The following is a 57,671-nucleotide window of genomic DNA, read 5'->3' as shown; positions in this document are numbered from 1 at the left end:
TACGGAAAAGGATTGCCAGGTCGTTCTTCCTTTTCATTTCGATAGGGATCAAGGATAACTTACCCTTACGCCAAAGGGCCAACCCCAGAGGTGCCCGCTCCAACAGAGAGAAGGGATCTTTTCTCCCCAGATAGATAGCTATGAATTCTACTTCGTGCATACGACCGTGTCGGCGTATCGTTTCCACAAAAGCTTTGTAGAAACGGGCTATCCTCTCCCGTCCCCTGATCCCCTCAGCCATGGCTAACCGTTTCAGGCTGCTCATCGTCTCGGTCAAGGCGATCCCCCGGGGGCAGCGAATGGTGCAGGAATAGCAGGAGGTACACAGCCAAAAAGTGGTGCTGTTGAGTACAGCCTCCCTCATCCCCACCTGAATCAGCCTCCATAACTGACGAGGGGTATAATCCATCGCATAAGCGGTTGGGCAAGAGGCGGTACAGGTGCCGCATTGGATGCAGGTGAGCAGCTTCTCCCGATCCGGCGTAACCGTTTCGGCGAAGTGGTGATCGAGCATCTCCCTCTCTAGCTCGAAGGTTTGTAGATTCATCGCCCAACTCCTTCGGGGCTTTTCCCCTATCATCAAGGTCTTACTGTATGGGGACGCGCCATCCTTCTCTTACAAGATAGCATATGAAAGTAACATTTGGGGTTAATAAAGGTTAAGGATTGGTAACAAATTTCGCTCTAAGAAAAACCTGACTATCGCCGGGGGCTGTTGTGGGAAGGGTTTATGGCCACCGTAGGAGGGAGTCGACTGGGGAAAGGGGGCATTAGGGGATTTTACAAAATTGGTAGCCGATCCCTCGGGCTGTTCGGATGTATTTGGGATCGTGTGGATCGTCCTCAATCTTTTCGCGCAAGCGGGCGATATGCACCTTCAGGGTATCCGTCTCATCCCGATAGCCATAACCCCAGACCTTGGTCAGCAAAGTACCGTAGGGGAGGATGCGTCCTGCATTGCGCACCAGATGAAACAACAAACTATATTCGATGGCCGTAAGTTTCACTGGCTTCCCCCGGAGGGTTACCTCGTGAGAAGCAAAGTTGATCGTCAAGTCGCCGCTGCTGAAATCGGGGGCAGCGGTCAGTGGAAGAGGCATCTCAGCGCGGCGAAGCACAGCCCTCACCCGTGCCAGCAGCTCCAACGGACTGAAAGGCTTTGTTATGTAATCGTCGGCCCCGATCTCTAAGCCCTTCACCTTGTTCAATTCTTCGCCCCTTACGGTGAGCATCAATATAGGAATATCGGATATTTGGCGAAGACGACGGCAGACCTCAAAGCCGTTCATTCCTGGCAGCCCAATATCGAGGATCACTACATCTGGGCATTCGACACAAAACAGGTCTAAGGCAGACTCGCCGCTATGGGCCGCTATAACCTGGCAATCCGGCCAGTGCAGCTTGAAGGTCAGTGTAACCACCTCAACTACGTCAGGTTCATCATCGACTACCAGGACTTTCATCGTCTCCTCCTTGCGGTAAGGTGAAGAAAATGGTGGTGCCTTGCTCTGTCTCATCCCCCAGCCATATCCTGCCCCCATGCAGCTCCACGATGGCCTTGGCGATGGAGAGTCCCAAGCCCGTTCCGCCGCGTGGAGCGGTCTTGGCCCGCCGACCGCGATAAAACTTCATAAAGATGTGCTCTCGCTCAGCTAGAGGGATACCTGGGCCAGTATCGCTGACCTGAACTATGATGTCCCCATCCCCGGCGTGGGCCGCAATACGAATGGATCCACCCCTGGGGGTGTACCTGTGGGCGTTGGAGAGAAGGTTGGTCAGAATCTGTTCTACCCTGCGTCGATCGGCCCTAACTGGCAGAAGGGTGAGGGACAGTGCAAGATCCAGGGTTTGCTCCTTGGCGACCATAAGCGGCTTGAAAAGTTCACTCACATCGCCAATGACTTGTTTGAGATCGAGAGGCTCCAGCCTTAGATTTACCTGTCGGCTTTGCAGCCAGGCCATATCGAGCAGGTCGGCCACCAGCCCCTTCAAACGTTCGGTGTTGCGGCTGATGTTATGCAGCAACTTGGCCTCGGCTTCGCTGAAGCCATCCGCTTTCTCTGCCAGGAGGAGATCGGTCGAGGCCTTGATTGAGGTAAGGGGAGTGAGCAGATCATGAGAGATGGCCATTAGAAACTCCGATTTTAATCGGTCAGCCTCCTCCCAAGCTTTGGCTTGACTAGCTTCCTTGAGTAAGCGAGCGTTCTCCAGGACGATAGCGATGTGGGCCGCTATAGCCTGTAACAGTTGCAGGTCTTCCGGCTGGAAGGCACCCGGCTGTCTCAAATTGATCAGGAGAAGGCACCCACTGCTGCCGTCGTGGGCTTGCAGGGGGGCGCATATGGCGCTTTGTGGCTGGCGTAAACCGGTTCGTGCTCTTTCAAAAAGGATTTGGTTTTCGCTGCTCATGTTTTCGATGGCGAGGGCCACATCCCGAGGGGTACAGTAAAGCATAGCCTGTCCGGCCTGAAAGGTCTTACCTACGATGGCCTCGCCCGGCTTCAATCTTGCTTGAGAGAGTGGCTCCACTTGATAGCCAAGAGAGGACTTAGCTACCAAGGCCTCCTTTTCTGGATCATACAGGAAAAGGGCTCCTGCGTCGGCGACGTCGAAGGCGTCTACAGCCCTCTCTAACACCTTGGCGAAGAGGGTTTCCAGATCAAAGCTGGTGGTCAACGTCATAGCGATCTCCAATAAGGCGGCCAGCTCTCTTGTTCGCTGCTTCACTCTATTTTCCAGCTCCCTATTCCATGCCTCTATTTCTTCCCGGGACCTCTTCAATCTCCCTCTCATTTCCTCGAAGGCACGGCTCAGCCTCCCAATCTCATCAGCTCCTCCTACTGTAAGCTGGCCATCGAGCTGGCCAGCGGTAATCCTATGGGCCGCTACAGTAAGGGCATTCAAGGGATGCACCACGCTACGGGTGGTCGCCCAGGCCAGCAGTATAGCGCTCAGGAGGGCAATTATGCCGAAGGCTAACATTTGCCACTGGAACCTTTTGGTGGGGGCGAAAGCCTCCTCTTCGCTCTGTTGGATAGTTACACCCCAGGGAACAGTAGATAAGGGGGCAAAGGCCAGCAATTCCTCACTTCTAGCCTGATTCCCACCGACATGGTGACAATCGTGGCACGTTCCCACCATCGTTTTCCTCTCGCTGATGAGGGCAGCGAAACGGCCACCGTGATCGCTGCGCTCAAACAAGCGCTCCGCACTGGTGCTGGCTAGAATAGTCCCGTTCATATCGATGATCTGAGCGTAACCGGTCTTCCCTGGAGCTAAAGGCTGGATGAGGTCGGCGAGGCTGGGCTGGGTGAGGTCAATGTACCCGATGATCACCCCTGAGATGCGGCCGGCGCTATCTCGGAGAGGAGTGGTAAGGGAGAGGGCCGCCCTTTGGTTGACTAGAGAGGCGACCGGGCCGGCGATACCACCTCTTCCTGAAAGGAGGATGGTATTGATGTAGGGAAGTTCTAGAACATTCGACCCTATTGTTTGGGGGGAGTAGGGTTCGGTCAAGAGTACTGTGCCCCCGGTGTTAATAAGAACGATGCCACCGCTAAAGATGCCGGAATAGTGATAGAGGTCCTTGAGCATCATCCTGGCTGATTTAGGACCATCGTCTTGATGGAGATCGCTGGGCTCAAGGGAGGCCGTCCTTTCTAGCAGGTCGAGGGACTGCTGGAAGTTGCGGTCGAGGTATCGGGCGGCTTGCTCAGCGATGGTGAGGCGGCCTTGCGTAATTTCGCTTATGCTCTCGTTTATAGAGCGCATGGCCAGGAAGGTGAAAAAGCTGAGGTTGAGAGCCATCCCCAAAAGAACATAGAGGATGATCTTCTTTTGTAGTCCCATGCGGCTGAGAAATGTGGGCAAAAACATTGGCTGCCTCCCCTTGAAGTTTAACATAAAAATCTGGCCTGAAAAACCCTACAGGCTGTAATTGTCGAAATATAGCATTTATCGCGCTAAACTATATGTAATTGCGAACCAATTTTGCGATAATGTTGACTATTTGCGAATTAAGTGGTATATTATTGATATGGCTAATAAACGCATCGATGGCCTGGATCAAAAGATTATAGCCTCTCTGCGCGAAAATGGGCGGAAGAGTAACAGGGATTTGGCCCGGGAGATAGGGGTCACAGAGGCAACCATACGCAAACGCATAAGAGGCTTAATCGAGCGGGGGAGTATGCACATTGCTGCTCTAACCAATCCCTTCCACTTGGGCTACAACGTTAACATGCTCGTAGGCATCCAGGCGGAGCCGGCTCACCTAGAGGAAATTGCGCACAAAATCGCTGAGCTGAGGCAGGTCAGGTTTGTGAGCATCTCGGCTGGTAGGTACAACATAGTTGCTGTTGTCCTATTCACTTCGAGTGATGACCTTCTCGACTTCCTAACCAAGAAACTAGCCGCGATCCCCGGGATCAAGGGCGTAGAGACCTCCCAATATCTGAAGGTAACTAAGCGAACATATGACTGGGTACCTGTTAGTCAATCTGGGAGCTAACCTCCCGAATTTGATTGTGGCCGCTCGGAGAAGGTAAAGATGACTGAGGGCAGCGTGTACATCGATTTCGACAAAGTAGAATGGTACTATGGCGAGGGGAACTGGCAGGAAAAGGTTGTGGTGTCCCCAGAACTGGGGGCTGGGAAACTGTCGGTTGCATACGTCATCTTTGGATCAGGGGGCTCCACGCATGATTATCACGTCCATGAGGATTTAGATGAGGCTGTTATCGTCGTGGATGGGGTCTTGGATGCGTTCAAGCAGTCATCAGAGGGTGAGATCCGAGTCCCATTGAAGAGGGGTGATGTGTTTTTTACGCCACGTGGCACTCCACATCGTTTCGCAAACCCATATCTAGAGCCTGCTACTGCTATTGCGGCTAAGGCCATACTGTAGTTGGCTATACTTCGTGGTTGGGCGCGGCTTTCAGGAGGCGATGGGTAGCACGCAGGGGAGGTGAGATAGGGAATTTAAGTTGAGGCGAACAGTTGAAGAGGGGTGACAACAGCGCGTAGCGCATGGAGGCAGTCGGCCCAAAGGATAGTTTTTTGATCGACCCAACGGAAGGAGTAAGACAATGGAAGAGGTTGATAGGCTACAAGGTTTGTTCAGCCAAGGGAAGATAAGCCGCCGAGAGTTCATCGTGCGAGCTGCGGCCTTGGGTCTCTCCGTATCTAGTATAGCGGCCTTTCTCTCAGCCTGTGCCCCACCGCCGGCCGCACCGACACCGACGCCTGTGCCTCCCAAGGCCCCTACACCTACTACGGTACCTGCGCCGCGAGCGGGAGGTGCGTTAGTTATAGCCAAAGAGGCTGAAGCGGTGGGCTTTGATGCACACACATCCATAGGCTTTTCTGCACGCGAGATCATCGAGCACCTGTATAGCGGTCTGGTGCGGTTGGATGAGGGGAATAAGGTCATTCCTGACCTGGCTGAATCTTGGGATACTTCACCAGACGGGTTGAACTACACCTTTCACCTGCGCAAAGGGGCCAAGTTTCACAATGGTCGGGAGGTTACGGCGGAAGACGTCATCTACAGCATCGATCGCATAAGGGATCCCGCGCTCAAGTCGTACTACACCAGTCGGTTCGACCTGGTTAGTAAGTACGAGGCTACTGACAAGTATACCGTGCGGTTCACACTCAAGGAGCCTTATGCTCCTTTTCTGGGCTTCTTAGCCGGTGGAGTTGGCGGAACGCAACCCATGGTGGTAGCCCATGAAGTGGTGAAACAGTATGGGAACCTATTGGAGCATGATGGTGGTGCAGGGCCCTTCATGCTTTCCGAGTTCGTCCGTGACAACTTCACTAAGTTGGTGAAGTTCAAGGATTACTTTGAGAAGGGGCTCCCCTACCTGGATGGCCTCACCTTCCAAATCATGCCAGATGAGACCTCAAGGATAGCCGCCGTACGTACTGGAAGAGCTCAGCTAACCCTCGCTCGTTTGCCGGAGAGCGTGGCAGCAGTGAAGGGAGATCCGAGTGTAGTTCTCATCGAGCAGATGGCCGGAAACTATTATGCCCTGGGCATCAATTGCGCGCGATCCCCATTTGATAAACAGGAGGTGAGGGAGGCCCTCAGTTGGGCTATTGATAGACAGGAGATCATCGCAGGGGCAGTTGGTGGCAGAGCCACCCTCCTGGGCCCTATTCCTCCGGCGTATGCTGAGTGGTCGTTGCCAGCCGATGCATATCCATCCTACAAGCGCAATGTGGCCAAGGCCAAGGAGCTACTGGCGAAAGCTGGCTACCCAGCTGGCTTTAAGACCACCATTATGGCCTCCCAGCAGTATCCTCTCCAGGTTGCAAATGCTCAGATAATTCAACGCCAGTTGAAGGAGGTGGGCATTGAGGCGGAGATAGTTCTCACAGAGTGGGCCCAGTACATCAAGAATTGGCGTGCCAGAGATTTCAATTTGTTTAGCGCGCTCGATAGCCTTTCTCCTGAACCCGGCGAGCTAGCCCACCATTATGCCTCTTGGGGACCAGCGAACGTGTATGGACTGAAGAGTCCGGAGGCTGATGCGTTGATGCGGAAGGGGCAAACCACGGTGGATCCTGCGGAACGCAAGAAAATCTACAACGAGCTTCAAAAGGTTCTTGTACAACAGGCTCCAAAACTGTGGTTGTACTCTCCTCCTGTCGTCGAAATAGCTTCACCCAAATTGAAGGGTTACAAGCCGTTGGCCCTTGAGTGGAGGTTGCTCCTGCGGAAGGCGTGGCTTGAGGCCTAGAGAACTAGCCTGGCACTTTGCCCTCTAGTAAAGTGGGGTATCGGCTCGCTTGCATCGTGAAACACGATGCAAGCGAGCCGAATAGTGGGCTCCTTGTCAGCTCAACTACAGTCATATGGTGCGATTGGGCCATAGCCATATTAACCAAACAGACAGGTTCTCGAGATGACCGCGTATATTGCTAAGCGTCTATTGATGATGATACCCATTCTGCTGGGTGTCTCCATAATAACTTTCCTTGTTATGCGTCTGCTACCTGGTAATGTGGTAGAGGTACTCATCGGTACTAACCCTGATATACCCCGCGAGCGAATCCTTGAGTTCGAGAGAATGCTCGGTCTGCACAGGCCTCTCTATATCCAGTATTTTGATTGGCTATCGCATGTAATAAGAGGCGACCTGGGTCACTCGCTAAGAACTGGGCGGCCAGTACTGGCCGACATCCTGCAAAGGCTGCCACTCACTGCTGAGATTGCTATCGCTTCCTTAATCATTGCCCTGAGCATTGGCCTGCCTGCTGGTATCATATCCGCTGTGAAACGTAACAGTCTTGTGGATCTGGTAACCCGACTTGTCAGTTTAGTGGGCTTATCCTTGCCTAACTTTTGGCTAGCGACCATGTTGATTCTCCTTGTATCCTATCTGTTTCATTGGCTTCCCCACCTGGGCTGGGTGGGCTTGCTGGAAAGCCCTGTCGAAAATATCCAGATAATTATTTTGCCATCGCTTGCCTTAGGTGTGGTAACCGCAGCCATTGTAATGCGTATGGTTAGATCCTCTTTCCTAGATGTATACACCCGAGATTACATACTTACGGCCAGAGCGAAGGGCTTGACAGAGCGAATAGTGATATACCGACATGCTTTGAAGAATGCTCTCATCCCTGTCGTCACCGTTGTAGGCGTTCAGATGGGTTATCTATTAGGTGGGACTATCATAGTTGAGGAGATATTTGGACTTCCTGGCGTAGGACGATTGGTTCTGTATGCGATCTACCAGCGTGACTACCCCCTCGTTCAGGGGGGCGTGTTGTTTGTGACCGTAGTCTTTGTGTTAGTAAACCTGGTGGTGGATATCCTGTATGCCTATTTAGATCCCCGCATTACTTACGAGTAGGTCTGGTGAACTTCTATGTCAACTATCCTTAAGGCGCAGACCACTGAATGGCGTAGGGGAGATCTAAGCAGGATTAGATTGTTGTTTTTAATGATCCAGCGGAATTCTATCGGCACCGCGGGAGGTATCGTCGTCTTAATAACGGTACTGGTGGCAATCTTAGCGCCTTATATCGCACCTCAGGACCCGAACGCTATGAACATCCAGTGTCGATTACAGCCACCAAGTGCAACCTTTCCGCTGGGCACAGATAGCTTCGGCCGGGATATCCTCGTTAGACTGATATACGGGGCGCGGATTTCCCTCTGGGTAGGTATATTAGCAGTGGCCATAGCCTTGACTGCTGGCGCTTGGGTTGGCTTGATAGCTGGATACTATGAGGGGATCATCGGTATGGTGCTCATGCGAACGATGGACGTGATTCTTTCCTTTCCGGCCATTTTACTGGCCCTATTTGTGACGGCTATCTTGGGACCCAACACTACAAATGCTATGCTAGCGATCGGGATAGTGTTTATACCCACATTCGCCAGGTTAGCGCAGGGTTCGGTGCTCTCAGAGAAACGAAAGGAGTTCGTTGAGGCGGCCAGAACAATAGGGGCTACAGACGCCCGTATTATTCTTTTTCATATCTTCCCCAATGTCGTCACCCCTTTAATTGTACAGGCGACCCTTAGTTTTTCTTGGGCAATTTTGACCGAGGCGGCTTTAAGCTTTCTAGGGCTTGGTACACAACCCCCTACGCCGTCTTGGGGAGCAATGCTGAGCGCGAGTCGACAATTTATGCTGACGGCTCCTTGGACAGCGATATTTCCAGGAGCAGCGATCATGGTCACCGTATTAGGGTTCAATTTACTGGGAGACACCTTGAGAGACATCCTAGATCCACGGCTGCGGACCTTGATGGAAGCCTAGCACTCTTCGCTAGCTATGGTGTGCAATAATGGTGATTGAGTCGAGAATATTGTGGATTTTGAGCCTCCGAGGAGTGTACCTATATCCATGGCGTTACTATCTTGATTGATGGAGGGTATCTGGCTTATCTGCGACGTGACTAGCGCTGGTAAAACGAGTATACCTCGCCTTGTGGCTTTAGGCGGCGTAGGAGGTCAAGATGAGCATGAATGACTTCGAATACGCGCTTGTGCAGACGGGTGACGCCTCTGCCGGCGGTATAGCCATTGCTACAGTAAACGTGACACCGATCCATAACAAGGAAGCGAACCTAGAAAAATATGTGTCGTTCATACGCAAGGCTGGGGAGTTAGGGGCGAACCTGATCGTGTTCCCAGAGCAGGCTTTGCAAGGATATTTATGGGAAACGGAACACACTTTGACACTGAGCCCAGAAGTTTTCCAGTATCACTATCAGAATGCTGAAACGATCCCAGGGGAAGCGACAGCGATCCTGAGGCAATATGCAAAACAATACGATCTCTACATAGTCATGGGACTTACCGAAGTTTCGCCTACATATGCTGGAGGTACAGGAGCCCTATTTAATAGCACAGCGTTGATAGGCCCAGGTGGTGTTATAGGAGTGTATAGAAAAGTTCATCAGCCGGGAGCGGAGCTCCATATCTATCGAGCCGGTAACGCCCTCGATGTCTATGACACTCCTCTGGGGCGGATTGGCATGCTGATCTGCTACGATGTAGCTTTTTCCGAGACGTGCCTCATTTATGCCATAAAGGGGACTGATATACTTGTGTTCTCCACGGCCTGGACGTACTCGGGCCCTCTAACGGTAAATGGTATCACGGTAGAGGACTATCAGGGGTATCTCTATGATACTTTCGTAAAATGTCGAGCTGCGGAGAACCAAATATGGTTCGTTGCCTCCGACTGTGCCGGGCGGGATTGTAAGATGCCATGGCACTTCTATGGACATAGCCGGATCATCAATCCCAGTGGGATAGTCATCGCCGAAATAGCAGACGAGGAAGGGATGGCCATAGCTCACGGGCTCAAGATCAAAGAGGAGATCCTGGCGGCCAGGACCAGCTACTTTGCTGGACTTAACATACTGGCGGATCGTGTACCTGAGCTGTATGGGGCTATCAGCGATCCGAATCTCATCTATCCTCCTGATCGCCAGATTGATCCGTGATTGAGTGGGTGTATGGGTATTGTAGTTAAGCAAAGAGCTCAAGCTAAGGTCAAAAGGATACAAACGGTACTCGGGGGCTGCTTGCCGGAGGAACTTGGTGCCACGGCGATGCATGAACACCTCCACATTGATTTGGGGAGGAGACCAAGTAGTGCTGAAAGAAGGGCACAGGAGCTGGAGTTTGCGATTAACGGTATGCAAGAATTTAAAGCAGCCGGGGGAAAAACAGTAGTTAGTGTAACGAGCATCGGCATGGGCCGGGACGCCCACTTTCTACACAGTGTCAGCAAGGCGACAGGAGTGCATATTGTTGCTGGCACCGGCTTTTATCAAGGCCCCTTCCTCCCCAACTATTTGAAAGAGATGAGTATCGATGAAATCGCCCAAATTTTCACTCATGATCTCGCCGATGGGATCGATGGCACTAGTATTAAGGCTGGCATTATCGGCGAAATCGGCAGTTCCATCAACCAGATCACCGCGCTCGAAGAAAAGGTTCTGCGCGCTGCGGCGAGGGCCCACCTGAGAACCGGAGCAGCCATCTCTACGCACACGGGCTATGGCACGATGGGGCTAGAGCAGCTGGATATTCTAGAGAATGAGGGTGCTGATTTGAGGCGTGTAATTATCGGACATTCTGATATCAATCCTGATCTTGATTATCATCTAGCTATCGTGCAGCGTGGGGCGAACCTTGAATATGATACGATAGGGAAGGAGAAATGGAGCAACTTGAATGGCCGGATTTATAATGTCCCGGATGACCAAAGGATTCGCCTGATCACGGCCATGGTGAAAATGGGATATGCAAACCGATTGTTCTTTTCTTCGGACATCATGATGGAAAAATATGAGGAAGAGCAGAAACTTAATCCTGAGACTCTGGGCCGTTTCCGGTTTGCATATATTCTAAGGGGCTTCATCCCTAAACTGCTGGCGGCAGGTATTGATACGTTTACTGTGCACACTATTCTACACGAGAACCCTAAGCGTGTATTGCCATTTTGACCTGTTAGGTTTCAAGGCGAGAAAGGGATCGAAAAACGGGGGGAGGGATAGCGCCTTTTGGGCAGGTTCTAGATATGCCCCTTGCTTCAAAACCCTAAGACCGGGGCAGGGGTTGTTGAAAAAACTTGCTTGAGGAGGTCTACAGTGCCTAAGGTCTTTGTGATATATGAGTTAAAGCCCGAAACGGACCCAAGGAAATACGAAGAATGGTCGACCGAATCTGATCAGCCAACCATGAGGGCGGCTGCATCGGTCTTGGGCCTCACCCTGTACAAAGTGCTACCTAAAGCGGGAGAGATGGAAAAACGCAAGTATATCGAGGTCATTGATGTAAGCAGTCTACAGGATTTTGAGAGAGACTTGCAGACACCTGAGGTGCGGAAGACCAGCGGCGAATGGCTTGCCCAAGTTAACGCTGATTTTCAGATCATCTACGCAGAGGAAGTTGGGCAAAAATGAAGATAGGAATTTTTACGGTGCTCTTCAACGAGAAGCCGCTGGAAGAGGTGGCGCGGTACGTCGCTAGCTTAGGCTACGAGATGGTAGAACTGGCGGCCTGGCGGGGTAGCAACCATCTAGATATCGATCGGACAGTCAGCGATAGAGTCTACGTGAGGAGCATTAAGGACATGTTGGCTCGATATAACCTTACCATCTCCGCCGTCAGTAACCACTTGGAAGGGCAACTGGTCCTTGGGCCTCTGAACGAAAGCACCGACGGCTGGGCGCCGATCAAGGACCCTGACGAGAAGGTTAGGTATGGCATGGAGCGGATGAAGAAGACTGCTCAAGCCGCCTCTGCCTTGGGGGTGCCCGTGGTTAATGGTTTCACTGGTTCCCATGTGTGGGGGCACTGGTACATCTTCCCGCCAGCCAATGAGCAGATATACGAGCGTGGATGGGAGCTATTTGCTGAGCGTTGGAACAGTATCCTCGACACTTTCAAGGAGTACGGGGTAAAGTTTGCCCTGGAGGTGCACCCCACCGAGATAGCCTACAACATTGAGACGGCCGAACGGGCCGTTAAGGCCCTCGATGGTCGCCCTGAGTTTGGTTTTAACTTCGATCCCAGCCACCTCGTCTGGCAGTTGATCGATCCCGTGATCTTCATCAAGAAATTCGGCAAGCGGATCTATCACGCCCATGCCAAAGATTCAGAACTCCAAGCGGACGAGTTGCCTAGGTCAGGTGTTATCCCCACCGGTGCTTGGACACGCCCTGACCGAGGGTTTCGCTTCCGTTGCCCCGGTTGGGGTGAGGTGAACTGGCGGCGCGTTATGACCGCCTTGCTCGCTGTGGGATATGATTATGTCCTCTCCTACGAGCATGAGGATCCGGTGATGTCCAGGGAGGACGGTGTCGAGAAATGCATCCAGTACCTGAAACCGCTGATCATCAAGAAGCCCTTGGAGGTGGTTTGGTGGTAAATCAGCGCCTTGAGGGGGAGGAGGCTAGACATGGGTGAGGAAAAGACGGACTTCATGACTAGGGGTGAGACACAGCCCTTGGCTGTAGAGATCCCTGAGATCGGTGTAGGTATGCTTGGCTATGCCTTCATGGGTAAAGCGCATTCAAACGCCTACAAGAAGATGCCGTACATCTTCTGGCCACCGCCCGCCATACCCAAACTGGTGGCCATCTGTGGCCGATCCGAGGAAGCCGTGCGCGAAGCAACACGCAGGTACGGCTTCGAGGGCTACTACATGGATTGGCGGGAGATGCTCAGGGATGACCGTATCCAGCTTTTCGATAACTGTGCCTCCAACGATATGCACGCCGATCCCTGTATCGCTGCCGCTGAGGCGGGCAAGCATGTCTTTTGTGAGAAGCCACTGGCTGGATCTGCACCCGAAGCGCTGAGAATGTTAGAGGCGGTGAACAAGGCCGGAGTGAAGCACGCTTGCGCCTTCAACTACCGGTTTGTCCCAGCCATCCGCCAGGCACGGTTGCTCATCGAGCAAGGAGCCTTGGGACATATCCATCACTTCCGGGCATGCTACCTCCAAGAATGGCTCACTGATCCCAAGTACCCTTTGGTCTGGCGGTTGGACAGAAGGATTGCTGGTAGTGGGGCATTGGGGGACCTTGGAGCTCACATCATCGACCTGGCTCGTTTTCTGGTGGACGAGCCTAAGGCGGTCAGTGGATTGCTGACGACCTTCGTCAAGGAGCGACCACTACCGGGTGATCCAGAAAGAATGGGTAGGGTAGACGTGGATGATGCCTTTGCAGCAGTCATCGAGTTTCAGAACGGCGCAGTGGGCACCCTAGAGGCCTCCCGCTTCTGCCCTGGCAGGAAGAACTATGAGGTCATTGAAATCAACGGCTCCAAAGGGAGCATCGCCTTCGATCTGGAGAGGCTCAATGAGCTAAGGGTTTACCTGATCGATACCCAACCTAGGGAGATAACAGGTTTCCGCGAGGTTCTAGTGAGTGAGTCATACCATCCCTTCTGGGCGAGCTGGTGGCCACCTGGACATATGATCGGATGGGAACACAGCTTCGTTCATGAGCTATATCATCTGATCGACGCCATCGTTAACGATAAGAGCGTAGCTCCCTATGGCGCCACTTTCGAGGACGGCTACAAGTGCGCTGTGATCTGTGACGCCATCGCTGAATCAGCGAGGACGGGGAAACGGGTGGAAATTCAGTATTAGCTAAGGTCGCTACGCTCCTTTTCAGGGATAACGAGGTAAATAAGTAACAGTTTCTATTGAGGCAATACGTAGGCTATGGCTGGGGCGACGATTGTGCTTGATTTATCCAACCTATATTCTATACTTAGGGCACCGAGGGAGATCAAGCAAGATGGCTGAGCCGAAAACGTCGGCGACACTAGCGGATATCCAGCGAGTAGTCCAGCAGATCGTGGAGCGATTCCACCCCCAGAAGGTGTTCTTGTTCGGTTCCTACGCCTACGGAAAACCGACGCCCGACAGCGATGTGGATTTGCTGGTAATGATGGAGACACTGCTGCGGAACGTGGAACAGGCCGTGGAGATTCGTAAGGCGGTTGACTTCCCGTTCCCAACCGACTTGCTGGTTCGTACCCCCCAGCAAATTGCTGAGCGCTTGGCAGTGGGGGATGTCTTTCTGCGAGAGGTGCTCACGAAAGGCGTGGTGCTCTATGAAGCCAATGACACAGGAGTGGACTGAAAAAGCAGAGGGCGACTACAAAGTAGCAACCGCTCAGTGGCATACCAACGACCCTGTCTACGATGCGATTTGCTTTCACGCTCAGCAATGCGTGGAAAGGTATCTCAAGGCGTGGTTGGTGGAACGGGATGTAGACTTTCCCAAGACCCACGATTTGGAAGCACTGGCAAAACTTTGTCTGCCCTCGCTGCCGGAACTGGCTTTGCTGATGGACGGACTGCGTTTCCTGACCAGCTTTGCTGTAGAGATTCGCTATCCCAGCACCTTTGCCCAAAGGCAAGACGCAGAAGGATGCTGGCAGGCCGCCTTGCAAGCGCGCCGTCTCATCCGAGAGAAGCTGGACGCGCGAACCTGACCTGACCCAATGGGAGCCCGGATTCAAGAGGAGGAGACAATGAAGTGTGTCGTTTGTAAGCAAGCAGAAACCCTTCCTGGCAAGGCGACGGTGACTCTGGAGCGAGATAGCGTCACCCTGGTGATCAAGGGTGTGCCGGCGAGGGTCTGCCCAAACTGCGGGGAGGAATACGTAGACGAAGAAATCACTGCATGGCTCCTTCAGGCCGCAGAGGAAGCCTCCCGGGCTGGCGTCCAGGTAGACATCCGTGAGTATGTGGCGGCGTAGGCCGAGTGCAAGAAACGGGCTACACTCGGCAGCCGTTGGGAAGGGGCTGCGCCCCCTTGGAACCCCCACTGTTCGTCACTCTCATCCACGCCCTTGACTTTGGGTACTAACCCCCAGACCTGGCTTCGGCGCTCGCCCCGGCTGTGCGTGGTTCCAGGCTCTTCAGGAAACCGATGAAGATGATTACAGCCCCAAGCAATTCCCCAAGATAGAAGAACTCAGGAATATTGAAGCGGGCCAGCGTGCCCCCGATGGCTGGCATGAAGGCGCCGATGGCGATCAGGATATTGGCCACGACGCGATGGGGCAGGATCTGCCGACGCCAAAAGAGCCAGGCACTGTAGAGGGCTCCACCGGCCAGGGCGACGGTGCCGAAGATATTAAATATAGGGGTCAGCAGCCGCACGTAATTCGGCATAGCCACACCACTGACTTTGGAGGAGGTGGGCAGGAGCGCCACGTTGACCGAGGCAGTGAACACCAGGTAGATGGCCATGAGCGAGCCTAAGCCCAGGATGAGCATAACCAGGTGAGCAACCCGCCGCGGTGCCAGTAGATAGACCGTGCCCATGCCCAGATAGGCAGCGACGAAGAAAGCCCCCGTGACGTACCAGACTCGATAAACGGTCACGTTCCAGCCGCTTACGCCGGCTAGAAATTCGCAACCAGCGCTGAGTCCGTAAAAAAGTAGCCCTAGGCTCCAGAGCAGCTGGTAAGGCTTCCGTCTAGCCAGGTACTGAGCGAAGACGGCCGCTGCGAACACAAAACTGATCGCACTCGATAGAAAGGGGAGAACCGTATCCATATGAAACCTCCTACGAAGTTATCGCTGGCGGTATCTAACATCTAGCGCACCAGGTTCGCTTCAGCGCTGCGCTCAGGCCGGTAAGCCCGGGCCTCCCAGCTTCTTCATCAGGTTGGCCATCTCGACGGCGCTCACCGCGGCATCGAATCCCTTATTACCGGCCTTAGCCCCGGCTCTCTCGATGGCCTGTTCCAGACTATCGGCCGTGATGACGCCAAAGGTGATCGGCACGCCAGTTTCCAGGGCGGTATTGGCGATGCCCTTAGACACCTCAGCAGCGATGTATTCGAAATGAGGCGTGTCTCCCCTGATGACGACACCAAGGCAGATCACAGCATCGAACCGATCACTCTGAGCCATCTTTTTGGCCACCAGAGGTAGTTCGAAGGCACCCGGCACGAGGGCGATGTCTACATCCTCCTCACGCACCCCGTGTCGCAGGAGGGCATCCATCGCCCCCTCCAGGAGCCTGTTCCCGACAAAATCGTTAACCCGGGAAAGAACCACGCCCATGTGTAAGCCGGCGCCAAGTAGATTCCCCTCGTAGATCCTTCTCATCCCTTTTCCTCCATATTTAGAAGATGACCCAACTTCGTCTGTTTTGTGGCCAGGTAGCGCGCATTTAATGGGTTAGGCACAACCAGCAAGGGGACACGTTCAACAATGGTCAATCCGTAGCCCTCAAGTCCGACTACCTTACGGGGATTATTGGTCATCAAGCGGATATTTTTTAGGCCCAGATCAACCAGGATCTGAGCGCCGATGCCGTAATCACGCAGGTCGGGCGCAAAGCCCAGCTTGAGGTTAGCCTCTACCGTATCCAGCCCTTCATCCTGGAGGGCATAGGCTCTCAGCTTGTTATGCAGTCCGATGCCCCGTCCCTCCTGGCGCATATAGAGGAAGACACCGCGTCCTTCCTTTCCAATCATCCCCAGGGCAAGATCCCTTTGCTCTCCGCAGTCGCAGCGCAGGGAGCCAAACACGTCTCCCGTTAGGCACTCGGAGTGCACCCGGACGAGGACAGGGTCGTCTGTAGCCACATCTCCTTTGACCAGGGCGATATGGGGTTCTTTGCTGATAATGCTTTCGTAGGCGATAGTCGTGAAATCGCCATATTTCGTGGGCAGGCTCGCCTCGGCCACGCGTCTGATCAGCTTCTCGTGTCGTTGACGATATTCGATCAGTTGGGCCACGCTGATGATCCTGATCCCATGTTTAGCCGAGAATTCCTCCAGCTGGGGGCGGCGGGCCATGGTGCCGTCGTCGTTCATTATTTCGCAGATAACCCCGGCCGGATACAAGCCGGCCAGTCTGGCCAGATCAACGGCCGCCTCCGTCTGACCAGCCCGTACCAGAACCCCCCCGTCCCTGGCGCGCAGAGGGAACATATGCCCGGGACGGGCCAAATCCTCCGGCTTCGTTCTTGAATCCAGGATGGCCTTGACGGTTGCCGCCCGATCGTAAGCGGAGATACCAGTTGTTACCAGATGCTTGGCCTCCACCGAGACGGTGAAGCCTGTCCCAAAGACAGCGGTGTTATTCTGCACCATTAGCGGTATTTGCAATTCATCAAGACGTTGGCCGATGATAGGCAGACAGATCAAGCCCCGGCCGTACTTAGCCATGAAATTGATCGCCTCTGGTGTAACCTTCTCCGCGGCGATGGCCAGATCGCCCTCGTTTTCGCGGTCTTCATCGTCCACGATAATAACGAATTTGCCTGCTTTGAAATCCTCTATGGCTTCCTGGATAGTGGCTAAGGGCATAAGCGGTCTCCTTCCTAGGGCTTATAATCGTAAGTGGCCAAAAGTTCGGCGGTGATGGACGCCTTAGAGGTACGTTCCTGGGTGAACTTCTCTATATACTTGGCCAGTATATCTACCTCCAGGTTGACCAGGTCACCCGACCTTTTCTCCCCTAGATTGGTATTCTCCCGGGTATATTTTACTAACGAGACGTCAAAAAAGGCATCATCACAAGCAGTGACAGTCAGGCTAACACCGTCTACAGCGATGAAGCCCTTCTCGACGATGTAACGCATCACCTCTGGCGGCGCGGCGAAGCGCATCACGATCGCCTCCTTCTCTCGCCTCAAAGTGAGTACCCGGCCTACATCATCGATATGGCCCTGCACAAAGTGACCTCCCAGGCGACCACCCAGGGGAAGGGCCCGTTCCAGGTTTACCCGGTCGCCACTCACGAGCTGGGAGAGGTTGGTGCGTTTGATCGTCTCAGGCATCACAGCCACCGCAAACCAATCCTCGCCTCGCCTTGCCACCGTAAGGCAGGCGCCATTGACGGCGATACTATCCCCTGGCTTTAAATCGGTGAGGACCAGTCTGGCCTTTATGGTTAAACGGTCCGCCCGAACCTCGCGGACTTTGCCTACCTCTTCAACAATCCCCGTAAACACGATTAGCCTCCGTTACGGCGTGGGTAACCCTGGATCAGCACATCATCGTCCAGTATCTCTACTCGTCTATCCTTCAGGGTGAGAGCCTCAGCCATAGACTTGATTCCCAGCCCGCCCACGGGCGTCGGGGCCCTGCTGCCTCCAATGATCTTGGGGGCAATGAAGGCATATACCTTGTCGACCAATCCGGCGGTGAAGAGCGAAGCCAGCAGTTCGCCACCCCCTTCGGCCAATACGTTGGTGACGCCGCGTTTACCTAAGAGCGCGATAAGTTCGCTTAAGTCGACATGCCCATCCTTCTCCGGTAGGAGAAGCACCTCCGCTCCGCTCTCCTCCATCTGTTTTCGTTTAAGCGGGTCGCTGAGCTCCGTCGAGGCGATTATCGTGCCCTGGGCCAGGGCTGGCGAAAGGACCCGTGCCGTAAGGGGAATCCTCCCCCGGCTATCGACGATGACGCGCCATGGGTCTCGCGTCCGAGGCGGTCGGCCACTTTCGCCCACCAGCCTTATGGTCAGTTGGGGATCGTCGGTGATGACCGTGTTCACCCCAACGAGGATGACATCGCTGACATCTCGTAGTTCGTGGGCCCTTTTCCTGGCCGTCTCCCCAGTGATCCATTTCGAATGACCAGAGGCGGTGGCAATCTTCCCATCCAACGTCATCGCCCATTTAGCTACGACGAACGGCAACCCGGTCGTAATGTACTTGATGAAGGACTCATTTAGTTCCCTGGCCTCAGCCTCGTATTCGCCCACCTGGGTAGGGATGCCCGCCTCCTCCAGCTGTCGACGTCCGCGCCCCCCAACGAGCGGGTTCGGGTCGAGCATAGCCATATGCACTTCGGCTACACCCGCTCTGATGATGGCTTGAGTGCAAGGAGGGGTGCGCCCAAAGTGAGCACACGGTTCTAAGGTCACGTAGAGGGTAGCCCCCCTGGCCATCTCCCCTGCCTTTTGCAAGGCCACGACCTCAGCGTGCCAGGAGCCGGCTGGCTGGGTATAACCCTCACCAACAACCTGACCACTCTTGACCAGCACCGCCCCTACGGCCGGGTTGGGACTGGTCCGCCCCAGGGCCAGACGCGCTAAAGCGAGCGCACGGGCCATATAGTCCATCGTATTCTCCCCGTCTGGAATAAAATACGACCCGAAGGCCTAGAGCACTTCGGGTCGTCGAGTGTCTCCACCGCCTTCTTCCATCCGGACTGTACCGTCGGCTCTGGACCTTCCCCAGATCTGCCAGTAAACTGGCTCGCGGGCTGTACCGCCGATCAGGAATTGGCACCCTTCGTGCCTCACCCTGCCCTGAAGGTAGTTTTCTATTGACTCTAGTCTACTGCTTTTGATTTTCCTTGTCAATTATACCACGTTTGGGGTAGAATTTCACTGAGGGGGAGTGACAAAGGCATGCGCTGTGGCACATGTGGTTTCGAGAACCCGGAGAGCATGCGTTTCTGTGGTGGTTGCGGCGCCAAGCTGCCTATCACTTGTGGCCAGTGCGCCTTTGTCAACCCGCCTCAGTTCCGCTTCTGTGGTGGATGTGGTGCCCCTCTCGGCGCCCCAGAGACGCCTGCGGCGCCTCCTCCTCAACCCCCTCCCCCTGCGGCCGAGCCAGTGCGCCCCTCGTTAGAAGCCGAGCGCCGCCAGGTGACCGTCCTGTTCAGCGACGTGAGCGGCTCAACAGCTATAACCGAGCGGCTGGATCCCGAGGAATTCAGGGATATAATGAACGATTGCTTCCAACGTCTGGGGGCCAGGATCACCAAATATGAGGGTACGATTGATAAATACATCGGTGACAACATCATGGCCCTCTTCGGGGCCCCCATCGCCCACGAAAATGATGCGGAGCGGGCGATCAGGGCTGCCCTGGAGATGCAGGAGGAACTTAAGCAGATCAGCGTGGGACTGGAGAAGAGGATCGGACGACCATTAGCCATGCGCATCGGCATTAACACCGGTGAGGTGATCGCCGGAGGCATTGGGTCAGAGGCTAAGATAGACTATACCGTAATGGGCGATGCCGTCAATGTAGCCTCCAGGCTAGAGCACTCAGCCGGAGTGGGCAAGGTTCTGGTCAGCCATAGCACCTACTCCCTTACCCAGGGAGTTTTCGATTTTACACCCCTTGAGCCGTTGTACGTTAAAGGCAAAGAGAAACCACTCCAGGTCTATGAGGTGATAGGGCTGGCCAAGCAGCGCCGCCCTATGCGGGGGATAGAAGGGCTAGAATCGAAATTCATCGGTAGAACGACCGAGCTGGAGCAGTTGAAGTCCTCCTTTACCCTGGCGATGATGGGCAAGGCGCAGCTCGTTTGTATCGTAGGTGAGGCTGGCCTGGGCAAGTCGCGTCTTCTCTTCGAATTCCGCAAATACCTGGAGGAGAGCGGTCGTCTGGAGACGGTCACCTACCTGAAGGGCCGCTGCTTACCCTACACTCAGGGTAACACCTACAGCGCTGTTTCCGATCTCCTGCGCGATTACTTTCACCTCACCGATGAGGATACAGAGGAGGATATCCAGACAAAGATGGCTGCTCGTCTGGAGGCATCTGAGCTAAGAGTGCCCATTAATCATCTTCTCTCTGGGGCGAAGGATGTCAGCCCGTCCCACCTTTCTCCCCAACAGTGGAAGAAGGAGACGTTTGCCGCCGTGCGCCAGCTCCTCGAACGTGAGGCAGGGAAGGCGCCATTACTCATCGTCGTTGAGGATTTGCATTGGGTTGATCCATCATCCTTTGAACTGCTTGATTTCCTCACTGAACAGCTCAAGGACGTACCCATCTTTTTCTGTCTGCTCCACCGACCCGATTTACAGGAACCGGAACACTGGTGGACACACCCAGGACATACCCGCATCGCTCTGCAACCGCTGACTGTGGAGCAGGGCTCTGAGCTGATTGTTTCTTTGCTCAGTGTAACCAGCTTGCCAGATGAAACAAGAGAGCTTATCGTGCAACGGTCCGGGGGCAATCCGTTCTATGTAGAGGAGATAATCAGGTCGCTTATCGAGAGCAAGTTGCTCGTGAGGGAGAATCATACCTGGCGGGCTGATGGGCCGATCACCCCCACTATTATTCCGGAAAGTGTGCAGGGGGTAATAATGTCCCGCCTGGATCGACTCGAGGAAAAACCTAAGCGGGTCTTGCAGCAGGCCGCCGTGATCGGCCGCCGCTTCAGTCTTGGTTTACTGAGGGAAATCTCTGATGTGGCCGAACTTAACCCTTGCCTTAGCCAGCTGGAGGAGGGCGAATTTATCTTCTTGCGCGACCGCCATGCCCGTGAGCCAGAGTATACCTTCAAACATATCCTTACTCAGGAGGTCGCTTACAATAGTTTACTCCTCCGCTCACGGAGGGAGTTGCACCAGAAGGTGGCTGAGCGCCTGGAGCGCCGTTATAGCGATCGGTTGGAGCCACACGTAGAGGCGCTGGCCCATCACTATCACCGTGGGGAGGTATGGGCGAAAGCCCTGCGATTCTCTGCCCTGGCTGGCGATAAGGCTAAGAGACTGTATGCCAACCGCGAGGCATTGCATTACTATAGCCAGGCCCTTGAGGCGGTGGATCATCTGGAGAAACAGCCGGATCAAGCAGTGGTCGGCTTATCTCCGGAGGAGATGGCCGTGTCCCCAGAGATGCTGCGCGGGCAGCGGGTGGAGATCTTGACCAATCGGGGCGATGTCTATGCTCTCCTTGGGGAGTACGACGATGCCTTAACCAGTTATGAAGGGGCCCTAGCCCATTGTTGGGAGCCGCTAAAATACGCTGATATCTTATGGCGCATCGGTGAAAACGTTCATGAAAAGCGGGGCAAATATGACCTGTCCCTGGGGGTCTTTGGAGCAGCCGTCTCAGCTGTGGGTGAGGAGCCGTCCCACATAGCTTTGTTAGCGCGCATTCGTGCCTCTATTGCTAAAGTATACTTGCGCCAGGGACGCTATGAGCTAGCCAGGCAGTTCAGCCTCGACAGCATCGAACTGCTCCGGGGAAGTGAGCATCACCGTGAGCTGGCGCAGGCCTGGCGTCAGTTAGGATATGTCCACTATCTCTCGGGCAACTGGGATGAGGCCATCGGGTGTTGGGAAAAAGGAATCAGCGAAGCCAAGCGTACCGGTGACCCCTGGGAGGTGGGAGCACTCTACAATAACCTTGGTGCAGCCTACATCCGCAAGGGGGACTATGGGCGAGGCACGGCCTGTTTTGAGGATTACTTGCGCGTTGCGGATAAATTGGGCTATACCTCCGCTATTGCTGATGCCTATACCAATTTAGGCGGTAGCCATCGGATGAGGGGGGATTTACCCCGGGCCATCGAACATTACCAGAAGAGTCTGAGTATGAAAGAGAAGATTGGCGACGCGCGGGGCGTGGTGCGCAATCTTCTGAATCTGGGCGAAGCCTATCGGGAGCTCGGACGGGCACCTGAATCTATAGAGAGCCTCAAACGAAGTCTCCAGATGGCTCAAGGGATTGGGGCTGGTGAGGCATTGACCGAGATCTGCCGACAGCTGGGCGAAAGCTATATAGAGCTCGGAGACCAGACGACGGCCTTTGATTACGCCTTACGCGCTCTCCACCAGGCACAGCAGACGGGGAATAGATTAGAAGAGGCTATCGCTCATCGGGTGCTCTCTACGACATACCGCCTGCGAGGTGACTGGGCTTCGGCCGCCGAGCATCTGTCGTCCTGTGAACAGCTATTACAGGAGCTGGGCAGTGAGCGCGAGACGGCTTTGGCCCTCTATGAGAGAGCCCTTTTTTGTATCGGTCAAGGGGAGCCGGCCAAGGCCCAGGAATATCTCTCCCAGGCCATTGCTTCACTCCAGAAGTTGGGGACAACCAAAGACTTGGAGAAGGCAAGGAATCTCCACTCGAGCCTGAGCGCAGGCCAACAGCTAGCCTGACGAATCCCGCATCCCACGGGGAGATCAAGGGGTTTGAACAACAGGGCTTCCAAGGGAGTGCAGCCCCGCCGCTGGGATGGCTTGGGACACAGCCTATAGGTAATTACTACCCTCCGCCGGAGGGGGAGTGCCGAGGGGCGAAGCCCTTCTGCTGGCCTGCCTGCCGCAGGCAGGGGTTTGGGGTCTCCCCAAAATTCTGCTCCCCTCTCCCGTCCGGGAAGGACGGGAGAGGGGAGCAGAGGGTGAGGACATCTTCCTCCCAAGGGGGGTTCAAGGGGGGCGCTCCCTCCTTGGAGTCCTTCGAAGAAGGATAGGGCTCCGCCCTAGTAGGGGCGACTGGCCAGTCACCCCTACATTCCTCCCTTCTTCCGCCGGGGCAGGGGAGATCAAGGAGGGGGCACAGCCCCACTACTTAGAGTGAATGGGGACACAGCCTGGACTTAATCCCCCCTTCTCCCCCACGCGAGTAAGGGGTGGTCAAGGAGGGAACACCCTCCTTGGAGGGTTCTAGGGCTCCGCCCTAGCTATTCTCCCCCTCTCCCGCCGTGCGGGAGAGGGGGATTAAGGGGGTGAGGGTGTCTTCCTCCCAAGGGGGGAGGTTGACACCATAGGGTGGCTTATAGTATCCTAAAATCAAACGAGCTGAAAGGAGTAGAATGACAAAAAACTCTGCTGAGGATTCAGGAGAGTTTTTTCGTTCCTCATCTTCATTTAAGGACATCGTTTTTATCCGAATCACTTAAGGAGAGCAGCCAGAATGCAAATCGTAGTGAAAGGTAAGAATATCGACGTAAATGAGACCTTGCGCTCTTATGTAGAAAAGAAGGCCAGCAAATTAGCTCGTTACCTGGATCACATTATGGATGTCACAGCAGAGCTATCGGAAGAGAAGACGAAAAGCAGTGGGGACCGCTACGTTATTCAGATGTTGCTTACAACTAATAACACTGTGTTGCGCGCTGAGGAGAAGGCCGGGGACATCTATACCGCCGTTGATGCCGTTCTCAATGTGATGCAGCGGCAGCTCGTGCGGCATAAGGAGAAATTATATAGCCGGGCGAAGACATCGGTGGCTAAAGCTGTAGCTGCCGAGGTCGAATCGGCTATTCTAGAGGAGGCACTTCAAGAGGAGAAACCCCACGTGGTCAAGATCAAGCGGTTCCTTATGAAACCGATGGCGGTGGAAGAGGCCGCAGCGGAGATGGAGGCCCTTGGCCACGACTTCTTCGTTTTCCTGAACGCCGCTACAGAGCAAATCAACGTCCTCTATCGCCGCCGGGATGGCAATTACGGCCTGATTGAGCCAGAGTTGATCTGAGACGACCACCATTCTCAACCTGGTTAAGCTAGAGGAGCCAGTTAGCCACATGTCTGATAAAGTGGCCTTGTTGGTCTTTGTGGGAGGGGAGTTCGCTACCCCCGTTGAGAGGATGGTGTTTCATGCTCAACAGGCCATCGCTCTCGATACCATCGAGAGAGCGATAGCCTGTGGACTTTGTGATCCGTTAATCGTGGCCACCGATTCGCCCGACCTGGCCCAACGTCTGGTCGACTGGCCGGTAACTATCGCCTTCGATACGGGACAGTTTCATTTCGGAGATACGCTGCGACGTCTTATTCGGCGCTATGAGCTGGAGCATCCGTTTTATATCGGTGGTGGGGCCGCCCCCTTACTGACAGCCAAGGAGATGGCTGAGATCTGTCGCTTGCTCCTCACTAATGATGGCGTCGTTATTCCCAACAATCTATTCTCAGCGGACTTCGTCGCTTTTACCCCCGGTACGGCCATCGAACATATTCCTCTTCCGTATAATGATAATAATCTGGCCTTCCTGTTGGAGCGAGTGGGCGCACTACGAAGCCTCCCCCTATCCCCGACAGCCGGAACCCTCTTTGATATAGACACACCTACAGATCTTATGGTGCTCCAAACGCATCCGGGCATCGGTCGACATACCGCGGCGTATCTGGGTGGACTCAGGTTAGACGCCTCGCGCCTGGAGGCGGCTGCGGCGGTTCTTAAGTCCCAAGAAAAACAGGTGGTAGTGGCCGGTCGGGTCGGTGCCCATTTGTGGTCACGCCTGGAGAAGGATTGTGCCTGTCGCACCCGTATCTATTCTGAGGAACGGGGTATGCGGGCCAGTGGACGCGAGGAGCGAGGGGAGGTGCGATCCCTTTTGGGCTTCTATTTGCAAGGCGTCGGGATAGCCGGGTTCCTTGCCGCCCTGACCGAGCTGGGTGACGCTGCTTTCCTGGACAGCCGCGTGCTCTTTGCCCACCTGGGCTTGCAGCCCTCAAGGGCAGATCGCTTCTACTCCGACCTGCTTCAGCCAGAGAACATTGTTGACCCGTTTGTCCGCGAGTTCACCGCTGCGGCCAGGGCAGCTGCGATACCGATCATCCTGGGCGGGCACTCTCTAGTATCTGGTGGTCTGCTGGCCCTCATCGAGGCGGCCTGGGCCGAGGCTAGTCATCCAGTTGGGACACCTGCAAACAGCGAAGAGTGATTTTCACTGGGAAGCGCCAAGATGCTCATCGCCTGGATGGTGATCCGAAGCTAGGATGCGGTCTCGTGCGGGAGGTCCTACAACGAAAACGAATGTGGCCTGGTGAGACTGATGGGAATTCTCTATCTGGTAGGGACACCGATTGGCAACCTGGAAGACATCTCCTTACGTGCTCTGCGCATCCTGAGAGAGGTGTCCCTCGTCGCCGCCGAGGACACGCGCCAGACTAAGAAACTGTTCGCCCGTTATCATATCTCGACACCGCTGATCAGCTACCATGAGCATAACAAGCGCAGCAGATTGCCCTACCTTTGCACCCGACTGGAGGAAAAGGATATTGCCCTCGTCTCAGAGGCGGGAATGCCCGGCATTTCAGACCCCGGCTACGAGCTGGTGTGCGCCGCCATCGAGCGTGGCTTCGCCGTTGTACCCATCCCCGGGGCGTCGGCCCTCCTGGCGGCCCTGGCCGCCTCCGGGTTGCCTACCGACCAGTTCGCTTATGTTGGCTACCTACCACGCCGACAAAGCGATAGGCGGAGGCTTCTCACCACTCTTCGAGAGGAACCGCGCACCATCGTCGCCTTTGAGTCACCACATCGGCTCTTGCGTTCGCTGCAGGATGCCCTGGAGGTTTTGGGCGAGCGCCCCATCGCTGTGGCCCGGGAACTGACGAAGGTCCATGAGGAGATATGGCGGGGATCCATCGAACAGGCCATCGCCTATTTTACGGAGAAACCACCTTTGGGAGAATTTACCCTGGTGATCGCCGGGGTAGAGCGGCGGCGTCCGCCCGTTGATCGAGAGACGATCAAGGAGCAGCTACTGGCCTTGATGGACGAGGGGATGAGTGGCAAGGAGGCTGTATCCCAAATAGCCGCGGCGACCGGCGTATCTAAAAGGGAGATATATAAAATATTGACAGAGGTGTCAGCCAGTCTTGATGAGGACCGGTTGGATCGACCCTGAAAAGATCAGGCGGCTCTTCTTCATAGCAGCTTCCTGTGCTATCATCGGCCTGACCATTGTTGTCGCTGGCGGGGGTGCTTCTTTCCTTCGGCGGCCGGTGGGAATCACGTATCTAATCTTATCGCTAAGGAGGTTATCACATGCCCGTTAAGCCAATCGTCATTAAGTTCTTCGCCCCAGTGATAGACGTGACCATTAACGCGCTGATGAACGCTATTGACGAAAAGATAAAGCAAGGTGCTAGAGAGTTCATTCTCCTCATTTCATCACCGGGAGGCACTGTCTTTCACGGCCTGAGTGCTTATAACTACTTGAAAGGAATGCCAGTAACCTTGACCACACACAATTTTGGAAGCGTAGATTCTATTGGCGTTGTTCTTTACTGTGGTGGCAGCAGACGGTTGTCCGTTCCACAAGCAAGATTCCTACTCCACGGTGTGAATGCTAACTTCCAGAACGAAAGTTTTGAAGAGAAGCAGCTCGAAGAAAGGCTTAAGGGACTAAGAATAGACATCGAGAATATTGCTAAGGTAATTGCTGCAAATACTGGCAAGACGGTTCAAGAAGTTACCGACGCAATGCTTGAAAGGACCACCCTCAACCCTGACGAAGCACAAGCATGGGGGTTGGTACATGAAATCAAGTCCGAGTTATTTGAGCTTGGCTCTGAGGTCATTTCTATCCAGTTTCAGCAACAGCCAAGTAGGTAACAGCGCCTAACACGGGGTTGCCTCCTTCGCTATGCTTCGTGCAAATCGCCTTTGGCGACTTCAGCAACTACGGAAACAGCAGAGGGGCGAACACGTAGGTTCGTCCCTACTAAAGCCGTCATAGCATCGGTGGCCCCCGCTAGCGGCTCGTTTTGTTTTCCCCTCAAGTATGTTATTATACGGCTGCTTTAGGAGGCGAAGCGAAGCAGTCTGTTATGGGTAAATTCTATATCACTACCCCAATCTACTATGTCAACGATGTGCCGCACGTCGGGCACGCCTATACCACGATCGCTGCCGATGTGCTGGCTCGTTACCATCGGCGTCGAGGGGACGACGTTTTCTTCCTTACAGGCACGGATGAGCATGGGGCAAATGTGGCTCAGGTGGCTAAAGCGCATGGGAAGAGCCCCAAGGAGTTCTGTGATAAGATAGTGGAGCACTTCCAGAAGGCGTGGCGGGCGCTGCACATCACCAATGACTTCTTTATTCGCACCACTGATCCCCTTCACGAGGAAGCCGTTCAGGTCTTTATGAGCCACTTATATGAGCGGGGCGAAATCTACAAGGGCAAGTACGAAGGGAAATACTGCCTGGCCTGTGAACGATTCCTCACCGAGGAGGATCTGGTCGATGGGCTTTGTCCGGATCACCGCAGCGAGCCCGTCTGGTATTCAGAGGAGAATTACTTCTTCACGCTCAGTAAGTATCAGGATATATTGATCAAGGCCATCCTGGACGCTTCTGATCCCAACCACTATGATATCGCCCCCTTAAGCAGACGAAATGAAGTTCTCGGTAAGATAAGGGCGGGACTGTCGGATATCAGCATATCCCGAGCCAGCCTGTCCTGGGGAGTACCCCTCCCCTTCGATCCCACCCACACTACCTACGTTTGGATCGATGCCCTTCTGAACTACATCAGCGCCATCGGCTATAAGCATGATCCGCAGCATTTCGCCCATTTCTGGCCGGCCGATGTACATCTTATGGCCAAGGATATCCTCTGGTTTCACGCCATCGTCTGGCCAGCCCTACTGATCTCGGCCGGACTTAAGCCACCCCGGAAGGTTTTTGCGCATGGCTTCTTCACCGTTGAGGGACAGAAAATGAGTAAAACGCTCGGTAACGTGCTCCGTCCCCAACAGCTGATCGATAGACTTGGGGCCAGCGCCACCCGTTATCTCCTGCTCTCCCATTTTCCCTTCGGGACGGATGGCGATGTCTCCCTGGCCGCCTTCAGCGAGCGTTACAACGCCGACCTGGCCAACGATCTGGGGAATCTATTGAATCGAACCCTGAGCATGATTAATAGATACTATAATGGCGCCGTGCCAGCCGCCAGCCAGGATGGAGTCGAAGGGGTTGACGGAGAACTGATCGACTCCGCTGAGCAGATGTTTGCAGACATGAGCACAGCTATGGATGATCTGGCCTTCAGCGAGGCGACAGCGGCCATCTGGAGATTGGTGGCCAGGGCCAACAAGTATGTCGAGGAGAATGCCCCTTGGAACCTGGCCAAACGGGATCGAGCACGACTGGACACAGTTATATATAATTTAGCTGAGTCGCTGCGCCTGATCGCTGTCGCTTTATGGCCCTTTATGCCGGAGGCAGTGACAGAGCTGTCCAGACAGCTAGGTATTGATCTGGAGCAATCGATTCCGTGGGACCAGGTCATCCAGTGGGGCGGTATGGTCCCCGGAACAAGGGTCAGGGCCAAACCGGCGCCCTTATTCCCCAGGGTGTCTTGATCTCCAGAGTGTAAAGGTGGAGAGCCCATGATTGATACACACGTACATCTGGATGCACCGGAATTTGATTCTGACCGTGACTCCGTTCTGAAGCAGGCCAGCGCCGCTGGTGTAGAGCAGATCATCACCGTTGGGGTCGATCTGAAATCGAGTCGAATGGCCATAGCCCTGGCTGAAAGCCATAAGGGGGTGTATGCTGCTGTAGGCATCCATCCCCATAGTGCTTCAGCCTGGAGTCCAGCGGAAATGGAGGCCATAGCCAGATTGGCCAGACATTCCAAGGTGGTGGCTATTGGTGAAACCGGTCTCGATTACTATCGAACCCTTTCTTCAAAGGAAAAACAGCGGCTATCCTTTGAGGCCCATCTCGCCCTGGCCAGGGAGTTGGCGTTGCCTGTTATCGTCCACGACCGTGAGGCGCACGACGACGTGCTGGCCATTCTAAGCGGCTGGGCAGAGGAAAATAAACGTACGAAAGGGCTGACCATAGGCGGTGTCCTACACAACTTTTCGGGCGACATGGCTATGGCCGAGTCTGCCATTTTCCTAGGGTTCCACCTCGGGATAGGAGGGGTGGTCACCTTCAACAACGCGCGCCGGTTAGTGGAAGTGGTACGAGGTGTCCCTCTGACGCATTTATTGTTGGAGACCGATAGTCCCTATCTGACGCCCCATCCTTGGCGTGGCCGACGCAACGAGCCAGCTAATCTCACGTATGTCCTCAGCAGAGTGGCTGAGCTAAAGAAGATGGCCACGGAAACCTTGAATATGATCACTACAGAGAACGCGCAGCGGTTATTCGCCCTGAACTGAGAGGCAATACTTGCAAACAACGGCGATGTTCGGTCCGGTACTACCAGAGCTGAGCAAGGTGGAAGACATGCTCATACAGACCGCGGAGGCGGATTATCCGCCTCTCTCCCTCCTACTGAAACATGTCTTACACACCAAGGGGAAGCGCATACGACCGGCCCTGGTCCTCCTGGCGGCCAAGTTTCACCATTATGATCTCGACCGTCTTCTCCCCATAGCCGTAGCCGTGGAGCTGCTGCACACGGCCACCCTGGTTCACGACGATATTATCGACCGAACCCTAATACGCCGCGGTAGTCCCACCTTGAACAGCATTGCTGATGCCAGTGCAGCCGTTCTCGTCGGCGATTATCTATTCGCCCGGGCAGCAGCCCACGGAGCACAGATCAACAATATAAGGGCTATGCACATATTCGCCAGGACGCTGATGACTATATGTGATGGAGAGCTGCGTCAGGCGTTCAATAGAGGGAATTGGCGACAGACAAAAGAGGAATATTTTCAGAAGATAGGTAGAAAGACGGCCTCCCTGTTTGCCGCTTCTACGGAGTCAGGGGCAGTATTGAGTTCAGCCCCGGAGATGGCCATCGAAGCCTTACGAGAATTCGGCTACAACCTGGGGATGGCCTTCCAGATCGTTGACGATGTGCTGGATTTCGTTGGCCAGGAAGGAGAGCTGGGGAAGCCCATAGGAAGCGACCTACGTCAGGGAACATTGACGCTGCCAGCTATCTATGCCTTGGAGCAATATCCAAATGACAACCCCATCGCGGCCATCCTTGAGCGGAGGGTGGAGGGAGAGGAATGGATACAGAGGGGTGTGGAGATGGTGACGAACTCCTTGGCTATTCGACTCACCATCGCTGAGGCGCGTAGATTCGGAGATAGGGCAAAATCCTGTTTGGCCATCCTACCAGCCAATGAGTGTCGTGAGGCACTGCTGGCTATAGCCAACTATGTGGTTGAGCGAAGCCATTAGTGGCCCAGAGTGAAAGGCCAGCGCTGGTCATCACTTTCACCGTCCACAGGCAGGGGCCTGACGCAACTTTGAGAGGGCTCCTGCTTGTGCTATCATAGCACCAGACTATCGAGGCCAACCCAGGACAAGCCGTCTCACTGCGGAGTCGCTGTGGACGTTCGTTTACTCGATGATGACCAAACCTGGAATAACTGGCTGATCTCTTCCGAGGGGAATATCCTCCAGTCATATGAGTGGGGAGAATTCAAAGCCAGGTTTGGCTGGCAGCCTATTCGGGTGGTGCTCAGCGATGGTGATCGCCTACTAGCCGGAGCACAGGTGTTGGTCCGCCGCACCCCCTTAGGCAGCATCGCTTATGTACCGAGAGGTCCGCTGGTTGATTTCAAGCAAGCGGACCTTGTGGCCAAGATGCTGGCGGCTTTACACGATATAGTGCAACACCAGAGAGTGATCTTCCTGAAGATAGAGCCGGATTGGCTGAACTCACCGGCCATAGCCGCCCGATTAGGCAGCTATGGCTTTCGACCAAGCATCCCAGTTCAACCGCGCAGTACCATCATCATCGACCTCACCCCTGACCTGGCCACCCTCTCCGCCCACATGCACATCAAAACACGCTATAATATTGGCCTGGCTGGCCGCAAAGGGATCAGCGTGTACGAGGGCAGCGAGGCCGATTTACCGCTCTTCTACCGGCTGCTGGAGGAGACGAGCCGGCGGGCAAGTTTTTTAGTCCATGGCTTCTCGTACTATCAGCAAGTGTGGCGCTGCCTGGAGAGAAAAGGGATGGCCCAGCTCCTCCTGGCCTCATATCAAGGGGAGGTTTTGGCAGGAACGATGATCTTCGTTATAGGGCAGCACGCCTACTATATGTATAGCGCTTCCAGTGGTAGATACCGTAACCTCAAGCCCAATGAGCTGCTACAATGGGAAGCGATAAAGTGGGCCAAAAGGGCTGGTTGCACCTCGTACGATCTCTGGGGGATCCCCGATGAGGTGGGGCAGCGAGCAGAGAACGGAGAGATGGAAGATCTACAGGAACAACAGAGCATGCTGCTCTCCCCCTTGTGGGGTGTCTATCAGTTCAAACGAGGGTTCGGTGGCCGGATCGTACGTTATAGCGGTGCCTATGATTATGTCTACAATCCCAGGCGTTATTGGGTATGGTCTACGGCCCTGCCGAAATTGCAACGAATGATCAGCAGGCTTGGCCGACACCGTGCATCGCAGCGGATTCAGAGGAGTGGGGCTGAGGAGTAAGAGTGAACCTGACTCACTTGCTGACACACATGCCCTACAAAGAGATCGGGGGGAGAACCAACGTAGAGGTGAGCCGTATCGTCGCCGATTCCCGCCTGGTGCAGCCGGGTGATCTGTTTGTGGCCATCGTCGGTCTGGAGCACGATGGACACAATTTCGCCCTGGCCGCTCTAGCCAGAGGCGCCGTAGCAGTGGTGGGGGAGAGACAAATGCCACTGCCCGCTCACATTCCCCAGGTCATAGTCGCCGATTCCCGAAAGGCTCTGGCCCTTCTGTCCGCTGCCTTTTACCACTTTCCAGCCAGAGACCTTCGCCTCATCGGTGTAACCGGCACGGATGGCAAGACGACTACAGTCAACCTGATCTGTGCCATCCTGGAGACGGCCGGCCATAAGATAGGGCTAATCAGCACGGTGAAGGCGAAGGTCGGTGATCGCCTGATCGATGCTCGCCCGCACACGACTACCCCTGAGGCACCGGATATCCAGCGCATTCTGGCGGAAATGCGCCAGGTGGGTACGGAATATGCTGTGATTGAGACAACGTCGCATGCGCTGGATCAGGAGCGGACCTACGCTTGTGATTATGACGTAGCCGTCATCACTAATGTGACCCACGAGCATTTCGATTACCATGGAACATACGAACGTTACCTGACGGCAAAGGCCAAGCTCTTCCAGTCGCTGCGGTCATCCTATCGCAAACCGAATACGCCCAAGGTGAGCGTGCTCAACAGAGATGATCCCTCCTTCGCGGTGCTGAGCAGAATAGAGACGGACCTCATCCTCAGTTATGGACTTGAAGCGGGAGCCGAGGTGAGGGCGACGGATATCACCTTCACCCCGTCTCGGACACAGTTCGTCCTGCGCTCGCCCGAGGGCTCGTTCCCTATAGATAGCAGGCTGTTAGGCGTCTTTAATGTGTATAATATTCTGGCAGCAGTCAGCGTAGCCATAGCCCAGGAAGTGCCTCAGGAGGCCGTCCAGGAGGGGGTGCATGCGTTCAAGGGGGTGGAGGGGAGGATGGAGGAGGTGGATTGTGGCCAGGATTTCCGGGTCATCGTTGATTTTGCCCATACGCCCAATGCCTTAAGACAGGTGTTAGAATTAGCCCGGAGGCTGACCCAGGGACGAGTGATAGCAGTTTTCGGTTGCACAGGGCTACGAGACCGCACCAAGCGACCAATAATGGGCGAGATCGCCGCAAGGCTGGCTGAGGTGATCGTTCTAACAACGGAGGATCCGCGCACCGAGGATCCGCGGGACATCATGGCTGAGATCGCCGTGGGGTGTGAGCGGGTCGGTCGCCGGGAGGGGGTGGATTACCAGCGCATCGTTGATCGGGCTGAGGCCATCGCCTTTGCCCTTCGCTCGGCTAGATCGGGGGACGTGGTTATCATCACTGGCAAGGGGCATGAACGGACAATGATCGTTGGGTCCACCGATTTCCCCTGGAGCGATCAGGAGATCGTAAGGAAGGTATTGAGCGCTGGAACTCTAACAAGGGAGTATGAATGAAGGTAAGTTTTCCCCGTATGGGAAATATCTGGGTGGCTCTGAAAACCCTCTTTACTAAAGCAGGGGTAGAGACGATCGTGCCCCCGCCGACCAGCAAGCGCACGTTATCTCTGGGCACCAAGTACTCGCCGGAATGGATGTGTATGCCCTTCAAGGTTAATCTGGGCAACTACATCGAAGCCCTGGAGCTCGGAGCTGATACCCTTCTGGGGGTCGGTGGGCCGGGGCTTTGTCGGCTTGGCTATTACCATAAGTTACACGAGAGTATCCTGCGTGATCTCGGCTTCAATTTTGAAATGCTTTGTTTTGACTGGCAAGAGAAGCAGATCGTGGGGCTGGCCGAATTCTTGAAGCGTCTCCTGGGACATCGTTCGTGGATGACGATAATTGGCGATATAAAGTATGGACTCTCCCAGTTATTCCTCCTGGACGACCTTGAAAGACATACGCACTACCTGCGTGCTCGTGAAAGACGGAAGGGAGAAACGTCGAAGGTGTGGAGCACAGCTCCCCAACGTATCTGTGCGGCGCACGGGCCAGCCGAGCTGAAAAAGGCGAAGAAGGAGATTTTGGCCGAATTTGCAGCCATTGAACTTGAGCCAAATTTCCAGCCGCTGCGCGTGGGTATACTCGGCGAGTTCTTCATGGCCATGGAGTCTTTTTGCAATATGAACCTGGAAGAAACGCTGGGGAACATGGGGGTAGAAGTGACCCGCGCTGCCTTCATAAGCGATTGGGCCAAGATATGGCTTTTTCTGGAGGCACTCGGCCTGAGCCATGGTCAAAAGGTGAAGAGGGCGGCCAGTCCCTACCTGAAGCGTGACGTGAGCGGCGATGCTATGCAGTCGTTGGGAGAAACGGTATTGCACTCACAGGAGGGCTTCCATGGGATCATCCACCTCCAGCCATTCACCTGCATGCCTGAGATCATCGCCCAGAACATGTTGCCCCAGGTCAGCCGTGACCACGACATCCCAGTGCTCTCGATAATCCTAGATGAGCAGATGGGCGAGGCTGGTCTACGAACCAGGTTGGAAGCCTTCGTGGATCTGATGGCCCGACGGCAGGCGCAAAGACGGGCCCACAGATAAGGGAGCACGCTTTCCCAGGCCAGGAACCTGGAGAGCCTTGACATCGTTTTTCTTTCCAATGTAAAATGTTGTCTGTCATAGTTCTTGCGCCTAGGTAATATTTGGTATCGTAGACCAGCCCCACTTATAAGGAGTAACAGCTGTGCCAAACAATAACCTGGCGAGCGGTGATGGTAAGCCAGGGACCACCAGGAGGAATTTCCTGCGGATGGCCTTGGGTTTCTCTATTTTAGCCACCCTGGCCGGCCTGCTAGCTCCCATCATCAGCTTCCTCTGGCCACCAGTCCGTGCGGCCGGTAGCCAGGGCGCTCGTGTGCTCGTCGGTACTCTCAGTGAGCTGCCCATCGGTAAGGCCAAAGTGATCCCCGTGGCCAACAAACCGGTGATAGTCATCCATCTGGCCAGCGGGATGAAGGGCTTCTCAGCCATTTGCACTCACTTGGGCTGTATCGTCAAGTGGGACGAGTCGCGCCAAGTGATCCACTGTCCCTGCCACGACGGGCTCTTCAACCCCCTCAACGGCAGCGTCATCTCCGGTCCCCCACCAAGCCCCTTACCATCCGTCTCAGTGAGCGTCGAAGGGGATAAGATCTTTGCCGGAGGGGCCTAGGTGCAGAGAAGGTCAATCACGGCCAGCATACTGAGCTGGCTGAATGAACGCTATGAGGGGCTGCCAGACGTTTATAAATACCTTCTCAAGGAACCGATCCCCAAGCAGCCCAGGTGGTGGTACTTAGGGCTGGGGGGAACAGTACTGTTCTTCTTCATTGTCCAAGTTATTACAGGTATCCTGCTCTCTTTCTATTATAAGCCCACCCCTGAGGGGGCCTATGAAAGCATCCTCTTCATCATGGGTGATGTCCGCTTCGGCTGGCTTATCCGCAGTATACACTCCTGGTCAGCTCAACTGATGATCATCAGCGTCATCCTTCATATGTTGCGCGTCCTCGTCAGTGGGGCCTATAAGCGACCACGAGAGCTGACCTGGGTGGTAGGCGTCTTCCTTTTCTTCATCACGTTAGCCTTTGGCTTCACCGGCTATTTACTACCCTGGGACCAACGTGCTTACTGGGCAACGACGGTTGGCACGGAGATGGCCGGTTCCGTTCCGCTGATTGGAACGGCTCTCCTGCGTCTCCTGCGAGCCGGTAGTGAAGTCAGTGATCTGACGCTTACACGTTTCTATGGCACACACATGCTCGTTTTACCGGCCGTCCTTATGGGCTTGGTGGCTCTCCATATCTTGCTTGTCCGTTTACAAGGAGTCAGCGAACCCCCGGCTGACTTCACAGACGCTGAGGGTGAACGCCAATGAGTGGTGAGAAGGGCAGCGGATCAAAAAATAGAAGGGACACCTATCCCTTTTTTCCCGACCACTTTCTGATCGAGGTGATCATCGCTTACATAATGCTGGCCTTGTTAGTCATCCTAGCCTCCCTCTTTCCAGCCGGTCTGGAGGCGAAGGCCAACCCGCTCAGCACTCCAGCACATATCAAGCCAGAATGGTATTTTCTCTCCCTCTATCAAGCGCTGAAACTGGTGCCACGGGTAGTTGGCATCCTCGCCCCTATTGTGGGGAGCATACTGTTACTCTTGTTGCCCTTTCTGGATCGCAACCCTCGCCGTCACCCTGGCCGCAGACCGCTGGCCATGGGGGTGACTGCTCTGATCCTGGCGACCATTATAGCCCTAACGATCTGGGGACAGGTCAGCTGATCTGCCACTCTGATTGGAGGTCGGAATGAAACCTTCATCACCCTGGTTATTGGGCTCGATCCTCGGTGCCTTCCTGGTCATCGCCTATTTGGGTGTGGCCAGCGTCAGCGCTGAAGTGAGCGCCCAACCGAAGATCCCCCACCCTTTGGAGGGACGCTCTGCCTGCCTGGCCTGCCATCAAAGCGGGGTGGCTGGTGCACCGAAGGTCCCCGCCGATCACAGCGGCCGCACCGATGCGATGTGTACGGGGTGTCATCAGACCGCCTTGGCCGCACCTCCTACACCGTTCCCCCCGACGGCCACGTCAGCCGCGCTTCCCTCTCCAACGGTTGCCACCCCAGCCACCCCGACACCAATTAAGGCGGCACCGCCAACAGCTACGGTACCAGCCGCTCCAACACCGCTGCGCACACCATCGCCGACAGCCATCGTACCAGCGGGAGAAGATACCTGTGTGCGCTGTCATACGTCGCAGGGTGGCAAACAGGCTGAGATCGTCAAAGAGTGGCAAGAGAGCGTTCACCAGAGGCGAGGCATAGGCTGTGCGACCTGTCACGGTGGTAACCCACGGGTCTCGGATATGGCTGGGGCGATGTCGCCTCAAGCCGGCTTCAAAGGGCACATCAAGAAGCAGGATATACCCACACTCTGTGGCTCCTGCCACGCCGAGATTTCCCTGATGCGCCAGTATGGTCTACCCACTGATCAGCTCTCCCAATACCTGGAGAGCGAACACGGTAAACTGCTGGCCAAGGGAGATAACAACGTCGCCACCTGTTTTGATTGTCACGGGGGTCACGCCATTAAGAAACGGGATGACCCCTCCTCGACAGTCTACTTCGCTAATGTGCCCGCTACTTGCGCCAAGTGCCATGCCAATCGCTCCTTGATGGCCCCTTATGGTATACCGACCGACCAGTATGATCACTATAAAAAGAGCGTGCACGGTGTAGCCCTCTTAGAGAAACAGGATAGGCGCGCCCCTAACTGTGCCGATTGTCACGGGACCCACGGTGCTGCCCCTCCAGGTTTTAAGGAGGTGCGCAACGTTTGTGGCCGCTGTCATAGTGCCACTCGCGACCTATTCGTGAAAGGTGGCCACCAGGGAGGAGCGCTCCCCGGAGCACCTGAGTGCATCACCTGTCACGGGCAACACGATGTGGAACCCCCTGGAGAGACAATGCTCATCGGTGACCAGCCAAGGCATTGCGGCCGTTGCCATCCAAGCGGTTCGTCTCAAAGGGAAACGGCCGCTAAGATTTATGCAGCCATCAGCGGTGCCGCCGAGGCGTTTCAAGGGGCAGAGAAGATGATCAAAGAGGCAGAGGCCAACCGCATGATTGTTGTGCAAGAGCAAGGGAAAATGGATGCAGCCAGAACCGAGTTAATCCAGTCCCGGGCTGTTCAGCACACCGTAAGCCTGGCCACGATTGAGGAGCACACCAAAAAGTCTGTCTCGATCAGCGAGGAGGCACGCCACGCTGCCGAACAGGCCATCGCCGAGAGTAACCTGCGGCGTCTGGCCATGGTAGTGGTAGTCCTGGCGATCGCCTTAATCGTCATTGTCCTTATAATGGTCAAGAGGGAGATCGATAAACGGGGTACTATATGAGGCAGACAAGACTGGCAGAGGCCTGGCAAACGCGAATGGCTCATTTTCCACCCGAGATTGAGTTCTATTTCCCGGAGAAGACGGCTGTCATCAGCCTCACCGGCACCCACTGCGAACTGGATTGCGCCCACTGCGGAGGTCATTATCTACGAGGGATGATGCCCATCTGGCAAGCGAACATAGCCGGGGCCACCAGCTGTCTGATCTCCGGTGGCTGCGACAGCTCAGGGAGAGTCCTCGTCCTGGAACAATTGGAAAAGGTGAAGTCACTACACGCTGGCCGGCATTTCAATTGGCATGTGGGGCTCATCGCTGAAGAGGACCTAAGGGCTATCACTCCCTACACAGATGTCGTATCCTTCGACTTTGTGGCCGACGATGAGACGATTCGTGAGGTCTATGGACTGGACCGGACGGTTGAAGATTACATCAACACTTACCTGCTTCTCCGCCGGGCGACCAGGGTGATACCACATATCACCATCGGCCTGCGTGGTGGTGAAATCGGCGGTGAGTACCACGCCCTGACCCTGTTACAAGAGTTAGGACTGGAGGAGCTAGTCGTAATCGTTTTCATCCCGACGCCGGGCACCCGTTACTCACATCGTCAGCCGCCGCTCATCGAAGCGGTGACCGACCTTATGATCGAGGCCAGGTTATCTTTTCCGGATAAACCGATCTACTTGGGTTGCATGCGTCCGCACGGCGCCTATAGGGTGGAACTGGATTGCCTGGCCATACGTTGTGGCCTCAATAAGATTGTTTCCCCTTGTCGGGAAGCCATACAGCTAGCAGAGGAGTTGGGCTTGAGAACAGTACGCCGGGAGGAATGCTGTGTCTTTTGATAAGGATAGGCCAAGGCTAGTCAGGGTTTCATCTGGCACGGCCACCCGGCTCAGTCTAGACGATGAACAGGTACTGGTTCATCCGACCACGGCCTATCTTATGGTGGGGGAGCGCTGCCGCTTTGATTGCCATTTCTGTGCCCAAGCGCGGAGCAGTCACAGTCGGGCCGACGCCCTCTCCCGCATCACCTGGCCTACCCATCCCTTAAACGATACAGTAGAGCAAGTGCAACGGGCCTATCAAGCACGATCGATTGAGCGCTGCTGCCTTCAGGTGATAGCCAGCCAGGATTACTTAGGGCAGACCAGGGAGGTAGTAGCCGCTATTCGACAGGCATCAGAGGTGCCCCTCTGTGCCTCCATCAGTCTATCCAGTCTCAAGCAGGTGGAGGAGTTCCTTAAGGCCGGGGTAGACATCGTTGGACTGAGCCTGGATGCTGCCTGCGAGCGCGTCTTCGCCCGGATAAAGGCCGTAGCCCCGAATGCAGCGAGGGTACGGTGGCACAAGGGGTTACAACTCATTGAACAAGCGGCAGCCCATTTCAGGGGACATATCGCCACTCACCTCATCGTTGGCCTGGATGAGAGTGAAGAAGAGATGGTCACCATGATCCGATGGCTCGTCGAGCGAGGGGTGATCGTGGGACTCTTCGCCTTCACCCCCATACGCGGCACAGCGATGGAGAGCGCTTCCCCACCACCTATCGGCCAATATCGACGCATCCAGGCTGCCCACTATCTGTTAAAGCAGGGACTCGGTTCAGCGAACCAATTTCATTTCGTCGAGGGTCGGATCGTGGATTTTGGACTGGATAAGGTGTCTTTAAGGGCAGCCCTGGCTGATGGGGAAGCCTTTCGGACCTCTGGCTGTCCTGGCTGTAATCGACCGTACTATAACGAACGGCCCGCTGGACTAATCTACAACTACCCCCGGCCGCTTACGCCGGAGGAGGCTCAGACAGCCTTCTCTCAGATGGAGGTCGTTTAGCTCAATGCAATGGCGACTACTTCAGACCGACTATGCCGATGGCTATACTAATATGGCCATTGACGAAGCCATTATGCACCATCACGCCGAAGGCAGGGTTCCCCCCACGCTCCGTTTCTATGGCTGGCGTCCCCCCTGCGTCTCCATCGGCTATTTTCAATCACTGGAAGGGGAGATCAACCTGGAACGCTGTCGAGAGATGGCCATCGATTATGTGCGTCGTCCCACCGGTGGGAGGGCCATCCTCCACGATATCGAACTGACCTACAGTGTGGTCGCCTCACTCGATAATCCTCTGGGGAGCGGGGAGATCGTGGAGTCCTATCGCTGCATCAGCCGTGGGATCGTGGCCGGATTGCGCGGATTGGGTATCACCGCTACGGCCGAATCAAGAGCGAGAACCCCCAAGATGAGGCCGAAGACATCTGCCTGCTTTGACTCCCTCTCCGACTATGAGGTCAAAGTAGCTGGGCGAAAGATCGTGGGAAGCGCTCAGATGCGCCGAGGGAATGTCCTTCTTCAGCACGGGGCCATTCCGCTCGACATTGATGTGAGGCGGATGTCTGCTGTGTTGAGGATGCCTTCCGATGGGGATCGTTCGCGCTTCGAGCAAGAGTTCAGACAGCGGGTTATCTCTGTACGAGAGGCGGCAGGGCGGGCCGTCTCCTTCGCCACGGTGGCCAAGGCACTCAAGGAAGGGTTTGAACAGGCATTCGGCATCACTCTTGTGTCTGGTGAGCTCACTGAGGACGAAGGAGAGTTGGCCGAGGAGCTCCGCCATAATAAGTACGGGACAAGGGACTGGAATTTTAGGCGCTGATCGTCGAGTGATGGAGAAGGGTGATGGAACAGTTTGACCTTACGATCATCGGTGGGGGTCCGGGAGGCTACGTCGCCGCCATCCGGGCTGCCCAGCTAGGGGCGCGGGTCGCCCTCATCGAAAAAGACCGCCTTGGGGGTACCTGCCTTAATCGTGGTTGTATCCCAACGAAGGCCCTCCTGCGGAGCATCGAGGTGTTACGGGAGGCACGGAGGGCCGCTGAGTTCGGAGTTCAGATTAGTGAGCCTGGCATCGATTTCCCCAAGATGATGGCCCGCAAGCGCCAGGTAGTTGACCAACTGGTCGGAGGGGTCGAACAGCTGTTGGCCGCCCATAAAGTGACTATCATCAAGGGTAAGGGCAGCATCTTGAGACCAGGGCTAATCCGCATCACGGCTGCGGATGGAGCGGTACGAGAGGTAACCTCCCCAAAGACGATCATCGCCAGCGGCTCCATACCGGCCCCGCTTCCTATCCCCGGAGCGGTACTGCCTGGCGTGATCACCTCTGATGAGGTACTGGAGCTGGAAACGATCCCGCGTCGTATGGTCATCATTGGTGGTGGAGTCATTGGCATCGAGATAGCCAATATTTTTAGACCCCTGGGCAGCGAGGTCACCATTGTCGAGATGCTACCTATGATCCTACCCCCCGTAGATGAGGAGTTAGCCCAACGTTATCACCAGCTCCTGCGGCGCGCTGGGGTCACCATATATTTAAACTCACCGGTACAAAGGATAGAGGAAGGCGAGGCACAATCAAGGGAGCCGAAGGTCGTCTTCAAGACTCCTACAGGGGAAGGAACAGTTAAAGGCGAGGTAGTCTTGCTAGCGACCGGCCGTATCCCCTACACGGATGGGCTAGGATTGTCTGAGCTCGGACTGAAGATGGACAGGCGCTCGATTGGGATCAATGAGTATTTGCAAACTTCCCTGGAGGATATCTATGCCATCGGCGATGTCACGGGGGGCATGCTGCTGGCCCACGTCGCTTCCTACCAGGGGGAGATTGCGGCAGAGAATGCGTTGGGACGCCGGCGAAAAGCAGATTACAGGGCAGTGCCCAATTGCATCTTTTCCCACCCGGAGATCGCTGGTGTGGGTATGACCGAGAGACAGATCAAAGAGGCGGGGGTCCCCTACCGCGTCAGTAAGTTTCCCTTCTCAGCTAACGGTCGGGCTCTCAGTATGGGGGAAACAATGGGGCTGGTCAAGTTGCTTTGTGCGGAACCAGGCGGCGAGGTGCTCGGTGTGCATCTCATGGGCCCCGGGGCTACGGAGCTAATCGCCGAGGCTACCCTGGCCGTGCAACAAAGGGCCACGGCCGAGGATATCGTCCATACCATCCATGCCCACCCAACGTTATCTGAAGCCCTTCGAGAGGCGGCCCTCGGCCAGCTCGATGGGCCGATTCATTACTATCGAGGTTAGACGACCACCTTAATCCTTCTCTCCCTTGTCCTGGCTATCTCAGGAAATCCCAGGGAGAGAAGGGCCCCCAAGAACGAAGGCATAGCCAGCAGGCTTAGCGCCATAAGCAGGCCATGTCTATCCGCAAGAAGACCAGTTAAAAGTATACCGATGGCTCCGACCGTGAAGCTGAGACCGAGCGCCAAGCCTGAGGCCATCCCCACATAGCGAGGCAATAGCTCCTGAGCGGCGACCAGGGTGATGGGTAACGATGCCTCCAGGAGTATCCCCGTGAGCACGGCGAAGACTATCAGAGAAGGGAACGGTGTATGGAGAAAGAGCAGGATGGCCGGCGTGGCCAAAAGAAGCGAAGCTGATACGACCAGTTTAGGGCTGAAGCGATCGGCCAGGAAGCCACCTCCAAACATGCCGAATACCGAAAACCCGATAATGAGGAAGATGATCTGACTGGAGAAGTCTACGCCAAAGCCCCTCTCTTTATATAGCAGTGGAATATAGGTGATCACACCAGCGATAGCCCAGGCGCGCAACGTGCTGATAAGGATGACAATACTCAGCTTCCCAAATGGAATCGCCCCTCGAGGGGCATCGTCAGAGGGCACAGCCACAGCGACTCTCCGTCTATCCAGCTCTTTCATCGTCCTATATAGCCAGAGTCCATAGAGCGAGGCCGGCAACGCTAGGAAGACAAGCCCTTGCAAACCATGTCTAATAATTAAGGCCGCACCGATGAGCGGTCCCAGGGCAAAGCCAGTCGTGCCACCCATAGTGAAGATAGACATATTCGTGCCCTTATGTTCACCCCCCATATAGGCCGTGCTCAGCGCTCCTTGGGGATGGAAGGCAGCCGAACCCAGTCCAGCAATGGCCGCCAAAGTCAGAAGAGCGGGGTAACTGGGGATATACCCGACCAGGCTTACACAGCAGGCGGTCGACATGATACCCCCAGAAGCCAGAAATCGACTTCCGAAACGGTCGCCCAGATAGCCGAATAGTGGCTGTCCGAGGGAGGAGCTTGTTTGGTAAAGGGTGGCGATCAAGCCTACCTGAGCATAGGAGAGGCCGAAGGAGAGCGCCAGCAGGGGAAACATCACTGGCCAGAGGTTGCCGAATATGTCCACGGTGAAGTGACCAGAGGAGACGAGGAGCAGTGACCTATTTTTCTGCAGGACCTTCAGCAAATGCATGTCACTCCCTTCGTCCCAGGTCGTCCAACAGTCGCTCAGTGGCCAACCCGATAGCCTCAGAAAGTCTGGAGACATTCGGGCCACCGCCCTGGGCCAGATTAGATTGACCACCACCCTGCCCCCCGATGAGCGGGGCCACTTCCCGCAAGAGGCGGTTCATATCGCAACCCAGATCAGCCGAGCGAGCGAAGAAGAGGTGGGCTTTGTCATCCCCTAATCCGAGAAGGGCCACGCACTTTCCGGCCACGACCACTTTAGCAGCCAATCTGCGTATCTCCTCCGTTTCCCGTCCCACAAAGATTCTGCTCACTACCCTAACCTCACCAGCCTTGGGCGCCTCTGCGACCAACTGGATAGCCTCATAATCCAACAGCCGGTCTTTCAGAAGGTTAGCCTCTTTCCTTAGCTCGCTATTCTCCTCCAGCAACCGTGTCACCGCCTCGACCGGCTCAGGCGTGCTCAGTTTTTCTGAAACGGTGTTCACCACCTTATTCTTCCAGTGGTAATCCCGTAACGCTCTCCACCCGCAGAGGAAATGAATGCGATTTTCCCTTCCTTTTCGCTCGCAGCGGGTCACCTTGATCAGACCAATGACGCCGCTGGCCGTGCAGTGCGTGCCCCCACAAGGGGAAAGGTCAAAACCCTCTACCTCGACGATCCTGATCCTCTCCGCCTTCGTTGGCCTCTTGCGCAACGAAAGATGGTTCAGTTCGCCCTCGTCCACGATATAGGCTTTGATGGCTCGATTCTCAAAAACGATGCTATTAGCCAAATCTTCGACCGCGCTTAGTGCCTGGGGCGAAAACGAAGCTACGGCGATATCGATGGTGGAATCCTCACTCCCCAGGTGAAAGGAGACCGTCTCTGCTTGCAGGACGGAGAGAAAGCTCTGAGAGAGGATATGTTGACCGGAGTGTTGTTGCATGTGGTCAAACCGCCTGGACCAATCGATACAACCGTAGACGGTTTCCCCCTCAATCTTAGCCGGTAAGATGTGTACGACCTCCCCCTCCCTCTCGAAGACGTCAAGCACAGGGAGGTCGTTCAGGGTACCCAGATCACACGGCTGCCCTCCCGACGTTGGGTAGAAGCAGGTACGATCCAGGATGAGTTCTGTTCGCTCTTCCACAACCGTCTGTTTGACGATTGTGGCTGTAAATGCCCGTAGATAGGCGTCCTGCAGATATAATCTCTCTGTCATCAATCCTCCGGGGGTCAAGGCCCTACAACGGGGGCGGTTTCTCCACCATCCGGGTGTTGGCTTCGAGGTGAGCGTCTCTCGTTCCTCAAGCGTCTCCCGATTCTAACATTTTATTGAGGAGTGGGGCAATCATACTGGGGCATAGAGCATAGAGTGCTGAATATCCCCCCAAATCCGCCTTCGGCGGACGCCCCCTTGGAACCCCATATAGCGACGGACCGAGAGAATGAAAAGACCCTGCTGTTGTTCGACACCCTCTTGACAGGCAGCCTGGGAGGTGTATACTCCTCATCGAACAATGAGGCCGTAACCCCATCACCCCAAGCGACAGGTGGGCAAACGACCTCATCGTGGAGCAGGCTTTGGATAAAGGGTGGAGAGAACGAAAGGCCTCCATCGCTGAGATAAGGGAGTATGGGGTATGGAGATCGAGGACAAGATAGAACTGCAAAGGCAAACGCCCTCGCAACACCTGGAACAGTTGACACTGTTAAGTGAGCTCATCACCAGAATAAATGCCAGCCTGAATCTGGATACAGGATAAGAGGAATAGGACTTGGTTTAACCCTTTGTAAATACATCATAGAGGCCCACGGTGGCCATATCTGGGCAGAGAGCGAGGTGGGCAAAGGGAGCACTTTTTATTTCAGTTTGCCCCTCTCTACCGAAAAGACAGCTGTGTGAGTCAACCGTCACCTCAGCCCCTGCGGTCTCCCCTCAGTCCAATAGCCCGCTGTCTTTAAGGAGCTCTTTGATCTCTTCCTTCTGTTCACTGGTTAGGGGCTGAAGGGGCAGCCGTGGTTCACCCCCGAAATAGCCGAGGAGATCCAGGGCCACCTTCAAACCGGCTACCCCATATTTGGCCGTTACGGCCCGGTTAAGCGGTAACATCCGCAAGTGCAGAGCCCTCGCCTCCTCGTGCTGCCCAGATTGGAACAACCGAAGTATCTGTACACAGGCGTGAGGGGCGATGTTAGCCAGGGCTAAGATTCCCCCGATGGCTCCCAGGCAGAGGGCGGGGTAGAGCAGGCTCTGTGACCCAGCCAGTACGACGAAGTGCAGGGGACAGGACCGTAACACTTCTCCTATTTTGACGATGTTGGGACTGCTGACCTTGATGCCCTTGATGTTCGGATGCTGGGCTAGGGTCAAAATCTGTTCCGACGTAAGGTCGATGCCCGTAAAGGCGGGAACGTCGTAGACTATCACCGGCCGTGGCGACCTGTCGGCGATGGCTCGATAATGTTCCCAAAGGGCCTTGGTAGTTATCTGCGCTTTGAAGTAGTGAGGGGTGACTACCAGGACCGCATCAGCGCCCATCTCCGCCGCTCTCATGGTTAGGCGGATAGCGGCCAGGGTGCTCTCAGCGCCGGTTCCGGCGATAAGCAACTTATCCGCCGGAATATGTTGCCTGGCCGTGGCGATCACGGCCTCCTTTTCCTGCTCGGTTAGGTAAACATATTCCCCATTGGACCCTAGAACGACGAAACCGGCCAGGGGGGTACGATTCCAGCGTTCAAGGTTTTGCGCCAGGTGTTGATGGGCTATGCCGTCACCCTCGAAAGGGGTAGGGATGGGGGGAAAGATACCAGCCAGTGAAAAATCCCTGTTCATCGTCTCCCTCGTTATTACTTTGGCTGCAGGATGTCCATCGGCACAGTGATTATACGGAACGGCAGTGCTTCCACAGCACTATTCTCCTCTGGCCCGATCAAGTGCAGTTTACTCCCAGCCCCGGTCTCGGCCCTCGGCCCGACGGCCTGTGTGGTCATATCTGTCGCATCGAACACGAGAAGGAAGTTGTCGAAACGGGCCTCAAAGTTCGCTTGAAATGCGCCAGCGGCGAGGCCAACGTAGCCGCTCCCCAGCGTGCTATCGTACGTCGATCCAATCTGCAGCCCATTCACATAGAGCTCTATATAGGTCCCCCTTCGAACCACCTTCAGACGATTGGTCTGGTTGCCCGACCTGATCACCGTGTTCCCACCTGATGTGAGCGTGGTCCAGGTTTTAGCCGACCGGTTGTAACGTTCGAGCCGGTATTGCCCGTTGTAGACCTCATACAGGTAAAAACCCGCATCTCCCGAGCCAAAGTACAGCCCATAAGTCCCATTGGTACTCGCCACAGCCCGCGCATCGACCTCAGCCCTGAAGTCAGCAGTGCTAAGACTGTGCCCAGCGCGCACAACGTAATTCGCCTGCTTGACCAGGATGCGATACTCGCCATCGACATACCCCACTGAGGTTACAGCATCATCTCCGCTAGGCCAGCCGCCGCCTGGATTGCTGAAATCATCACTAAAGGGCCACTGATAGGACTTAGCGATGTGGGGTAGATAGACCTTTGCAGGCGTAGAACTAAGGGACGGCGTAAGACTGAGGATCTGCTGCTCCGGCTGTTGTCCTTTACTTTGGCTGGCTACCAGAGTTGGTGGGGTAAGTACAACGGCAAGCACGATCAGGAGGAAAGGTGCAGCATACCAGCGCATTTTATGGCCTCCGTTGCCCGTAGTATTTGATTACGGTGAAGACCATACCATGCCATAGCGAGCAAAGTCAATATGCGGCGGGCTGGGTTGTAGAAACGGGGGCTTGACAATCGCCCTGGGATGGCCTAATATATAAATGCTTCTTTATGTGTTGACGGAGCAAATCGAAGTGAAAGAGCTAAAGGTGGCGTTCCGCGCCCTGGCTGATGTAACCCGCTTGCGTATTCTCTATGAGCTGGCCAAATATGAGGAAATGAATGTTTCTGATCTGGCCAGGTCGATCAAGCTCAGTCAACCACTGATGTCATGGCACCTGCGCATATTGCGCAAATCAGGGCTGGTGAGTACCCATCGCGAAGGGCGACAGGTATATTGCGCCTTGAATCGGAATCGCCTCGCCCAATGCCAAGGCGCTTTGAACGAGCTATGCGGGGAAACCCGCGATCCCCTATCACTAAAAGACCCTGAATATCGTTGCCCCCCATCCCCAGTTCCCCTTTAATAAGGGCGTAAAAGGGGATAAGGATCAAACAGAAAGGAGATTGGAACCTTGGGTAAGATCAGAGTAGCCATCATCGGCGTAGGCAACTGTGCCTCTTCACTTGTGCAGGGAATCGCTTATTACCGTAATGCCAAAGAGGATGATTTCGTTCCAGGGTTGATGCACGTCAATCTCGGCGGATATCACATCCGTGACATCGAGTTCAGCGCTGCTTTCGACATCGACAAGAATAAGGTGGGCAAAGACCTGGCCGAAGCCATCTTTACCAAACCCAATAATACAATCAAGTTCACCGATGTGCCACCATTAGGGCTACGCGTTGAACGAGGCATGACCCACGATGGGCTTGGCAAATACCTCTTGGAGATAATCGAGAAGGCGCCTGGCTCCACGGCCGATATTGTGGGTATCCTGAAAGAGACCAAGACCGACGTGGTGGTCAGCTACCTACCGGTCGGTAGTGAGGAAGCCACCAAGTGGTACGTTGAACAGGTTCTCGATGCCGGTTGTGGTTTCATCAATTGCATTCCTGTTTTTATCGCCCGGGAGAAGTACTGGCAGAAACGATTCATGGATCGCGGCTTGCCGATTATCGGCGATGATATTAAGTCCCAGGTAGGAGCCACCATCACCCACCGCGTTCTAACCAGGCTCTTTCGCGAAAGAGGAGTCAAGCTGGAGCGTACTTATCAGCTGAACTTTGGGGGGAACACCGACTTCTATAATATGCTTGAACGTTCCCGCCTGGAGTCCAAAAAGATCTCTAAGACAAACGCGGTTACCTCCCAACTGGACTACGACTTAGGCTCGGACAACGTCCACGTTGGTCCGAGCGACTATGTGCCCTGGTTAACTGACCGTAAGTGGTGCTATATTCGGATGGAGGGACGAACCTTTGGTGATGTTCCTTTGAACCTGGAACTGAAATTGGAGGTTTGGGATTCGCCCAACTCAGCTGGCGTGGTCATCGATGCCATCCGTTGTTGTAAACTGGCCCTCGACCGTGGACTCAGTGGAGCCATCGAGGCTCCATCAGCCTACTTCATGAAATCGCCACCTGTGCAATACACCGATGCTCAGGCCAGGGAGATGGTGGAGGAGTTCATCCGCCAGAGCGAGCAGGAGGGAACAAGTGGAGGAGCAGCCTAAAGCGAACCGTAAGGAATGGTGGAGGCGATTCATCGAGCTAGCCAATCAGTTTAACCTCACTTATTGGGTGATTCGCCTCAGCGGATTTTTAGCTCGAATTCTGCCCGTTCGGGTCAGCTACGCCATCGTCGTGAGCATCTCCTACCTCATCTATCTGACCTGGCACCGCCTTCGCCAAACAGCGAAGGAGAACATTCGGCAGATACTTGGCGATGGCACTGATGAGAAGACCATAGCTCGCCTGGCCCGTAGCGCCTTCCGAAATTACTTCAAATATATGGTTGAATTTCTGCGCTTCCCCGTGCTCAAGAAGAGCGATGTGGAGCGCTTGATCTGTTCTTCCGGTTGGGAACACCTCGATCACGCTCTTAAAGAGGGTAAGGGAGCGATCTTTTGCGGATTCCATCTGGGCAATTGGGACCTGGCCGGAGCGGCCATCGCTTTACGTGGTTACCCTCTGAATGTGATCGCGGAGACCTTTCAGCCTCAACGCTTAGATGAGTTGATTCAGGGCCAACGCATGCAGATGGGGATGAGAATCATCCCCATCGAGATGGCCGCTAAGCGGATAGTGCGCGCTCTGCGGCAGAATGAGGTCTTAGCCCTACTAATTGATTGTCCGGCTGGCGAAAATGGGGTCATCGTCAACTTCTGCGGTGGTCAGGTCACCATTCCTGCCGGCCCAGCCCTGCTCGCCCTTAAGACGGGAGCCAAACTGCTCCCTGGCTACCTGATCCGCCAACCCGACAACACCTTCCATGGGGCAATAACCCCACCAGTAGAAGTGGAGCCGACAGGCGACATAGCTAAAGATATTCAGGTGATCACTCAACAACTGATGAATCGGCTTGAGGAGTGGGTTAAACAGTATCCGGATCAATGGTTTGTGTTCAGGCAGCTGTGGACGCACGGCGGGGCCATGGCGCAACTGGTCGGTTAAGCAAACCCACCTATGTTGACCTATATCCTCTTCCGTTTAGGCAGCGCCATCGTGCCACTATTACCTTTGCGCTTGGGTTATCGACTGGTTACCCTATTGGCTGACATCGCCTACTGGTGCCAACCTAGAGTGCGTCATAACGTGGAGAGCAATCTACACCGCGTCCTTGGTCCAACTGAAGATGGACGGCTCCGGGAGACTGTACGAGGTGTCTTCCGCAGCGGAGCAAGGAACTATTACGACCTTTTCCGTATTCCAAGATTGAACCTCGCTGAGCTCACACGGATTGTCACCGTACACGGTTGGGAATATCTGGAGCAGGCATTGCAGGGGGGGCGGGGAGTCATCATTGTCTCGGCTCATCTGGGGAACTTCGATCTGGTCGCCCAAATGGCCAGGGTTCATTCATATTCCATCACTATACCGGTGGAGCATGTCAAGCCTCAGTGTCTTTTCGAACTGGTGAACAGAACTAGAGCCAGTAAAGGACTAAGATTGATACCTCTTGATCAGGGGGCATTGAAAGCTGTGCAACAGGCGCTGCGACGGAACGAGATCGTGGGCCTCGTCGTCGACCGTGATATCCAGCAAAGCGGCGTTTCCGTTCGTTTCTTTGGGGAAACGACGAAAATCTCCAATGCTCCAGTAGTATTATCCTTACGGACAGGGGCAAGGATCCTCCCAGCACGTAGTGAGCGTCTAGCGGATCACGCCTACGCTGTCCACATCTACCCACCGCTGGAACTGGAGATTTCCGGCAACCCGACCTATGACACGCAGGTGAACACCCAACGGATAGCTACAATCATAGAGGAGTTCATCCGGCAAGAGCCAGACCAATGGGTAGTTTTTGAACCCATCTGGGCTGACTGAGCCTTCCAATATCGGCTAAGGAGAGAGCGGACAGATGACAATGGGTGATACTAGGGTGATCGGGCGAGCTGATCTGCACATTCACAGCGCCACTGGAGACGGTGTGGCCAGCGTTCAGGAGATTATGGACTATGTCGAGGAGCACACCGACCTGGACCTAATCGCCATTACCGATCATGATGAGATCATGGGGGCTTATGAGTCACGCGAGCTGGCTGCTAGATACAACTACCGCTTCGAGGTAGTCATTGGGATGGAGGTGACGACGCTCGATGGCCACCTGATCGGCCTATTCCTTGAGAGACCCGTTCGAATGCTCCAATCGTTGGAAAAGACGATCGAAGCCATCCACGAACAGGGAGGGGTCTGCATCGTACCCCACCCGATGAGCTGGCTTACCCTCAGCGTAGGACGGCGTGTGCTGAAGCGTATAATGACCCGTACGGGCGATTGTGGTATGATATATTTAGATGGGATTGAGATGTTGAATCCCAGTATCGCTGGAAGGGTGGCCTATCAGCAGGCCAGACAGTTTAATGAGGCTGTTCTGGGGTTACCAGAGGTTGGGGGTAGTGATTCCCATAACCTCCCCCTCATCGGGACTGCCTATACACTCTTCGAGGGGCGTACGGCAGCCGACTTCAAACTTAGTTTAGTCGAAAAGAAGACGAAGGCCGCTGGCCGCTTCTGGACCGCTGAGGACCACTTGCGAGGGATGGCCAGTCAACAATTTAAGAGCTTGGTCATCCATCCTGGACAGAAGGTGTCTAAGGTGATCAATGGGATTTGGGGACAGGGTAAATGACTATGAAAATAGCTTTGGTTTCACCTTATGACTATCCCTATCCCGGGGGTGTGACGCAGCATATCCACCACCTGGAAGAAGAATTTAGACGGCTGGGGCATCAGGTCAAGATTATCGCTCCCTCCTCCAGTGACAAGGAGGAGCTCGCCCGGGAGAATATCATCAAGGTGGGTAATGTCGTCTCTATACCAGCTAATGGATCTGTAGCGCGCATCACCCTGTCCCTTCGTCTATCAGGTCGGGTCAAGCGTATCCTGGATCATGAGCAGTTCGATGTCGTTCATCTACACGAGCCTATGCTGCCAGCGCTGCCTCTCACGGTGCTGCATCACTCGCGAGCATTGAATATAGGCACCTTTCACGCCTATTGGGGCACCAACATAGCCTACTTTTACGCCAAACCGATATTGAAAAGGTTTTTCAATAAGCTCGATGGGCGCATCGCTGTCTCTGAAGCAGCGCTCGGCTTCGTCAGCCGCCACTTCCCAGGAGACTACACGATCATTCCTAATGGTATCAACCTCCAACGATTCGGGGGCGATGTTCCCCCCATCGCTGAGCTGCGCGATGGGAAATTGAATATTCTTTTTGTTGGACGTCTGGAGAAGCGAAAGGGATTTAAATACCTTTTGAAGGCCTTCCCGCTGGTAAAACGAGCCCTACCGCAGGCGAGGCTGATCGTTGTTGGGGCCTATAGCGAGGGAGTAAAGGCTCGTTACGAGGCCTACGTGGCTCGCCATAACCTTCAAGATATAATCTTTACCGGCTATGTCACCGCAGATATGCTTCCTCGCTATTACCGCACATGCGACGTTTTCTGCGCCCCCTCCACCGGAGGAGAGAGCTTTGGTATCGTCTTGTTAGAGGCGATGGCCTCAGGTAAACCGGTAGTCGCCTCAGACATTGAGGGTTATCGTTTGGTAGTCAGCGACAGTGTAGATGGCTTGCTTGTGCCCCCTAAGGATGAGGAGGCCCTGGCTGAGACACTCATACGCCTCTTACAGGATCCATCATTGGGTTACGAGATGGGTCAACGAGGAGCACTTAAAGCGCAGGATTATTCCTGGTCGAAGGTCGCCCGTCGCGTCCTGAATTATTACCAGAGCGTTATGCGCAGTTGTGGTATGGCTCCCATCCAAAGTCCTCTGCCACAACCGTCACCTCTCCGGGTGCCTGGCTTACCACTCATCCTCCTCACTTAACTTAGGCCAGGGAATAGATGTTAAGCGACCGACTCAAGCGGCGGGTCCGTCGAGGCGCCGAGTACGTCGCCAGGGGCATCGCTCGTACAGGGCTGAGTCCTGACGCCCTCACCATCCTGGGGTTCCTTCTGAATGTTCTTGTGGCCGCAATCATCGCCTCGGGTCAGCAGCTTATCGGTGGAACCTTAGTTCTGTTGGTGGGCGCCTTCGATATCCTAGATGGCGCCCTGGCTAGGGTGACTCAGAGGATGACCACCTTTGGTGCCTTCCTGGATTCCACCATCGATCGCTATTCTGAGGCTGTTATCTATTTCGGCCTTCTGGTGCTGTACGCCGGGCGGGGACACGAGGCCCTGCTCATTTACGCTGTGATTGTTGGCTCATTGATGGTGAGTTACACGCGGGCACGGGCTGAAGGATTAGGACTGCGCTGCGAGGTGGGATTGTTCGCCCGCCCTGAAAGGGTTATCTTATTGGGATTGGGGTTGCTCCTCAATCAAGTCTACCTTACCCTCTGGGTTTTGGCCATCCTGGTCAATCTAACGGCAGTGCAGCGCGTCCTATACGTTTGGCGAACGACGAGGCCTACTAGATAAGCCCCTTACTCAAGGCGTAAGTTGCGGCCTGGGCCCTATTCTGAGCGTGTAGCTTCTCTAAGATGTTGCACAGATGATTTTTCACTGTATTCTCCGTGATGCATAACTGCACGGCGATCTGGCGATTCGTGGCTCCGTCAGCAACCAGTCGCAACACCTCCCTTTCTCGCAAGGATAGCTCTCCTCTTACAGGCGCCATTTCGACCGCTCCTTGACGGACGAACTCGCGCAGGATCTTAGCCGCAATCGTACCGGAGATAGGAGCTTCCCCCTGAAAAACACTCTGGATCATTCCAAACAGTTGCTCAGGATGGATGTTCTTCAGAAGGTAGCCCTGGGCCCCATTCTTGATGGCACCGAAGAGATCCTCATCTTCGTCGGAGACAGTAAGCATCAGAATCTTAATGTCAGACATCTCTTGCTTAATCAGTCTAGTAGCCTCCAGCCCATCGCAACCAGGCATATGGATGTCCATCAGGATGAGGCCTGGTTTCAGTTCCCTAGCCTTCTCTAATGCCTCCTGTCCGTCTCCAGCCTCACCTACCACCTGCATCTCTTCACGCTGAGCGATCAGGCTACTCAGTCCCTTGCGGAAGAGAACGTGATCGTCAACTAATAACAGCCGTATCAGTTCCAAGTTTCTCACTCCCCTTCTACTAGGCAATAGGTAAGCTCACAATGATCTTTGTTCCCCGCCCAGGGCTTGATTGTATCTCAAACGCGCCCCCCACGCTTTCAGCCCTCTCGCGCATCGTCTCCAACCCGAAATGTTCTCCTCGCGCCAGGGCCACTTGGGTGACATCAAATCCCTGCCCATCATCCCCGATGCTTATCTGGGGCTGGCCATCTATGAGATCAAGGCGGACCCAAGCTCTGGTAGATTGAGCGTGCTTGCGCACGTTAGTCAGCGCTTCCTGTATGATGCGAATGAGTTGAATCTCAGTGGTAGGAGAAAAGTTAGCGTCAAAGCCATCACCAACGATAAGCTCGGTATGGATACCATGTTGACGACTGAACTTATGGAGATACTCAGTAAGGGTAGAGATTAGCCCCCGACCCGGCGATACGGTTGTCCGCAGGTCGAGGATAGCCTCACGCACATCAGCATAGGCGTCTTCCGAGACTCGTTCCATCTCCTGTATCTCTGCCCTGGCCTTCCCAACCTCCCCCTGGAGGAGTAGATCCCCAGCTATCCTGCTTTTCAGGCTCAGCAGGCCCAATACTTGAGCCAAACCGTCATGCATCTCGCGCCCGATCCGGTCACGTTCTTCCAGAACGGCTAGTCTTTGCACTTGATCATAAAGTCTGGCGTTCTCGATAGCGATGGCCGCCTGATTAGCCAAACGGGTTAACAGGATTATATCCGCTTGAGTAAATTTATGCACCTCTCGATAAGCAACGTACAGCGTTCCAAACGCTCTTTCCCCGATTCTCAGAGGAACAGCCAGGTGAGAACGCAATCCCTCCGCCATCACTATCGGATCCATCTCGTGGGTGATCGTCGGCGATGTACAGTAATCCTCGATCTCAACCGGCTCACCACTGCCGATGACCTTGCCCGCCAATCCCTGTCCCGGTTTTAGCCGAATCTGCTTGAATTCCTCCGTGCGAACCCCACTGGTCGCCTTCATAAATATCTCCTGGCGCTCCTCATCAAAGAGAGCGAGAGCGACCACCTCGCTGCCCAAGAGCTGATGCGCTTTCTCCACAACTGAATGCAAAATCTTATCAATGCCGGCCAAGGCCGTGATCTCCAGACCGACGTTATAGAGGGCCTCCGTCTCCCTATGACGCTGCTCAAGCTCCCTTGTCCGTTCTTCTACTTTCCCTTCCAGTTCCTTGCTCCATCGCTCGGCCTCCTCCTGAGCCCGCCGCTGTACCTCAAGCGTCTGTTGTTGAGCCTGGAAACGCTCCTGGATCGCCTTTTCCAGCTGCCTGTTCTGCTCGATCTCAAAGATGCGCAGAATGCGCACGATAAAGTAGGCAATCAAGGTAGCGAATGTGGCTTGCCATACCTGTACCGGTACGCCAACAGCGGCGAAGAATGTTCCATAATTGAGCACTGAGGCCGGGAAGAATGCCGCGCCGGGCACAACAAGCCCAGTAATGAGAGCGTCAAGGCCGAAGAGAGCAGATGCCCAGCCACAATCTCGCGCAATCTGAGATAGGTCCATCGCCTGGAAGAGGGGACGCTGAGAGGCCAGGGCTATAGCAGCCAGGATGGCCCCTGGCAAATAGAGCAGATAACGCGTCAGAATTCCGCTCATGGTCAGCCACTCGGCAGCGATCGCTCTAGCAGGGAGGCAAACCAACAGCAGCCCTGCCACCCAAAGGGCCAGGAGGATGAACGGCATCCAGGACAACCAACGGTACTTATCCGTGGTTATAAGAATCAGCCTCACTCCGAACTGAATAAGGAGAAAAGCCCCGGCAGCGAGAAGGATTGCTTTTAGCAACGATGAAACCTCGATGCCTCCCAACACTACTGCCGCTCCGGTCGTAACTGGAGTGGCGTGGCATGAGAGGCAACTGGTGGGCTGAATCTGGTGAAGGAGAACAGTGGTAGGGCCGGGGGTTGAACGGGAGATGGCCAGAAACATCTCTAGCCAGCCACTCAGGCCGGAGAGTAAGCCGAAGCCAGCTAAGTAACCCAAAGCGCTGGCCATCTTCATGCCGCTGGACCTGCGCCATTCCAGGGCCACAGCTACGCCCATAGTGAAAAAGGCCAGCCCATAGATGAAAAAGACCAAAACTATGTTATGGCTGAACAGGGTTCTCACAATCGTGCTCTTGAGGGTCAGACTCGCCGAACCTTGATTCTTATCTTCACTTCAGAGCATTGTACCAGAGCAAGAGCGGAAGGCAAAATGCCCCAGTGTGGACCAGGCCAACCCCCTCGAGATATTGATTTGAAGGTTGTTATTTGCCCAAATAATCCCTATAATCCGGAATAGACATAGATTCAGATAACAGGGTTACCTAAAAAGATAGAGGGATTTTTTCGGCCGTGAAGATCTTGTTACATACCTGCTGTGCCCCATGCGCCACCTATGTCCTCCAGGTCCTGGCCGCAGAGGGACACGAAGTCACCGCTTACTTTTACAACCCCAATATTCACCCAGCAGAGGAGTATGAGCGCCGCCGCGCGACTTTACAGGATTTTGCCATTCGAATCGGACTCCCAATCCTGGAGGATAGCTATGATCCACAACAATACTTTGCCGCCATTGGCCAGGAAACCGAGAAGCCTGGGCGCTGTCGGCATTGTTATCGTTTGCGGCTGGAGCGGACGGCCGCTAAGGCCCAGGCGCTGGGATATGAAGGTTTCACAACGACACTTCTGATCAGTCCCTATCAGGATGAGGAGATCCTAGGCCAAATCGGACAGGAGCTGGCCGAAAGGTATGCGCTTCAATTTTACTACGCCGATTTCAAAGCAGGGTATTGGCAAAGCCGTATGCTGGCTAAGGAGTCTGGACTCTACAGGCAAAAGTATTGTGGCTGCACCTTCAGCCTCAGTGGATCTTAAAGAGGTATCCCTAAAAAAAACATCCGTACCGTCAGAGTAAGTTTTTTGGACAGCTACCATAGTGTCGCCTGTTGAGACAAGCGATCCTTGTAAGATATGCCTAAATGGTCGTAGGCTAATTTAGTGGCGACACGCCCTCGGGGGGTACGGGCGATGAAACCGAGCTGCAAGAGATACGGTTCGTAGACATCCATAATGGTATCTGCCTCTTCGCTGACTGCGGCAGCGATGGTCTCAATGCCAACAGGCCCACCATTGAATTTCTCGATGATCGTCATCAGCACCTTGCGGTCAATGTCATCCAGCCCTGTCTCGTCGATCTCAAGCATCGCCAACGCCTGCTTGGCCACCTCCTCGGTAATCACCCCGGCGGCGCGAACCTCGGCATAATCGCGCACCCGCTTCAGGAGGCGATTAGCCACGCGGGGCGTCCCCCGCGCCCGGCGGGCGATTTCGTTAGTCCCTCCTGGCTCTATTTTCACATCGAGGATGCGGGCCGAGCGATGAACGATCCTCCGTACTGACTCCTCATCGTAGAAGTCGAGGCGATAGGTGGCCCCAAAGCGGTCGCGTAAGGGGGAGCTGAGTAGGGCATAGCGCGTTGTCGCCCCAATGACCGTGAAATGGGGAAGCTTCAGACGGATGCTCTTCGCGGCCATCCCTTTACCCAAGATCATATCCCAGGCGAACTCCTCCATCGCCGGATAGAGGGCCTCCTCCACCACCCGACTCAGGCGATGGACCTCATCAAGGAAGAGGATATCACCCTTCTGCAAGCTGGTAAGGATCGAGGCCAGGTCACCCGGAATAAAGATGGCCGGCCCGGAGCTGATCTTGATTTTAACCTCCATCTCGTTGGCGATGACGTTGGCCAGGGTCGTCTTGCCTAAGCCGGGCGGACCATAGATTAAGATGTGATCCAGCGCCTCTCCCCGCGCTTTTGCTGCCTCGATCAGGATTTTGAGATTCTCCTTGACCTTCTCCTGTCCGATATACTCCACCAGCCGCTTTGGCCTCAAGCTGGCGTCGATGGCGATATCCTCTTCGCGCAGTTTCGGTGATACAACTCGCTCTATCATCTTCTATTCCTGCTTATATTGAGTACAACCAAGCCCCATTATAGCAAAAGTGCTTCGCAGGAGGAAGACAGCTAAGGCTAGCGCGCGGGTGGCTGGTTACCTGTTGTTGTCCAGTGAAAATGTCACCCTAATTGTTCAGTGATTTTGTCACCATTACCTGCCTACGCCAAGGATGATTAGCTGCAGGCCGCCAAGGACTGGCCTTAGTTGCCTTCGGCAGCGAAACTG

Annotated in this window: 55 protein-coding genes, 1 pseudogene and 1 riboswitch (1 of these 57 running past the window's edge); of the genes and pseudogenes, 41 read left to right on the top strand and 15 right to left on the bottom strand. The window is 54.8% G+C overall.

Features of this window, described 5'->3' with window-relative positions; genetic code table 11:
* The 3 genes from M1136_05980 to M1136_05970 form a co-directional block, all read right to left on the bottom strand.
* A protein-coding gene (locus tag M1136_05980) for a 4Fe-4S dicluster domain-containing protein (protein MCL5075187.1) crosses the window boundary here: on the bottom strand, positions 1–547 show its 5' portion. 29 nt of this gene lie to the left of the window's left edge; only the first 547 of its 576 coding nucleotides appear in the window; its start codon is at positions 545–547; the stop codon falls past the left edge of the window.
* A 223-nt stretch (positions 548–770) separates the two neighbouring features.
* Positions 771–1,463 (bottom strand): response regulator transcription factor, encoded by a 693-nt coding sequence (locus tag M1136_05975; GenBank protein ID MCL5075186.1) that lies wholly within the window; start codon positions 1,461–1,463, stop codon positions 771–773.
* Positions 1,441–3,876 (bottom strand): ATP-binding protein, encoded by a 2,436-nt coding sequence (locus M1136_05970; GenBank protein ID MCL5075185.1) that lies wholly within the window; start codon positions 3,874–3,876, stop codon positions 1,441–1,443. Before M1136_05970 ends, M1136_05975 begins: the two co-directional genes overlap by 23 nt.
* 160 nt (positions 3,877–4,036) lie before the next feature.
* Here M1136_05970 and M1136_05965 point away from each other — a divergent pair, with 160 nt between their 5' ends.
* From M1136_05965 to M1136_05905, 13 genes are all read left to right on the top strand, one after another.
* Positions 4,037–4,510, top strand: coding sequence for an Lrp/AsnC family transcriptional regulator (locus M1136_05965; GenBank protein MCL5075184.1), 474 nt, complete (start codon positions 4,037–4,039; stop codon positions 4,508–4,510).
* Positions 4,511–4,549: 39 nt separating this feature from the next.
* Positions 4,550–4,906 (top strand): cupin domain-containing protein, encoded by a 357-nt coding sequence (locus M1136_05960; protein MCL5075183.1) that lies wholly within the window; start codon positions 4,550–4,552, stop codon positions 4,904–4,906.
* A gap of 181 nt (positions 4,907–5,087) precedes the next feature.
* Positions 5,088–6,746, top strand: a complete 1,659-nt coding sequence (locus tag M1136_05955; protein ID MCL5075182.1) for an ABC transporter substrate-binding protein — start codon at positions 5,088–5,090, stop codon at positions 6,744–6,746.
* A 165-nt stretch (positions 6,747–6,911) separates the two neighbouring features.
* On the top strand, positions 6,912–7,862 hold the full coding sequence (locus M1136_05950) for an ABC transporter permease (protein ID MCL5075181.1): 951 nt from the start codon (positions 6,912–6,914) through the stop codon (positions 7,860–7,862).
* 90 nt (positions 7,863–7,952) lie between these two features.
* Complete coding sequence (locus M1136_05945; protein ID MCL5075180.1) at positions 7,953–8,777, top strand: ABC transporter permease; 825 nt, start codon at positions 7,953–7,955, stop codon at positions 8,775–8,777.
* A gap of 199 nt (positions 8,778–8,976) precedes the next feature.
* Positions 8,977–9,972, top strand: coding sequence for a carbon-nitrogen hydrolase family protein (locus M1136_05940; protein ID MCL5075179.1), 996 nt, complete (start codon positions 8,977–8,979; stop codon positions 9,970–9,972).
* Between the two features lie 12 nt (positions 9,973–9,984).
* Positions 9,985–10,980, top strand: coding sequence for a phosphotriesterase-related protein (locus tag M1136_05935; protein MCL5075178.1), 996 nt, complete (start codon positions 9,985–9,987; stop codon positions 10,978–10,980).
* 144 nt (positions 10,981–11,124) lie between these two features.
* On the top strand, positions 11,125–11,439 hold the full coding sequence (locus M1136_05930) for a hypothetical protein (protein ID MCL5075177.1): 315 nt from the start codon (positions 11,125–11,127) through the stop codon (positions 11,437–11,439).
* Entirely contained in the window at positions 11,436–12,407 is a 972-nt protein-coding gene (locus M1136_05925) for a sugar phosphate isomerase/epimerase (protein MCL5075176.1), read from the top strand. Before M1136_05930 ends, M1136_05925 begins: the two co-directional genes overlap by 4 nt.
* Positions 12,408–12,461: 54 nt before the next feature.
* Entirely contained in the window at positions 12,462–13,640 is a 1,179-nt protein-coding gene (locus tag M1136_05920; GenBank protein ID MCL5075175.1) for a Gfo/Idh/MocA family oxidoreductase, read from the top strand.
* 151 nt (positions 13,641–13,791) lie between these two features.
* On the top strand, positions 13,792–14,139 hold the full coding sequence (locus M1136_05915) for a nucleotidyltransferase domain-containing protein (protein ID MCL5075174.1): 348 nt from the start codon (positions 13,792–13,794) through the stop codon (positions 14,137–14,139).
* Complete coding sequence (locus tag M1136_05910; GenBank protein ID MCL5075173.1) at positions 14,111–14,494, top strand: HEPN domain-containing protein; 384 nt, start codon at positions 14,111–14,113, stop codon at positions 14,492–14,494. The genes M1136_05915 and M1136_05910 overlap by 29 nt, the downstream gene beginning before the upstream one ends.
* Positions 14,495–14,533: 39 nt before the next feature.
* The gene (locus M1136_05905; GenBank protein MCL5075172.1) at positions 14,534–14,761 is read left to right on the top strand and encodes a type II toxin-antitoxin system MqsA family antitoxin; all 228 of its coding nucleotides are present in this window, start codon (positions 14,534–14,536) and stop codon (positions 14,759–14,761) included.
* A gap of 106 nt (positions 14,762–14,867) precedes the next feature.
* Here M1136_05905 and M1136_05900 read toward each other — a convergent pair whose 3' ends face one another.
* The 5 genes from M1136_05900 to ribD all read right to left on the bottom strand — a co-directional run bounded on the left by M1136_05900 (position 14,868) and on the right by ribD (position 19,094).
* Positions 14,868–15,566 (bottom strand): hypothetical protein, encoded by a 699-nt coding sequence (locus tag M1136_05900; protein MCL5075171.1) that lies wholly within the window; start codon positions 15,564–15,566, stop codon positions 14,868–14,870.
* A 72-nt stretch (positions 15,567–15,638) separates the two neighbouring features.
* Positions 15,639–16,124: a 6,7-dimethyl-8-ribityllumazine synthase gene (ribE, locus tag M1136_05895; protein MCL5075170.1), complete on the bottom strand. Its 486-nt coding sequence runs from the start codon at positions 16,122–16,124 to the stop codon at positions 15,639–15,641.
* Entirely contained in the window at positions 16,121–17,332 is a 1,212-nt protein-coding gene (locus tag M1136_05890; protein MCL5075169.1) for a bifunctional 3,4-dihydroxy-2-butanone-4-phosphate synthase/GTP cyclohydrolase II, read from the bottom strand. Before M1136_05890 ends, ribE begins: the two co-directional genes overlap by 4 nt.
* A 14-nt stretch (positions 17,333–17,346) precedes the next feature.
* The gene (locus M1136_05885) at positions 17,347–17,979 is read right to left on the bottom strand and encodes a riboflavin synthase (protein ID MCL5075168.1); all 633 of its coding nucleotides are present in this window, start codon (positions 17,977–17,979) and stop codon (positions 17,347–17,349) included.
* 2 nt (positions 17,980–17,981) lie between these two features.
* On the bottom strand, positions 17,982–19,094 hold the full coding sequence (gene ribD / locus M1136_05880) for a bifunctional diaminohydroxyphosphoribosylaminopyrimidine deaminase/5-amino-6-(5-phosphoribosylamino)uracil reductase RibD (GenBank protein ID MCL5075167.1): 1,113 nt from the start codon (positions 19,092–19,094) through the stop codon (positions 17,982–17,984).
* Positions 19,095–19,162: 68 nt separating this feature from the next.
* A riboswitch (FMN riboswitch) is annotated at positions 19,163–19,295 on the bottom strand.
* Positions 19,296–19,385: 90 nt separating this feature from the next.
* Between ribD and M1136_05875 the strand changes: the two genes are divergently transcribed.
* The 19 genes from M1136_05875 (at position 19,386) to lpdA (ending at position 41,891) form a co-directional block, all read left to right on the top strand.
* A complete protein-coding gene (locus M1136_05875; GenBank protein MCL5075166.1) occupies positions 19,386–22,883 on the top strand; it encodes a tetratricopeptide repeat protein in 3,498 nt (1,165 codons plus the stop codon).
* Positions 22,884–23,640: 757 nt separating this feature from the next.
* Positions 23,641–24,201 carry a ribosome-associated translation inhibitor RaiA gene (raiA, locus tag M1136_05870; GenBank protein MCL5075165.1) on the top strand — a complete coding sequence of 187 codons (561 nt, stop codon included), beginning with the start codon at positions 23,641–23,643 and terminating at the stop codon, positions 24,199–24,201.
* Between the two features lie 49 nt (positions 24,202–24,250).
* A complete protein-coding gene (locus M1136_05865; protein MCL5075164.1) occupies positions 24,251–25,390 on the top strand; it encodes a hypothetical protein in 1,140 nt (379 codons plus the stop codon).
* A gap of 111 nt (positions 25,391–25,501) precedes the next feature.
* The gene (gene rsmI / locus M1136_05860) at positions 25,502–26,356 is read left to right on the top strand and encodes a 16S rRNA (cytidine(1402)-2'-O)-methyltransferase (protein ID MCL5075163.1); all 855 of its coding nucleotides are present in this window, start codon (positions 25,502–25,504) and stop codon (positions 26,354–26,356) included.
* A gap of 140 nt (positions 26,357–26,496) precedes the next feature.
* Positions 26,497–27,066 (top strand): ATP-dependent Clp protease proteolytic subunit, encoded by a 570-nt coding sequence (locus M1136_05855; GenBank protein MCL5075162.1) that lies wholly within the window; start codon positions 26,497–26,499, stop codon positions 27,064–27,066.
* Positions 27,067–27,281: 215 nt separating this feature from the next.
* Entirely contained in the window at positions 27,282–28,820 is a 1,539-nt protein-coding gene (gene metG, locus M1136_05850) for a methionine--tRNA ligase (protein ID MCL5075161.1), read from the top strand.
* Between the two features lie 27 nt (positions 28,821–28,847).
* Positions 28,848–29,633, top strand: coding sequence for a TatD family hydrolase (locus tag M1136_05845; protein MCL5075160.1), 786 nt, complete (start codon positions 28,848–28,850; stop codon positions 29,631–29,633).
* Between the two features lie 10 nt (positions 29,634–29,643).
* Positions 29,644–30,612, top strand: coding sequence for a polyprenyl synthetase family protein (locus M1136_05840; protein ID MCL5075159.1), 969 nt, complete (start codon positions 29,644–29,646; stop codon positions 30,610–30,612).
* Between the two features lie 150 nt (positions 30,613–30,762).
* Positions 30,763–31,872 carry a peptidoglycan bridge formation glycyltransferase FemA/FemB family protein gene (locus tag M1136_05835; GenBank protein MCL5075158.1) on the top strand — a complete coding sequence of 370 codons (1,110 nt, stop codon included), beginning with the start codon at positions 30,763–30,765 and terminating at the stop codon, positions 31,870–31,872.
* A 2-nt stretch (positions 31,873–31,874) separates the two neighbouring features.
* Positions 31,875–33,389 (top strand): UDP-N-acetylmuramoyl-L-alanyl-D-glutamate--2,6-diaminopimelate ligase, encoded by a 1,515-nt coding sequence (locus M1136_05830; GenBank protein ID MCL5075157.1) that lies wholly within the window; start codon positions 31,875–31,877, stop codon positions 33,387–33,389.
* Entirely contained in the window at positions 33,386–34,480 is a 1,095-nt protein-coding gene (locus M1136_05825) for a CoA protein activase (GenBank protein ID MCL5075156.1), read from the top strand. The genes M1136_05830 and M1136_05825 overlap by 4 nt, the downstream gene beginning before the upstream one ends.
* A 142-nt stretch (positions 34,481–34,622) precedes the next feature.
* Positions 34,623–35,090, top strand: a complete 468-nt coding sequence (locus tag M1136_05820) for a Rieske 2Fe-2S domain-containing protein (protein MCL5075155.1) — start codon at positions 34,623–34,625, stop codon at positions 35,088–35,090.
* Positions 35,091–35,795, top strand: coding sequence for a cytochrome b N-terminal domain-containing protein (locus tag M1136_05815; GenBank protein ID MCL5075154.1), 705 nt, complete (start codon positions 35,091–35,093; stop codon positions 35,793–35,795).
* A complete protein-coding gene (locus M1136_05810) occupies positions 35,792–36,196 on the top strand; it encodes a cytochrome b subunit of the bc complex (GenBank protein MCL5075153.1) in 405 nt (134 codons plus the stop codon). Before M1136_05815 ends, M1136_05810 begins: the two co-directional genes overlap by 4 nt.
* Before the next feature lie 25 nt (positions 36,197–36,221).
* Positions 36,222–37,808 (top strand): cytochrome c3 family protein, encoded by a 1,587-nt coding sequence (locus tag M1136_05805; GenBank protein ID MCL5075152.1) that lies wholly within the window; start codon positions 36,222–36,224, stop codon positions 37,806–37,808.
* Complete coding sequence (locus tag M1136_05800; protein MCL5075151.1) at positions 37,805–38,653, top strand: radical SAM protein; 849 nt, start codon at positions 37,805–37,807, stop codon at positions 38,651–38,653. The genes M1136_05805 and M1136_05800 overlap by 4 nt, the downstream gene beginning before the upstream one ends.
* Entirely contained in the window at positions 38,643–39,641 is a 999-nt protein-coding gene (locus M1136_05795; GenBank protein ID MCL5075150.1) for a radical SAM protein, read from the top strand. Before M1136_05800 ends, M1136_05795 begins: the two co-directional genes overlap by 11 nt.
* Before the next feature lie 4 nt (positions 39,642–39,645).
* A complete protein-coding gene (locus tag M1136_05790; GenBank protein MCL5075149.1) occupies positions 39,646–40,461 on the top strand; it encodes a lipoate--protein ligase family protein in 816 nt (271 codons plus the stop codon).
* Positions 40,462–40,484: 23 nt separating this feature from the next.
* On the top strand, positions 40,485–41,891 hold the full coding sequence (gene lpdA, locus M1136_05785) for a dihydrolipoyl dehydrogenase (protein ID MCL5075148.1): 1,407 nt from the start codon (positions 40,485–40,487) through the stop codon (positions 41,889–41,891).
* On the opposite strand, the gene M1136_05780 is transcribed toward lpdA, so the two are convergent.
* Entirely contained in the window at positions 41,888–43,189 is a 1,302-nt protein-coding gene (locus M1136_05780) for an MFS transporter (protein MCL5075147.1), read from the bottom strand. The two genes, lpdA and M1136_05780, sit on opposite strands and share 4 nt — an antisense overlap.
* On the bottom strand, positions 43,080–44,279 hold the full coding sequence (locus M1136_05775) for a DHHA1 domain-containing protein (GenBank protein MCL5075146.1): 1,200 nt from the start codon (positions 44,277–44,279) through the stop codon (positions 43,080–43,082). The genes M1136_05780 and M1136_05775 overlap by 110 nt, the downstream gene beginning before the upstream one ends.
* Before the next feature lie 543 nt (positions 44,280–44,822).
* Here M1136_05775 and M1136_05770 point away from each other — a divergent pair.
* A pseudogene (locus tag M1136_05770) lies at positions 44,823–44,963 on the top strand (cell wall metabolism sensor histidine kinase WalK).
* Between the two features lie 33 nt (positions 44,964–44,996).
* Here the strand turns inward: M1136_05770 and M1136_05765 are convergent.
* Entirely contained in the window at positions 44,997–45,893 is an 897-nt protein-coding gene (locus M1136_05765; GenBank protein MCL5075145.1) for a dihydrodipicolinate synthase family protein, read from the bottom strand.
* A 14-nt stretch (positions 45,894–45,907) separates the two neighbouring features.
* On the bottom strand, positions 45,908–46,768 hold the full coding sequence (locus M1136_05760; protein ID MCL5075144.1) for a hypothetical protein: 861 nt from the start codon (positions 46,766–46,768) through the stop codon (positions 45,908–45,910).
* Between the two features lie 136 nt (positions 46,769–46,904).
* Between M1136_05760 and M1136_05755 the strand changes: the two genes are divergently transcribed.
* The 7 genes from M1136_05755 to M1136_05725 are packed head-to-tail and all read left to right on the top strand — an operon-like array spanning position 46,905 to position 52,835.
* Positions 46,905–47,270, top strand: coding sequence for a metalloregulator ArsR/SmtB family transcription factor (locus tag M1136_05755; protein MCL5075143.1), 366 nt, complete (start codon positions 46,905–46,907; stop codon positions 47,268–47,270).
* Positions 47,271–47,318: 48 nt separating this feature from the next.
* The gene (locus M1136_05750) at positions 47,319–48,419 is read left to right on the top strand and encodes an inositol-3-phosphate synthase (protein MCL5075142.1); all 1,101 of its coding nucleotides are present in this window, start codon (positions 47,319–47,321) and stop codon (positions 48,417–48,419) included.
* On the top strand, positions 48,403–49,359 hold the full coding sequence (locus M1136_05745) for a lysophospholipid acyltransferase family protein (protein ID MCL5075141.1): 957 nt from the start codon (positions 48,403–48,405) through the stop codon (positions 49,357–49,359). The genes M1136_05750 and M1136_05745 overlap by 17 nt, the downstream gene beginning before the upstream one ends.
* Positions 49,360–49,371: 12 nt before the next feature.
* Complete coding sequence (locus M1136_05740; protein MCL5075140.1) at positions 49,372–50,232, top strand: hypothetical protein; 861 nt, start codon at positions 49,372–49,374, stop codon at positions 50,230–50,232.
* A gap of 34 nt (positions 50,233–50,266) precedes the next feature.
* Complete coding sequence (locus M1136_05735) at positions 50,267–51,037, top strand: PHP domain-containing protein (GenBank protein MCL5075139.1); 771 nt, start codon at positions 50,267–50,269, stop codon at positions 51,035–51,037.
* Positions 51,038–51,039: 2 nt separating this feature from the next.
* Entirely contained in the window at positions 51,040–52,239 is a 1,200-nt protein-coding gene (locus M1136_05730; protein MCL5075138.1) for a glycosyltransferase family 4 protein, read from the top strand.
* Positions 52,240–52,256: 17 nt separating this feature from the next.
* Complete coding sequence (locus tag M1136_05725) at positions 52,257–52,835, top strand: CDP-alcohol phosphatidyltransferase family protein (protein MCL5075137.1); 579 nt, start codon at positions 52,257–52,259, stop codon at positions 52,833–52,835.
* On the opposite strand, the gene M1136_05720 is transcribed toward M1136_05725, so the two are convergent.
* Both M1136_05720 and M1136_05715 read right to left on the bottom strand, forming a co-directional pair.
* A complete protein-coding gene (locus M1136_05720; protein MCL5075136.1) occupies positions 52,828–53,472 on the bottom strand; it encodes a response regulator transcription factor in 645 nt (214 codons plus the stop codon). The genes M1136_05725 and M1136_05720 overlap by 8 nt on opposite strands.
* A 19-nt stretch (positions 53,473–53,491) precedes the next feature.
* Positions 53,492–55,615, bottom strand: coding sequence for a GAF domain-containing protein (locus tag M1136_05715; protein MCL5075135.1), 2,124 nt, complete (start codon positions 55,613–55,615; stop codon positions 53,492–53,494).
* A gap of 227 nt (positions 55,616–55,842) precedes the next feature.
* Between M1136_05715 and M1136_05710 the strand changes: the two genes are divergently transcribed.
* Entirely contained in the window at positions 55,843–56,364 is a 522-nt protein-coding gene (locus tag M1136_05710; GenBank protein ID MCL5075134.1) for an epoxyqueuosine reductase QueH, read from the top strand.
* 53 nt (positions 56,365–56,417) lie between these two features.
* Here the strand turns inward: M1136_05710 and ruvB are convergent, their stop codons facing one another.
* Complete coding sequence (gene ruvB / locus M1136_05705) at positions 56,418–57,443, bottom strand: Holliday junction branch migration DNA helicase RuvB (protein MCL5075133.1); 1,026 nt, start codon at positions 57,441–57,443, stop codon at positions 56,418–56,420.
* Positions 57,444–57,671 lie beyond the last annotated feature (228 nt).

Source organism: Chloroflexota bacterium (assembly GCA_023475225.1).
In the GTDB taxonomy this organism is placed as follows: Bacteria; Chloroflexota; UBA6077; order FW602-bin22; family JAMCVK01; genus JAMCVK01.
Note: the sequence above shows the minus strand (reverse complement) of the source record. Positions and strands in the feature narration are given on the sequence as shown.

Coding starts and splice junctions, on each gene's coding strand:
- M1136_05935 (MCL5075178.1), top strand. CDS start 9,985: ATGGGTATTGTAGTTAAGCAAAGAGCTCAAGCTAAGGTCAAAAGGATA.
- metG (MCL5075161.1), top strand. CDS start 27,282: ATGGGTAAATTCTATATCACTACCCCAATCTACTATGTCAACGATGTG.
- M1136_05945 (MCL5075180.1), top strand. CDS start 7,953: ATGATCCAGCGGAATTCTATCGGCACCGCGGGAGGTATCGTCGTCTTA.
- M1136_05755 (MCL5075143.1), top strand. CDS start 46,905: ATGCTTCTTTATGTGTTGACGGAGCAAATCGAAGTGAAAGAGCTAAAG.
- M1136_05810 (MCL5075153.1), top strand. CDS start 35,792: ATGAGTGGTGAGAAGGGCAGCGGATCAAAAAATAGAAGGGACACCTAT.
- M1136_05825 (MCL5075156.1), top strand. CDS start 33,386: ATGAAGGTAAGTTTTCCCCGTATGGGAAATATCTGGGTGGCTCTGAAA.
- M1136_05790 (MCL5075149.1), top strand. CDS start 39,646: ATGCAATGGCGACTACTTCAGACCGACTATGCCGATGGCTATACTAAT.
- M1136_05805 (MCL5075152.1), top strand. CDS start 36,222: ATGAAACCTTCATCACCCTGGTTATTGGGCTCGATCCTCGGTGCCTTC.
- M1136_05865 (MCL5075164.1), top strand. CDS start 24,251: ATGTCTGATAAAGTGGCCTTGTTGGTCTTTGTGGGAGGGGAGTTCGCT.
- M1136_05900 (MCL5075171.1), bottom strand. CDS start 15,566: ATGGATACGGTTCTCCCCTTTCTATCGAGTGCGATCAGTTTTGTGTTC.
- rsmI (MCL5075163.1), top strand. CDS start 25,502: ATGGGAATTCTCTATCTGGTAGGGACACCGATTGGCAACCTGGAAGAC.
- M1136_05965 (MCL5075184.1), top strand. CDS start 4,037: ATGGCTAATAAACGCATCGATGGCCTGGATCAAAAGATTATAGCCTCT.
- M1136_05975 (MCL5075186.1), bottom strand. CDS start 1,463: ATGAAAGTCCTGGTAGTCGATGATGAACCTGACGTAGTTGAGGTGGTT.
- M1136_05970 (MCL5075185.1), bottom strand. CDS start 3,876: ATGTTTTTGCCCACATTTCTCAGCCGCATGGGACTACAAAAGAAGATC.
- M1136_05920 (MCL5075175.1), top strand. CDS start 12,462: ATGACTAGGGGTGAGACACAGCCCTTGGCTGTAGAGATCCCTGAGATC.
- M1136_05765 (MCL5075145.1), bottom strand. CDS start 45,893: ATGAACAGGGATTTTTCACTGGCTGGTATCTTTCCCCCCATCCCTACC.
- M1136_05915 (MCL5075174.1), top strand. CDS start 13,792: ATGGCTGAGCCGAAAACGTCGGCGACACTAGCGGATATCCAGCGAGTA.
- M1136_05730 (MCL5075138.1), top strand. CDS start 51,040: ATGAAAATAGCTTTGGTTTCACCTTATGACTATCCCTATCCCGGGGGT.
- lpdA (MCL5075148.1), top strand. CDS start 40,485: ATGGAACAGTTTGACCTTACGATCATCGGTGGGGGTCCGGGAGGCTAC.
- M1136_05955 (MCL5075182.1), top strand. CDS start 5,088: ATGGAAGAGGTTGATAGGCTACAAGGTTTGTTCAGCCAAGGGAAGATA.
- M1136_05910 (MCL5075173.1), top strand. CDS start 14,111: ATGAAGCCAATGACACAGGAGTGGACTGAAAAAGCAGAGGGCGACTAC.
- ribE (MCL5075170.1), bottom strand. CDS start 16,124: ATGAGAAGGATCTACGAGGGGAATCTACTTGGCGCCGGCTTACACATG.
- M1136_05890 (MCL5075169.1), bottom strand. CDS start 17,332: ATGCCCTTAGCCACTATCCAGGAAGCCATAGAGGATTTCAAAGCAGGC.
- M1136_05775 (MCL5075146.1), bottom strand. CDS start 44,279: ATGACAGAGAGATTATATCTGCAGGACGCCTATCTACGGGCATTTACA.
- M1136_05740 (MCL5075140.1), top strand. CDS start 49,372: ATGTTGACCTATATCCTCTTCCGTTTAGGCAGCGCCATCGTGCCACTA.
- M1136_05800 (MCL5075151.1), top strand. CDS start 37,805: ATGAGGCAGACAAGACTGGCAGAGGCCTGGCAAACGCGAATGGCTCAT.
- M1136_05905 (MCL5075172.1), top strand. CDS start 14,534: ATGAAGTGTGTCGTTTGTAAGCAAGCAGAAACCCTTCCTGGCAAGGCG.
- raiA (MCL5075165.1), top strand. CDS start 23,641: ATGCAAATCGTAGTGAAAGGTAAGAATATCGACGTAAATGAGACCTTG.
- M1136_05725 (MCL5075137.1), top strand. CDS start 52,257: ATGTTAAGCGACCGACTCAAGCGGCGGGTCCGTCGAGGCGCCGAGTAC.
- ruvB (MCL5075133.1), bottom strand. CDS start 57,443: ATGATAGAGCGAGTTGTATCACCGAAACTGCGCGAAGAGGATATCGCC.
- M1136_05960 (MCL5075183.1), top strand. CDS start 4,550: ATGACTGAGGGCAGCGTGTACATCGATTTCGACAAAGTAGAATGGTAC.
- M1136_05925 (MCL5075176.1), top strand. CDS start 11,436: ATGAAGATAGGAATTTTTACGGTGCTCTTCAACGAGAAGCCGCTGGAA.
- M1136_05845 (MCL5075160.1), top strand. CDS start 28,848: ATGATTGATACACACGTACATCTGGATGCACCGGAATTTGATTCTGAC.
- M1136_05855 (MCL5075162.1), top strand. CDS start 26,497: ATGCCCGTTAAGCCAATCGTCATTAAGTTCTTCGCCCCAGTGATAGAC.
- ribD (MCL5075167.1), bottom strand. CDS start 19,094: ATGGACTATATGGCCCGTGCGCTCGCTTTAGCGCGTCTGGCCCTGGGG.
- M1136_05760 (MCL5075144.1), bottom strand. CDS start 46,768: ATGCGCTGGTATGCTGCACCTTTCCTCCTGATCGTGCTTGCCGTTGTA.
- M1136_05875 (MCL5075166.1), top strand. CDS start 19,386: ATGCGCTGTGGCACATGTGGTTTCGAGAACCCGGAGAGCATGCGTTTC.
- M1136_05950 (MCL5075181.1), top strand. CDS start 6,912: ATGACCGCGTATATTGCTAAGCGTCTATTGATGATGATACCCATTCTG.
- M1136_05735 (MCL5075139.1), top strand. CDS start 50,267: ATGACAATGGGTGATACTAGGGTGATCGGGCGAGCTGATCTGCACATT.
- M1136_05940 (MCL5075179.1), top strand. CDS start 8,977: ATGAGCATGAATGACTTCGAATACGCGCTTGTGCAGACGGGTGACGCC.